This window comes from Afifella aestuarii, from assembly GCF_004023665.1.
Taxonomy (GTDB): domain Bacteria; phylum Pseudomonadota; class Alphaproteobacteria; order Rhizobiales; family Afifellaceae; genus Afifella; species Afifella aestuarii.
In genome coordinates this window covers 461,374-519,044 of sequence record NZ_SAUF01000005.1, presented here as the reverse complement: position 1 = coordinate 519,044, position 57,671 = coordinate 461,374, and the positions used below count along the sequence as shown (strand labels likewise).

Sequence of the window (57,671 nt, the reverse complement as noted above, 5' to 3'; positions counted from 1 at the left end):
TGCCGACGCCGGTCGGGCCGGAGAAGAGGTAGTTGCCGATCGGCTTCTCCGGTTCGCGCAGGCCCGCACGTGCGAGCTTGATCGCCGAGGAAAGCGCTTCGATCGCCTGCTCCTGCCCGAACACGACGCGCTTCAGGTTGGTCTCCAGATGCTGGAGCACCTCCGCATCGTCCTTCGAGACCGACTTCGGCGGAATCCGCGCCATGGTCGCGATCGTGGATTCGATCTCCTTCACGCCAATCAGCTTCTTGCGCCGGCTCTCCGGCATCAGCTTCTGCGAGGCACCGCTCTCGTCGATGACATCGATCGCTTTGTCAGGGAGCTTGCGGTCGTTGATATAGCGGGCCGAGAGCTCCACCGCCGTGCGGATGGCATCGTTGGTGTAGCGAACCTCGTGATGCTCCTCGAAATAAGGCTTCAGGCCTTTGAGGATGTCGACGGTGTCTGGGATCGAAGGCTCGTTCACGTCGATCTTCTGGAAGCGCCGGACAAGCGCCCGGTCCTTCTCGAAGAACTGGCGATATTCCTTGTAGGTGGTGGAGCCGATGCAGCGGATCGAACCGGAAGCCAGAGCCGGCTTCAAGAGGTTCGACGCATCCATCGCGCCGCCCGACGTGGCACCCGCACCGATCACAGTGTGGATCTCGTCGATGAACATCACCGCGCCCGGAAACGCCTCGATCTCCTTGATGACCTGCTTCAGACGCTCCTCGAAGTCGCCGCGATACCGCGTGCCAGCAAGGAGAGCGCCCATGTCGAGCGCAAAGATCGTGGCGTCCTTGAGAACGTCCGGCACATTGCCTTCCACGATGCGCTTGGCCAGCCCCTCGGCTATGGCCGTCTTGCCGACGCCGGGATCGCCGACATAGAGCGGGTTGTTCTTCGAGCGACGGCAAAGGACCTGGATGGTACGCCGCACCTCGCCTTCGCGGCCGATCAGGGGGTCGATTTTCCCGCGGATCGCTTTTTCGTTGAGGTTGACGCACCAGGCGTCGAGCGCATTGCCGGCGGAAGCCTCGCCTTCCTCGTCCGGCGCGGCCTTTCCCGGGGTCTCCGGAGCGCCCTTCGACGGCCGCGGCTCCGAAAGGCCGGGACGTTTCGCAATGCCGTGCGAGATATAATTCACCGCGTCGTAGCGCGTCATATCCTGCTCTTGCAGGAAATAGGCCGCATGGCTCTCACGCTCCGCGAAGATCGCAACGAGCACATTGGCTCCCGTCACTTCTTCACGGCCGGAGGATTGAACGTGGATGACGGCACGCTGGATGACGCGTTGGAAGCCGGCTGTCGGCTTTGAATCGTCCTCCGTCTGGCTCACGAGGTTGGCAAGCTCTGTATCGACGTATTCCGTCAGATCAGCTTTCAACCGGTCCAGATCGACACCGCAAGCGCGCATGACGGCGGCGGCGTCTTTGTCATCGACGAGCGCCAAGAGCAGATGCTCAAGCGTTGCGTATTCCTGACTACGTTCGTTTGCGGAAGCGAGCGCTCTGTGCAGCGCCAGCTCCAGTGAGCGGGAAAATGATGGCACGTTATAGCCCTTCCGATCGACTCCGTTCGCTACTTCTTTTCCATTACGCATTGCAGAGGATGCTGGTGCTGGCGTGCAAAGTCCATCACCTGAGTCACTTTTGTCTCTGCCACCTCGTAAGTGAACACGCCGCACTCGCCGACGCCGTTGTTGTGCACGTGAAGCATGATCTGCGTCGCTGCTTCCTGGTTCTTCTGGAAGAAACGCATCAAGACGTGCACGACGAACTCCATCGGCGTGTAATCGTCGTTCAGGAGAAGGACGCGATAGAGGTTCGGACGCTGGGTTTTCGGCTTCGTCTTCGTGACGACAACCGTCCCGGTGCCATTTTTGTTGCCGGAATCGTCGCGGTCGTCTTTGGCCATGAAACGCCTCGGTCTCCCCTGATCATACCCTCCTGCCAGCCTTATTTAGGTAGGCACGGCTAGAATGTTAGAGCCGTAATGGGGCGGTGGGTAGGGGTGGAGATGCAGGAAATAAAAAACGCCCGGTCGCGTGGGACATGTCACAGGCGACATGCCCCGGCACAAACCGAGCAACAAAAAAGCCCGACCAAGGCCGGGCTTTGAGAGACTGGAAAGTCTGGAGCCTCGTTCAGGCGCGCTTTGCGGCGAAGTCCTCGAACGGCTTGATCATGTCGCGGGCGAGGTCAACGTAGAGCTCGCCGATGCGGGTCGCCTGAGCAACAGCACCCTCGTAGCTCGACCGGGCATATTGCGTCTGGGCTTCGATCGCTTTGTCGAGCGAATTGACGCCCATCAGGCTTTCCACGTGAGCCGCCGTATCCTCGAACGACTTCTTGGAATAGTCCGCCGTCTCCGCGGCAATGGCCTGCATCCGCTTCGACACCAAACCGAAGCTCTGCATCGCTTTATCCATGCCGAGCGTGCTCATTTTCTGCAAATCTTCAAATGCGTTGGTCATCACAAACCCCCAAGTAAGTGGCGCTACACGGGCCCATCGTCCGGCTCCGCTGGTGCGTGACTTCCATATATGTGCATCGCACAAAATTCGCAAGCGATATGTTGCAACGCAACATGAAAAAGGCTCCCGCCCGGTTGCCATTCGCACGCAATTCAGTGCAATCAAAATGGCGTCTGTTTACCGTCCGGTAACGACGCTCCTCCTAGCTTGGGGCAAGCATAAGCACGGAGGATCAAGGGGTAACGGCGTCATAGGCTCCCGTGCGGCTGACGTCAGTGGGGTCAAAATTGAGACAGGGTCGTCTAAATCCGGTCGAAGGAATCTTGCGCTCGGGCACATGGGTGACCATTGCCGTGGCGGTTTTCCTTGTTGCGTTCGCAGGCAGCGCCTCGGCCAATGAGAAATACGCTGGTCTCGTGATGGACGCGAAGACTGGGCGTATCCTTTATGAGGATCGCGCCGATGAGCTGCGTTATCCTGCATCCCTGACGAAGATGATGACCCTCTACCTCCTCTTCGAGGAGCTCGACAGCGGTCGTCTCAGCCTCAACAGCCAGCTCAAGGTTTCCAAGGAAGCGGCAAGCCGTCCGCCTTCCAAGCTCGGCTTGCGCCCGGGCCAGACGATCCGGGTCGAAGATGCCATCAAGGCTCTCTGCGTGAAGTCGGCAAACGACGTCGCAGTGGTCGTGGCTGAGAACATCTCGGGCTCCGAAGCGGCTTTCGCCCGAAAGATGACCTCGAAAGCCCATAGCCTCGGAATGATCTCCACCACCTTTCGCACGGCGAACGGCCTGCCCAACTCCGAACAGATGACCACCGCGCACGACATGGCCCGCCTCGGCCTCGCGCTCCACGATCGCTTCCCCCGCTATTTCAAATATTTCGGCACCCGCACCTTCACCTGGAAGGGACGCACATACCGCAACACCAATCACCTTCTCGGCAAGGTGAACGGCATGAACGGTATCAAGACCGGCTACACTCGTGACTCGGGCTTCAACCTCGTCACGTCGGTTGAGCGCGACGGTCGCCATATCATCGCCGTGGTGATGGGCGGACGCAGCGGCGCCTCCCGAAACGCTCATATGGTCGATCTCATCCATCGTTACCTCGACGATGCCAAGCCTGGCCTCCGGACCGCGCCGATGGTCGTTGCGCATGTTCCCGAGCCGTCGCGGCTTCCGCATGCACGGCCCGCACTCGCACCTACGATGGCGTTTGCTTCGGCCGCTCCCGGCATCAGCAGCGGTGACTCAGCGCAGGCCGCGATCCTCGCAGTCTCGGCCCCGGCCAACAGGCCCGCAGCGCCGCGGCAGCTCGCAAGCGGCTACGATCCGATCGCCGCACGCATCGAGGAGGCGACGGAGGTCGCTCGCCTCGCCTATGCATCCGACACTGCCGGAGAAGATCCGATTGCCGCCCTCACGCGGATGGCAGACCGCCGCGCCGCAGCTCTCGGGCAACCCGCCTTGCACACCGCTGAAGGTGCAGCAGACGAAGAGCCGCTCGTTTCGGTCCGGACCCGCAAGGGCTATTCGGAACCGCGCCTTGCGCCTGGCGGATGGCACATCCAGATCGGTGCGACGCCGAGCGAGGAAGGCGCACGCACCCTCCTCGACAAAGCCAAGCGCAATGGTGGAACAGTGCTCGCCTCGGCGACCCCGTTCACGCAGCCGGTCGAGAAGAGCGGTGAGACGCTCTACCGCGCCCGCTTCGCCGGCTTTTCCGGAAAGAACGAAGCGCGCGCTGCCTGCGCAAGCTTGAAGCGCAAGTCCTTCTCCTGCCTCGCCCTGCCGAACTGACCCCGTCCTCTGGAGTGTTCGTTGCGTAAACGGAGTTCAGCGGTGTTCTCTCAAAAGCCACTCTTTGGCTTGGTTGATTCTGGCAGCCAGAGCGGCGGAGCCGCCGCGGTCGGGATGGACCTGCTTCATCAGCCGTCGATGGGCCTGGCGGATTTCCGCCTCGCCGGCGCCCGCCTGAAGCCCAAGAATATCATAGGCTTCCTGCGTGCTCATTCCGCTCGCGCTGCGCGCCGGGCCTGCCCCCATGTCGGCATCAGCCTGCATGTCGTCTCGCCATCTGGGATGCGCCCGGTCGAGATAACTTTCCAGAAGCCTGAGTGATTCCGGGTCGCCCGTCATATCGCGGGCGACCAAGGTGAGTTCCTCAAACGTGAGCTCCGACAAGAGCCGCCCCTCGTAGCGCCCGCTCAGAACCGTGCCATCGAGCTCGCCGGTCGCATGATCGAGGGTCATCTCAAACCCGGCCGAGCGCACCGTCGACTGGTTCCTTGCAGCCCCTCCTCGCCGTGCCCAGCTCTTGCGCAGAAGCGAGAACGCAAAGATCGCGACCGGCAGGGCAAAGGCGAACTGCCCCACGATCAAAAGGCCGAGGGCAACGAGCCCTAGAGCGATCCCCGCCCCCAGACGCACCGTCCCCGCAAGCCTTGCCGGAGACGCCGTCAAGAAGACGCGAAAGAGCAGATAGATCGCGGCCACAGCCGCGATCAGGATGAAAAGGCCTCTGATCATCGTGGGCTCACTTCAGCGATGGCAACAGCCGACGCGCCGCAGACGAGCCCGATGCTTCCAGGGCTTTGAGGCCGCCTGCAGCATAAGTCGCGACCGCCCCAAGCAGGTCTTTCAGCTCTGACGCTGAGGCTGAATTGAACGGCAGATAGGCGCCCCGCGTCAGGCGCGCGATCTCACGGAACGCCGCTTCGGCACGCGGGTCCCGCCCTTCGTGAAACATGAACGCGCGCACGCCGAGGAGACCGAGTTCGCCCGCGATATTCGACAATTCGTCGACCTCCTCTTCCATCGCATCGCCCACATAAACGAGAGCGGCAATCGGCTTCTTCTCGGTCTCGCGGCGGGTGTGCGCGAGCACTTTCTTGATCTGAGTTTTGCCCCCGCGGCATCCGATCCGGACCATCAAGTCCCGCAAGGCTTCTGGGTCGGCAACCCAGCGGGAGGCGCGGCATTCGCCGAAGCCGCGGAAAAAGACAAGCTGCACGGTCAGTCCGCCGACATCGGCCGCGGCCTTGAACATTTCGCCCTGTAAGCCGCAGGCGAGATCCCAGGTAGGTTGACGGCTCATCGTGGCATCGAGCGCGAAGACCAGGCGCCCGCGCGCATCGCCGCTCACCGGTGCAAGGCTGTTCGCCTGTTTCAAAAATGCGTCGATTTCGCCGCGGCTCGAGCGGCTTTTCTCAGACGGAAGATCCCGCCCGGAGGTCGTGATGTCTTTGCCCTTGGTCATCGCCTTGCGCATCTCCTTTTCGCAGGATGTGGTCTGCGCGGCACCTTGCGCAAGTCAGCATGGCCGATTACCGCTTCGGCAGCTTTCACATATCCGAGGATCGACGTGCATCCCGATATCGCGACGAGTATCGCCAATCTCAGGGACCGGATCGACAGCTGGCGTGCGGCTGACGAAACGATCGCGCTGGTACCCACAATGGGCGCCTTGCATTCCGGTCATCTCCAACTCGTGGAGCTTGCGGCAGAACGCTGCGACCGGGTGGTGGTGAGCATCTTCGTCAATCCGACACAGTTCGGGCCAGAAGAGGATTTTTCTCGCTATCCAAGGCGCCCCGAGGCCGACCTGGAGGCACTCGCAAGGGTCGGCGTGCCGTTGGTTTTCGCGCCGAGTGCCGAGGAAATGTACCCGGCAGGATATGCCACGACGGTCAAAGTGGGGGGACCGAGCGAAGGGCTGGAGAGCGATTTCCGGCCACACTTCTTCGAAGGTGTCGCCACCGTCGTCTCAAAGCTTCTGATCTCGTGCTTTCCCGACGAGGCGGTGTTCGGTGAAAAGGATTATCAGCAGCTCCTCGTCGTCCGGCGGCTGGTGAGCGATCTTAGGCTGCCCACGCGCATCGTTGCGGCGCCGACCGCACGTGAGGCCGACGGGCTCGCCCTGTCCTCGCGCAACGCCTATCTGAGTGCTGAAGAACGCCGGAGGGCACCGCTGATCTATTCCTCGCTGCAAGGGGCAGCAGACGCTCTGCGTGCAGGCGCCCCTGCCGGCAGCACCGTCAATGACGTCCAAGAGCGGCTGAGTGAGGCGGGTTTTCGCGTCGACTACATCTCGCTCCGACATAGCGAGACGTTGCAGCCCCTCGCGGAGCTTTCGGATGGTCCGGCCCGCCTCCTTGCAGCCGCCTGGCTGGGGGGCACGCGTCTCATCGACAATATCGCGGTCTAAAGCGCTTACAGCAGGCCGAGCGCCGCCAGCTCGCCACGTAGGTCTGCGGGAAGCTCCCCGAAGCCGTCGACATCGCCGCCGAGATCGGCAGGAGCATCTTCAGGCTTCAGATAGCGCCATCCCTGGAAGGCACGCCGGGGCTGCCAGGCGGTCGGCACCAGTTCCGGATCGAGCACGAGACGGCAGCGCTGAACGCCTTCGCTGTCCTGAAAGACTCGGATATCCGAGAGGCGCTGTCGCACCTGCACATTGCCTTTAATGACCCAGTAGAGGGAGCCGCCGGCCAGAAGCTCGTCGCGGCGACGCGGCACCATGCGGGTGACATGGGCATGCTCAGCCGGCTCGCCAGCTTGCTCGCGCTCAGCAAGCCGCCGTTCGATCCAGTTCTTTAGGTCGTCGATTGATTCCGCGCCCACACAGAGCTTCAGAAGATGCAGCGCCATGCCTTCGATTTAGTCCCGACGGCAACGTCCGTGAAGGGGAAAGCCGGCACCCTCCCCAGCTTCAACAGTCGCTTCAGGCTAAAATCGTACGATCGGGGCGATACACCAAGCCACGGCCCGCATGGGCACGCAGAGCCGAGGCGTCAGCACTCGATGACGTTGACCGCGAGACCGCCCTTCGAGGTTTCCTTGTACTTCTCGTGCATGTCGCGGCCGGTCTGACGCATCGTCTCGATACACTTGTCGAGGGGGACGAAATGGTCCCCGGTGCCGCGCATGGCGAGAGACGCGGCGGTGACAGCTTTCACCGCCCCGAGCGCATTGCGCTCGATGCAGGGGACCTGAACGAGTCCCGCAATCGGATCGCAGGTCATGCCGAGATGGTGTTCAAGCGCGATTTCGGCAGCGTTCTCGATCTGAGCATTGGTGGCGCCGAGGGCCGCCGCGAGCCCAGCCGCCGCCATCGCAGAGGCCGAACCCACCTCCCCCTGACAGCCGACCTCAGCGCCCGAGATCGACGCGTTGTGCTTGATGATGCCGCCGATCGCGGCCGCCGTCAGAATGAAGGTGCGCACACCCTCCCGCGATGCTCCGATACAATGGTCGAGGTAATAATGGACGACCGCCGGGACGACCCCCGCCGCCCCGTTCGTCGGGGCGGTGACGATCTTGCCGCCGGCGGCGTTCTCCTCGTTGACCGCCATGGCATAGACGCTCAGCCAATCCATCACGCGGTGCGGCTGGAGCGCGTTGGCACCGCTCTCATGCTGCAGACGATCATGGAGTTCGCGCGCTCTGCGCTTGACGCCAAGGCCACCGGGCAAATCGCCTTCGCCCGAAAGCCCGCGCTCCACCGAGGCGCGCATCTCGTCCCAGATGCGCTCCAAGCCCGAGACGAGAGCCTGGCTCTCCTGCCCGCGCGCGAGTTCGTTTGCCTCTTTCATCTCTGCGATGCTGAGCCCCGAGCTCTCTCCCATCGCCAGCATCTCCCTGGCACTTGCGAAGGGATAAGGTACGGGAGAGGTGTCGGTAACCGGGGAATCGTCAGCGGAGGTGCGCGCCAGTTCCTCATCGGTGACGACGAAACCGCCACCGACCGAATAATAGATCTGTTGCACGAGCCGGCGCCCATCGGCGGCAAAAGCCGAAAACCGCATGCCGTTCGCGTGGCCAGGGAGCGGCGTGTCGAAGTCGAAGACAAGATCATTTCCGGGATTGAACTGGTAGGCCGGGTGCCCCGCCGGGGTCACCATCCCGGTTTCGTGAACCCCTGCAATGATCTCATTGATGCGGAATGGATCGATGTCTCGAGGGCTCTCGCCCATCAGGCCAAGAAGGATCGCGCGGTCGCTGCCGTGGCCTTTGCCTGTGAACGCGAGCGAGCCGTGCAGGCTGACGGCGAGCCGCGCTGGCTCGACGCCGGCAGGGCGCGGCCAATCGCCATCACGGATGAGGTTGAGAAAGCGTCCCGCCGCCACCATCGGCCCCATCGTGTGCGACGACGACGGACCGATGCCAATTTTGAAGATATCGAAAACCGACAGAAACATCCGGGACCCTCTCACGCGACAACACGCTATCTCAGCCTGCTGCATGCAACGTTCTGGGCGCGACAAAAGCTGCCGCACCGTTCTTCCGCGCATTTTCATCGTTTCCGGCAACGCGCGGTTTACCATCGTGCAAGGCTTCTTCTCTATCTTGTGGAGAACCCAGGGGGATGGGCATGCGCGATTCCACAAGACGATTCTGGCGCGACGACGCCGGCAACAGCACGAGCGAATATGCGCTGATTGCAGCGCTGATCGCCGTCGTCTCAGTCGCCGGTGTCAAGCTCACCAGCTATAGCCTCGACAAACTCGCGACGGAACTCGCGATGCAGAGGATGGATGCCGGAGCGCTTGTGGCGGCAAGGGACGAGCGCGACGACAGCATTATCACCGGCTCGATCCGCCCCTCCAGATAGCTTCCGCCGAGCTTTCAAAGAGGTGCCGCGCCCGCCTGCCACTCGCGCACCGCATCGAGCGGCCACAACAGCATCAAGACATTCAATGCGAGATTGTCGCGGATCAGCCATCCGACCAGGAGCTCCATGGCAACGGCAATCAACACGGTCGCCCATACGGGCAATATGCGTGCGAACCAGAAGCCCGCCATCATCGCGACGATGTCCGACAGAGAATTGAGGACGCTGTCGCCATTGTAGCCGGCGGCGATCGTCACCTCGCGGTAGCGATCGATGATCCAGGGCGAGTTTTCGACAATCTCCCAGGCCGCTTCGACCAGAGTCGCCAGGACCAATCGCACTCCGACCGGTCTGACCGCAGACCAGTTCCGGGCCAGGAGCCACAGCGCGCCGTAAAACAAGAAGCCGTGGATGATATGCGAGGGCGTGTACCAGTCCGACAGGTGCTGGGAGTTCCCCGGCCCGTTCGGATCGCCGTACCAGAGCTCGACGCGACCGCATTCGCAGATCGGGATCCGCCCCATAGCGAGGAGGATGGCGGCCGTCACGGCAAGGATGCCCGCAACCGCCAGTCCCGCCCTCACTTGCGGGCGGTCACTTATGAAACGCATCAACTCCGTGCCGCTCAGATCAGCAACGTCATCGGGTTCTCGATATAGCGCTTGAAGGCGGCAAGCATCTCGGCTCCCAGCGCACCGTCCACTGCGCGATGGTCCGTCGACAATGTCACCGTCATGATTGAGGCGACCGTGACCCTGTCCTCGCGCACGACGGCGCGTTTTTCGCCGACGCCGACGGCCAGGATGGTCGCGTGAGGCGGGTTGATAACGGCCGCAAAATCACGGATGCCGTACATGCCGAGATTGGAGACGGCAGTCGTTCCACCCTGATATTCCTCAGGCTTCAGCTTCCGCTGCCGCGCGCGGCCCGCCATATCCTTCATTTCGTTCGAGATGACAGAGAGAGTTTTCTTCTCCGCATCGCGGATGACCGGCGTGATCAGGCCACCCGGGATCGAGACGGCGACGCCGACATCGGATCCCTTGTGCTTCAGCATCGCTTCTTGCGTCCAGGTGACGTTCGCCTCCGGCACGGCCTGCAACGCCATGGCCATCGCTTTGATGACGAAGTCGTTCACAGACAGCTTATAGGCCGGCTTGTCGTCGATAACGGGCGCGGCCGCATTGATCTCGGAACGCAGCTTCAGGAGCGCATCGATCTCGCAATCGCTTGTCAGATAGAAATGCGGGATCGTGGTCTTCGCTTCGACCAGGCGGCGGGCAATGGTGCGCCGCATGGAATCGTGCGGCACGACTTCATAGCTGCCCTCGGCAAACATTTTGCGGATCTGCTCGTCGCCCATACCGGCCGGTGCCGGCGTCTTCGGCGTGGATGCGGGTGCCGTTTCTGCGGCAGCCGGGGCAGCGGCCTGGCCTTCCCCCTTTTCGACAGCTTCCTCGATGTCGTGTTTGACAATACGCCCGTGAGGGCCGGAACCCGAAAGCGCCGACAGATCCAGGCCCTTCTCCTTCGCGAGGCGCTTTGCCAGCGGCGAGGCAAAAATTCGGCCGGACGACTTGCCGTTCGACTTCTCCGTCTCGCGAGATGGCTTCGGTTTGTCCGCAGCGTCGGCGTCATGCAGCCCCTCGCGCGGGACGGCTTCACCGCCCTCAGTCTCTTTCGGTTCCGGAGGCGAAGCATCAGCCCCCTTGCCGTTTGCGGAGGCCGAGGCTTCCTCTGCAGGCGCTTCCACGGCATCGGCGTCCTCGCCCTCTTCGGCGAGAATGGCGATCACATCGTTGACCGCGACGTCCTCGGTTCCCTCGCTGACCAGGATCTTGGCGACCGTGCCCTCATCGATGGCTTCCACTTCCATGGTCGCCTTGTCAGTCTCGATCTCGGCAATGACATCGCCCGGAGCGACCGCATCGCCCTCCTTGACGTGCCATTTGGCGAGATTGCCCTTCTCCATGGTGGGCGACAGGGCGGGCATCAGGATATTGATCGACATAAACCGGTTCTCCGGAAATTCTTTATTGCGCGTTGGGCGAGATTTCGCCCTCGACATCGAGCGGCCAGAGCGCGCTCAGCGGAAACGTCATGACGTCAAACGGGGGCGCAGCGACATCGTCCCCGTCGCGGAAGGTGCCGACGAGCAGCCAGCTGTCGCCGGCGAGCGCGAAGACCTCCAGAACCTTGGAGCGCGGGTCGAGCAGCCAGAGATGCGAGACACCGGCACCTGCATAAATCCTGCGCTTCGACACCCGGTCATAGGTTTCGGTCGAGGCCGAGATCACCTCGCAAACCCAGTCCGGCGCCGTCTCCAGATATGCCGTCTCAGGCAGCACCGACAGGCGCTCGCGGCGCCACCCGGCGATATCCGGCACGACAACGTCCCGCCCCAAATGCAGCTCAGGTTCAACGAGGAAGATCCAGCCGCCGGGACCGCCCCGGCCTTTTTGGAACGGGCCGGTGACCTCGTACGACAGAAGATTCGCCGCAGCAGCGTGCCGAGGTGTCGGCCTTGGATGCGTGACGAGCGTCCCGTCGATGATCTCGGCGACGAGATGCGACGGGACCGCCTGAAGATCGGCGTAGGTCGCCTGTCTTTCCGCGGGCTCAGCCATCGCTCGTTTTCAGCTCCACACAAAATGGCGGAAATCGGAGCAAGCGGAACCCGCAAGACAAGCCCCGCCCAACACTCCGAATGCCAGCCTAGTCGGCATAGCTCACCGCTTTCACGGCTTCGACCACCTCCTTGGCGCTCGGCAGAGCGAGCTTCTCAAGGTTGGCGGCATACGGCATCGGCACATCCTTGCCGGTCACCGACAAGACTGGCGCGTCGAGATGATCGAAGGCCTTCACCATCAGCTGCGAGGCGATCCAGGAGCCGATCGAGTTCTGCGGCCAGCCTTCTTCCACCGTCACGCAGCGATTGGTCTTCTTCACGGAACGGATGACCGTCTCGATATCGAGCGGCCGCAACGTTCTGAGGTCGATCACTTCGCAATCGATGCCCTGTTCGGCCAATTGCTCCGCCGCCTTCAAGGCGTGGGTCATGCCGATGCCGAAGGAGACGATCGTCGCATCCGAGCCTTTGCGCGCGATTTTCGCCTTGCCGATCGGCAGGACGAAATCATCGAGCTTCGGAACAGGAAACGACTGGCCGTAAAGGATCTCGTTTTCCAGGAAGATCACGGGATTTGGATCACGGATCGCCGCCTTCAGAAGACCCTTCGCGTCGGCCGCCGTATGCGGCTGGATGACTTTGAGGCCCGGGATCTGCGAATACCAGGCCGCGTAATCCTGGCTGTGCTGCGCAGCAACGCGGGCGGCGGCACCATTCGGCCCACGGAAGACCATCGGGCAGCCCATCTGACCGCCTGCCATATAAAGCGTCTTCGCGGCCGAATTGATGATCTGATCCATCGCCTGCATGGCGAAGTTGAAGGTCATGAATTCAACGATCGGCTTCAGGCCGGCGAACGCCGCCCCCACGCCAAGGCCGGCGAAACCATGCTCGGTGATCGGCGTATCGATGACGCGGCGTTCGCCGAACTCGTCGAGAAGCCCCTGGGTAACCTTGTAGGCACCCTGATATTCGGCCACTTCCTCGCCCATGACGAAGACATCGCCATCGCGGCGCATCTCCTCGGCCATGGCGTCACGCAGCGCCTCACGCACCGTCTGTTCTTCGAACTCGGTGCCTTCGGGCACGTCCGGATCTTCTGGCGGCTCGGCTTTGTCCATCGCCACGAGCACGGAGACGGGTCCGTCCTTGCGGCCGAGCTTTTCGTCCTCCTTTTGAGGTTCCTTCCCCTTAGCCTCGGGCTCCGGCGTCGCGGGAGCAGAGCCGCCATTGGCCTTGCTTCCCTTGTCTCCAGAGGCGGCTTTTTCGAGATCGCTTTCGTTTTCGTCTTCGCCGAGCAACAGCGCGATCGGCGTATTGACCTTGACGGCGTCGGTGCCCTCTTCGACGAGAATTTTGGCAATCTTGCCCTCGTCGACGGCTTCCACCTCCATCGTCGCCTTATCGGTTTCGATCTCGGCGATCACATCTCCGGCGGCGACCTCGTCGCCCTCCTTCACCGTCCATTTGGAGAGTTTTCCCTCCTCCATGGTCGGCGACAGGGCCGGCATCAAAATCTCGGTCGGCATTCAGCAGGGCCTCACGCTTCTACGTACACGTCCGTCCACAATTCGGACGGATCGGGCTCGGGATCGTTCTGGGCGAATTCCGCCGCCTGGTTCACGACGCCGCGAATTTCCTTGTCCACGGCCTTCACGTCATCTTCGCTCATGCCGTGGCTTTCCATCAGCCGCTTCTTCACCTGCTCGATCGCATCGTGTTCGGTGCGCATCTTCTGCACCTCCTCCTTCGAGCGATATTTGGCCGGATCCGACATCGAATGGCCGCGATAGCGGTAGGTGAGCATCTCGAGGATCATCGGGCCTTTGCCGGAGCGGGCATGCTCGGCGGCAAAATCACCGGCGGCCTTCACGGCCCGCACATCCATCCCGTCCACCTGGTGGCCCGGGATATCGAAGGATTCGCCCCGCTTGCACAATTCAGTCGTGGCCGAAGCGCGGGCCACCGATGTGCCCATGCCGTACTGATTATTCTCGATCACGTAGATGACGGGAAGGCTCCAGAGCTTCGCCATATTGAAGCTCTCGTAGACCTGTCCCTGATTGGCTGCGCCATCGCCGAAATAGGTGATCGAGACGCAATCGTTCTCGCGATAGCGATTCGCGAAGGCGAGGCCCGTGCCGATCGGCACCGAGGCGCCGACGATGCCATGTCCGCCGAAGAAGTTCTTCTCCCGCGAGAACATATGCATGGAGCCGCCCTTGCCGTGCGAATAGCCGCTGCGACGACCCGTCAGCTCCGCCATGACGCCTTTTGGGTCCATACCTGTCGCAAGCATGTGCCCATGGTCGCGATAGGTGGTGGTGACCTGATCCCCCTCCTTCAACGCCATTTGCATGCCGACGACGACGGCCTCCTGGCCGATATAGAGATGGCAGAATCCGCCGATCAGGCCCATGCCGTAAAGCTGGCCTGCCTTCTCCTCGAATCGCCGCACGAGAAGCATCTCGCGATAGGCCTTCAGATCCTCGTCCTTGGAAAAGACGATCGGATCGAACGCCGACTTCTCAGCGGTCTCGGTGTTCGGCCGCTCGGCCGTCGCACCTACCGGGGGATTTCCGTTCTCATTCGCCTTCCCGCGGGTCTTCGCGGAAGAGTTTTGCGAGCGCGAGCGTGACCTACGCTGGCCGGTCCCCGTCTGTGACGGGGTCTTGGCTGCCGCCATTCCAGTCCTCCTGAAATTTCTGCCGCACACTATTACGGGAAAATGGGCGGGGAAACCCGTTTCGCAAGACAGGCAGGGTTGCATGCCGTCCCACGGACCGGAGGAAGGGGAAAAAGCGCCTCGACAAAAGCCGATGCTCAGCTGCCGTCGGCAGCGTCGTAAATCACGATATCTGTGGGATGAACGAGATTGAGCGCCTGACGTGCGCGCTCATCGAGCATATCGCGGTCGAGGCTGTCCGGACGCAGAAGAGCGACCCGGCGCTCAAGCTTGGCGCGCTTCGCAAGCAGCTCGTCGAGCTCTTTGTTGAGCTCGACCTTGCGCGCTTCCAGCGTCTCCAGTGCCTCCAATCCATAATGCCCTTCAACGGCATGATAGGAAAAATAGGCGAGCACAAGGAGGCAGCCCAACGGAAGGGCAAGCGGCTTAAGCTTCGACTGTTTACGCTGCCGGGTTGCCATCGGCCGCTCTACCCCAACGCTCACTCAGACTGGAGGTGATCGGCGGGGACGTACGCAGAACCCTTCCGTCCCCACGAGTTGGACACTAGAGACCCAGGGTAAAGAAACGGTGTGACAGCCGGTATTGAGGTGTCCCAATTCGGGGCGCCTTTCTTGCTGTCACGTTAAGACATCGAAGCCGATGGCGCGGATGCCCGGTGCCCTTTCGTCTCCCTTCTTCCCGACAGCGGCGACCTCCCCCGTCATCATGCGTTCAGAAAGGAGGAACAAGGAGACTGGATTCGTGGCCGCATCTGACGGCATATGACGCATGCGTTCCCAAAAAGCCTGATTGAGAGGGACCTCCCATGGCCTCGAGCATGTCACAGAACGTACTCATCGACCGCCAGTTCGGCATTCGTGCCGCGTCATATGTGGCAAGCGCCGTGCATGCGAGCGGCTCCGATCTTGCCTATCTTGCCGAACGCATCGCCGAGCTTAACCCGGAAACGGCCATCGATCTTGGTGCTGGCGGCGGGCATGTCACTTACACGATGGCGGGATTTGCCCGCCGCGTCGTCGCATGCGATCTCTCACAGGAAATGCTCTCGGCTGTGGCGGAGACGGCGCGAAATCGCGGACTTCCCAATATCGAGACGCAAGTTTGCGACATCCACACCCTGCCCTTCGGCGATGGCGAGGCGGACTTCGTCGCAAGCCGCTTCAGCGCCCATCACTGGACCGATCTTCCAGGCGCTCTACGGGAGGCGCGTCGTATTCTGAAGGAAGGCTCGACGGCCATTTTCATGGACGTCGTCTCTCCGGGCACACCGCTCCTCGACACGCATTTGCAGGCGGTGGAGCTTTTGCGGGACCCGTCGCATGTGCGCGACTATTCAATCTCAGAATGGCTGCGGGAACTGCAGAGCGCGGGCTTCTCACTCCGCCGCAGCATGGGCGCGCGGCTGCGGCTCGACTTCGCGTCCTGGGTGGAGCGCATCGGCACCGAGCCGGAATTTTCGTCCGCGATTCGTCTTCTGCAAAAGACGGCGAGCGGTAATGTCTCCCGCCACTTCGCCATCGAGGACGACGGCTCGTTTACAATCGATACGGCCGTTTTCGAGGTGCTCGCGGCCTGAGTTTCGAAGGCCCGCCACGTCACACGCAGCGGGCCTTCGGCAAATTACTTCTTCAGAACTGCGCGACCCGCATAATGCGCAGAAGCACCGAGATCCTGCTCGATCCTCAGAAGCTGGTTGTACTTCGACGTCCGATCGGCGCGGGCTAGCGAACCGGTCTTGATGCGTCCGCAGTTCGTGCCGACGGCCAGGTCAGCGATTGTCGCGTCTTCCGTCTCGCCAGAACGATGCGACATGACGGCGGTGTAGCCGGCAAAATGCGCCATCTCGACCGTTTCCATCGTCTCCGTCAGCGAGCCGATCTGGTTGACTTTGACGAGGATCGAATTGGCGATGCCATCGTCAATGCCGCGCTTCAGGCGCTTGACGTTGGTCACGAAGAGGTCGTCACCGACCAGCTGGCATTTGTCGCCCAGCTTGTCCGTCATGATCTTCCAGCCGTCCCAGTCGTCCTCGGCCATTCCGTCTTCGATCGAGACGATCGGATAGCGAGCGACGAGATCGGCATAATAGTCGACCATCTCGGCCGGCGAGAGCGTGCGCCCCTCGCCTTCCAGCACGTATTTTCCGTCCTTGAAGAACTCGGATGATGCCGGATCGAGCGCGAGGTAGACATCTTCGCCCGGCTTGTAGCCGGCTGCCTCGATCGCCTTCACGACAAAACCGAGCGCTTCGTCGGTCGAGGCGAGCCCCGGCGCGAAACCGCCTTCATCACCGACATTGGTGTTGTGTCCGGCATCGTGAAGGGACGCCTTCAGGCGATGAAAGATCTCGGAGCCCATGCGCAGCGCGTCGGCAAAGGTGTCTGCGCCGACCGGCATGATCATGAATTCCTGGAAATCGATCGGGTTGTCGGCGTGCGCACCACCATTGACGATGTTCATCATCGGCACCGGCAGGGTGCGCGCCGCGACGCCGCCCACATAGCGGTAAAGCGGCAGAGCCCGGGCAGCCGCAGCCGCCTTGGCAACAGCAAGAGACACGCCCAAAATGGCGTTGGCGCCGAGCCGGCCCTTGTTCTCCGTGCCGTCGAGCTCGATCATGGCGCGGTCGATGGCGATCTGCTCCTCGGCCTCGCGGCCGCCGATCGCCTGAAAAATCTCGCTGTTGACCGCCTCGACGGCCTTCAAAACGCCTTTGCCGCCGTAACGTGACTTGTCGCCGTCGCGCAGCTCGTGGGCTTCGTGGATGCCGGTCGAGGCTCCGGACGGTACAGCAGCGCGTCCCGTCGATCCGTCCTCGAGAAGCACGTCGACCTCTACGGTCGGGTTGCCGCGGCTGTCGAGAATTTCGCGGCCGATAATGTCTATGATCGCAGTCATATGGGATCCCCCTTCAGGGCGTTTTCCTATTCGATGTGAACGCGCAACAAAAGCCCCCTGGCGGCAGAGCTGCCGCGCAGCTCACGCCCTTAGGTGCGCGTGTCGCGGACCTTTTAGCTCGACCGTCCGAGATCGTCAGCGCAGAAGAACGACGTCTCACCGCGATAGGTGACGACGACACGTTTGGAAGCCGCGCAGCCTTCAGACGGCCAATCGACCCAAAAATGCGGACTTTGCCCGGTGGCCATCCGGATCTCGTGTCGGGGAGCATCGATTGCCGGTGTTGTTTGCACATCGGCCTGCCGCCCCATCAGAAAGGCCGCGGACACAAGGGAAATCGCGAGAGCGACCGGAACGAGAAGCACGCGCATCAATACCATCCCATTTTCGTGTCGATCTTGGCTGGAGTTGATCTCACCCAACCATTCGCGGCCCCACGCTAAGGGAGATGGCGAATCCGCACGAATGAAAAAAAGATAATAAAAGCCTGTCGGCAAACGGCCGCATTCGGCCGGAATGCGCGCCCGCTGGCGTGATCTCGTCAAAGGTTTGGAGGCAATACGGCGCGGCCGGAGCAAGGCTCAGGCATCTCGGCAAGGAAAAGGCACGGCCATGCTTTCGCCGCGGGCGTGACGTGACCTTACCGGCCGCTCGGCGAGGCTTTCACCACAGCATCGAGCGCCATCAGCCGTTCAAGCATCGCTTCCATCTCAGAGAGCGGAACCATGTTCGGCCCGTCAGAGGGCGCGTTGTCGGGATCCTGGTGCGTCTCGACAAAGAGCCCGGCGACGCCCACCGCGATCGCCGCGCGGGCAAGTACCGGCACGAAGCGGCGATCACCCCCTGAGGAGCCGCCGTGCCCGCCCGGCTGCTGCACCGAATGCGTTGCATCGAAAATGATCGGCGCTCCGGTCTCCGCCATTTGCGGCAGTGACCGCATGTCGGACACGAGCGTGTTGTAGCCGAAAGAAACCCCGCGCTCGGTCAGAAGGACGTTTGGATTGCCGCTCGCCATCAGCTTGGCGACAACGTTCTTCATATCCCAGGGCGCCAGGAACTGGCCCTTTTTCACGTTCACGACCCGGCCGGTCTCTGCGGCGGCGATGAGAAGATCCGTCTGCCGGCACAAGAAGGCTGGGATCTGCAAAATGTCGACGACCTCGGCGACCTCGGCGCACTGCCCACGCTCATGAACATCGGTCAGAACCGGCAGGTCGAGCTCCTTGCGGATGTCGGCGAAAACCGGCAACGCCGCCTCCAGGCCGACGCCCCGGCGCCCGGAGAGGCTCGTGCGGTTCGCCTTGTCGAAGCTCGTCTTGTAGACGAGGCCGATCCCGAGCCGTTGCGTCATCTCTTTGAGCGCGCCCGCCATATCGAAGGCGTGATCGCGGCTCTCCATCTGACAGGGTCCCGCGATAAGCGAAAACGGCAGGTGATTGCCGAAGTTAACGCTGCCGGCTTCAACAACCGCATTGGGGACTAAACGCTGCACGGTGTCATTCATCGGTTTTCCACGAAAGCAAGGACGGTTCCGAGACCTGGCGCCGGCGGCACGACCAGCCGCTCTGCATGGCGCATCCCGTCTGGCGCAAACTCGCGCGTCTTATCGAGATTGTCGACCAGGACCTCGAAGGCAGCGAAGACGAAGCCGTCGCCTGGATCGGGAGCGGTGGCGCCGTAACGGTTTTCAAACCCCGCCGGCGTCATGAGAAGCAGCCTCTGCGAGCCAAGCTCCGCCTCGACGAGAAACGACGTTGCGCGCAGCTCACGCTGTCCGGTCACCGCCGAAAGAAAGACATGAAAGTCGGCCGGGTTTTTGGCGACCGCAGCGACGGCGACGACGCCTTCTGATCCGTTTGGGTGGTCACAATAATGCGTGCCGGTATTCACACTCATGCCGACAGGCTGACAGACGAAGATCGCGGCCTCCGGCGCTTTCGGATCGGCCGCGAAAGCAAGACGCACACCATATTCGGTTTCTTCGCCGGCATCGTTGCGCGCCTTGCCGACGAACGAAAAGAGATCGCCGACGCCAAAGCCTTTCTGCCGGTAGAGGTCCAGAGCTTCTTCCGCATCGTCGCCCTTCAAGGCCAGCATCGCGAAGCCTTCTGGGGCACGTGCGCTCGCCTTCGCGATCCTGTCGAGGAAGACGAGCCCTTCGGCGATCCCCTTGTCGACCACGGCCTGATCGAGCGTGGCAATCGGCTCAAGATAGGTGCGGTTCTTGAAGAATACGCGGGCGTTGCCTGTGCCGAAAGGGTGCCGCGCATCCGGCGAGACCTGGAAGCCGAGCTCGGTCAGACGCTCTCGCGCCGAAGCAAGTGCGGCAACCGGCAAGACGAGGTGATCGATCGGACGCATGGTGGTCTTTCGGCAATCATTTCAGGGCCGCAGGCATACGTGCCGGCAAAAGCTCGGACAAGCGCGGCACCGGAATGGCCCGCGCCTGCGAGATCAAACCAGCCGGCTCTGCTCCACGGCCGCGGCGATGAAGGACGCAAAGAGCGGATGCGGCTCGAACGGACGCGATTTCAGCTCCGGATGGTACTGCACGCCGATAAACCAGGGATGCTCGGCGAGCTCCACCGTTTCCGGCAACAGCCCGTCGGGTGACATGCCGGCGAAGGTGAGCCCCGCCTCTTCCAGCCGCTTTCGGTATTCGATGTTCACCTCGTAGCGGTGGCGATGGCGCTCGGAGATGTTTTTGCGACCATAGATCGACGCGATGCGGCTCCCCTCCGACAGAGAGGCCGGATAGGCGCCAAGTCGCATCGTACCGCCGAGATCGCCCTGCTCTGCCCGCTTCTCCAGCTGATTGCCCTTCAGCCATTCCGTCATCAGCCCGACGACCGGCTCGTCGGTAGCTCCGAACTCCGACGAATTGGCGTTCTCGAGGCCAGCCATATTCCTGGCAGCTTCGATCACCGCCATCTGCATGCCGAAGCAGATGCCGAAATAAGGCACCTTGCGCGTGCGTGCGAAGGTCGCCGCAGCAATCTTGCCCTCCGCGCCGCGCTCACCGAACCCGCCGGGCACGAGAATGCCGTTGACGCGCTCGAGCCAGGGGGCGGGATCTTCCTTCTCGAAGATCTCGCTCTCGATCCATTCGAGATTGACCTTCACCTTGTTGGCGATGCCGCCGTGGAACAACGCCTCGCTCAGCGATTTGTAGGCGTCCTTCAAGCCGGTGTATTTGCCGACGATGGCGATGGTCACCTCACCTTCCGGATTGTGGATGGTGTCGGAGATGTCCTGCCAGCGCGTGATCTCCATGCCGCGGGCATAGTCGATGCCGAAGGCGGCCAGCACCTCGGCGTCCAGCCCTTCGCGATGGTAGACGAGCGGCACATCGTAAATCGAGCCGACGTCTTCCGCCGTGATCACCGCGCTTTCACGCACATTGCAGAAAAGCGCGAGCTTGCGTCGCTCCGCCGCCGGGATCGGGCGGTCGCAGCGCACCAGAAGGATATCGGGCTGAATGCCGATCGAACGCAGCTCCTTGACGGAATGCTGCGTCGGCTTCGTCTTCAATTCGCCGGCCGCCGGAATGAACGGCATCAGCGTCAAATGGATGAAGATCGCCTGACCACGCGGCAGCTCGTTGCCGAGCTGACGGATCGCCTCGAAGAACGGCAGGCCTTCGATATCGCCGACGGTTCCGCCGATCTCGCACAGAACGAAATCGTAATCTTCGTTGCCGTCGAGGACGAATTCCTTGATGGCATCCGTCACGTGCGGGATCACCTGAACGGTGGCGCCGAGATAGTCGCCGCGACGCTCCTTGGCGATGATTTCCTGATAAATCCGCCCGGTCGTGATGTTGTCCTGCTGATTGGCCGAGCGACCGGTGAAACGCTCGTAATGGCCAAGATCGAGATCGGTCTCAGCGCCGTCGTCGGTCACGAAGACCTCGCCGTGCTGATAGGGGCTCATCGTACCCGGATCCACATTCAGATACGGGTCGAGTTTGCGGAGGCGGACCTTATAGCCACGGGCCTGCAGCAGCGCGCCGAGCGCTGCGGATGCAAGACCTTTGCCGAGGGAAGAGACCACGCCGCCGGTGATGAAGATGTACCGCGCCATGGGCCTCAACGCTTACCTAAGCTGGAACGATTCGTGGAGTCGAAAATGAAACAGCCGTGCAGAAGGGCACGGCTGTGACGCAAAGGCACCACCGCCGCGGTGAACGCGGCAGGTGCCCAGGAAACAAACGACATTACTGGGCCGAGCCTCCGAGCGGCTGATCCGGATTCTCCGAACCAGCCGAATTGCCGGAGCCCGACTGGGCGTCTTCGCTCGCCGGAGTTTCCGCATTGGACGGCGCAGCCTCGTCCGAAGGCGATGCCTCGCTTGCCGGGCTACCCGTGTTGTCACCTGCCGACGATGCGTCGGACGAAGCATCCGAAGGCGCAGGAGATGTCTGTTCGGGAGCAGTCTGCTCGGGCGCCGTATCGGCAGGAGCCTCAGAGGGCGTTTCAGCCGGAGGCGTCTGCGGGCCGGACGTCGAAGGCGACGTTGGCTCCATCGGCTGCGGAGAGTTCGACAAGCTCTTCAGAGCGTCGAGGACGCCCGGTCCGTCCTGCGCTCCGCTCGGCGCGCTCGGCGGCGTCACGGGCTGATCGCCGGACGTGTCTGCAGGCGCCGCGGGCGCATTCGGCTCGGTGGTCGTCGCAGGCGCGACAGGTCGGTTCTGCAAGCGTTCGAAGATGTCGCTCGGCCCGCTATCGAGCCTCGCCAGGACCGTCAGCCCAATCGAAGTCGCGAAGAACGCCGCAGCCAGAATTGCCGTCGAGCGCGTCAGAAGATTGCCGGCGCTGCGGCCGCTCATCATGCCGCCGCCCCCGCCGATGCCGAGCGCACCGCCTTCCGAGCGCTGCAGGAGTACAAGGGCGATCATGGCCAAAACCACCATCAGGTGGATGACGATCACAACAGTAGTCATCAGATCAATTGCCGTTTTTGGAATTTGGTCGGCCTTCTACACGAGGCCGGTGTCGACTTAAAGGCGGTTAGGCCGCTTCTGCTGCCGCAGCCGCTTCAGCGATCGCCAGGAAGCTCTCAGCCTTGAGGCTCGCGCCGCCGACAAGACCGCCATCGACGTCGGCGATGGACATGATCGCCTTGGCGTTGTCCGGCTTCATCGAGCCGCCGTAAAGGATCGGGACGCGGTGACCCGCTTCGCCGTAGCGCTTCACAAGATGCGCGCGAATCTGGCCGTGCATGGCACCGATATCGGCCTCGGTCGGTACACGGCCGGTGCCGATCGCCCAGACCGGCTCATAGGCGACGATCAGGTCTTCGTTCTCCTGGGTGGGAAGAGCATCTGGCAGGGAGGCGGCGAGCTGTTCTTCCACCACGGCTTCGGCACGGCCCGCATCCCGCTCCGCTTCGACTTCGCCGACGCAGACGATCGGCGTCAGGGCAGCGCGCCATGCAGCATCGACCTTCGCGCGCACCTGTTCACTGGTCTCGCCATGATCCGTGCGGCGTTCCGAATGTCCGAGAATCACTGCGCGCGCACCCGCGTCATGCAGCATTTCGGCGGCGATATCCCCGGTATGCGCGCCTGAGGCTTTCGCATGGCAGTCCTGGCCCCCGAATTCCAGAGCCGTGCCAGCGCAATGCATGGCCATGCGTGCAATCAAAGTCGCGGGCGGGCAGACCATGGAAACGACTTTGCCGGTCCAGCCGCCGATGCCGTCTCCGATCGAACGGGCCTCATGAAGGCTCTCCGAAAGGCCGTTCATTTTCCAATTGCCGATCACCCATTTCATGATGCGTCGTCCCTGTGGGTTGAAGTGGCGGCGGCGCTGTGCTTGGCAGGGCACCGACCGATGCCTATGATGCGCGGGCCGGGCGCTCTTGCCCGGCGTTTTTGTTGGGCCGAGGGTGTTCCATGCTCGATCGAATGCGTCAAGCGACAAGCGGCTGGATGGCCAAGCTGCTCCTGGGGCTGCTGGTAGTCAGCTTTGGTATCTGGGGCGTGGCGAACCAGTTCAGCGGCTATGGCCGGGGCACGCTTGCCTCGGTCGGTGACGAAGAGGTGACGGCGGTCCAGTTCGACCGCGCGCTGCGCCAGCGCATGCAGCAATTCTCGCAGCAGATGAACCAAGTGATGACGATGGAGCAGGCCCGCAACATCGGCCTGCCTCAACAGGTTCTCTCGCAACTCGTCTCAGAAGCCGCCCTCGACGACCAGGCCTCACAATACAATCTCGGTGTCTCCGACGATAAGCTCGCTCAGGAGATAGCCTCCGATCCGACCTTCCAAGGGGTTGGTGGCCGCTTCGACCGGCAGCGCTTCCGGACCCTCCTCGCCAATGCGGGACTACGCGAAGAAGACTATATCGCCGATATGCGCGAGCGCATGGTGCGCCGGCAGATCGCCTCCGCCATAGCCGGTGACGTCAGCGCGCCGAAGCCGATGCTCGATGCCTTCTACCGCTATCAGAACGAGGCGCGGACGATCTCGTACGTGACCGTCGATACGAGCGCGATCGAAGCGGTGGGCGAGCCGGACGATGCAACCCTTCAGGCCTTCTTTGAGGACAATCAGTCGCAATTTCGGGCGCCGGAATACCGCTCCCTCGGCATCATCGCGCTCGAGCCTTCCGCCATCGCCGATCCTGCCTCCATTTCCGAGGAAGATGTCAGGAAAGAATACGACAGCCAGTCTCAACGCTTTTCGACGCCCGAGCGGCGGCGCGTTCTCCAGCTGCGGCTCAACGATCCTGAAGATGCCAAGAAGGCTGCCGACGAAATCTCCTCCGGCAAGACGCTTGAAGAGGTTGCAAGCGAGAGAAATCTGACAGCCGTTGACCTCGGCCTGAAATCAAAGGCCGAAATCGTCGACCAGAGCGTCGCCGACGCCGCCTTTACCGCCGAGGAAGGGGCAACGGTTCCGGTCCTGGACGCCCGCCTCGGACCGGCAATCATCAAGGTCGTGAATGTCGAAGCAGGCTCCACCCAACCGTTCTCTGCGGTCGAGCCGGAACTGCGAAAAGAGATGGCCGATCGCCAGAGCTCCAACGAGGTTCTTTCACTCTACGATCAGATCGAGGACGAACGCGCCGGTGGCGCAACGCTCCAGGAAGTCGCCCAGAAGCTCGACCTTCCCTACCAGAAGATCGACGCGGTCGCTGCGGACGGGACCGGGCCGGACGGAAACGAAGTCTCCGTGCCGGGCGGCCGGGATCTGATCGCCGACGCCTTTCAAAGCGATGTCGGGCTCGAGAACGATCCGATCCACGTCGGCACGAACACGTTCTATTTCTACGACGTGACCGAAACCACACCGGCTCGCGACCGCACCCTAGATGAGGTCAAGCCGGAGGTCGTCGCCGCATGGCAGGCCGATCAACGCGCCACCCGTATCCGCGACCGCGCCAATGCCCTGTTCGACCGTCTCAAGAGCGGGACACCGCTATCCGAGATCGCCTCCGAAATCGGCAATGACGTCGAAACGGCGGAAGGTGTGACGCGCACGGCCTCGCAGCAGCCCGACAGCCCCCTCAGCCCGAATGCCGTCGCGCAAGCCTTTGCCGGACCGCAGAATCACGTGGCCAACGCGGAAGGAAAAGATCCGCAGAACCGGATCCTCCTGCACGTCGACAGCGTCACCGTGCCCGCGTATTTCGAGGAAGCGGCAGGAGCCACGCAATTGCGGGACAGCCTCGGGGAAGCCATCGCCGGCGACCTCTTGCAGGCCTACAATGCCCATCTGATCAACGAGCGATCGATCTCCGTCAATCAGGCGATCTACGGGCAGATCGTTGGAGAAAGCCAGCAATAACATGCAAGTCGAGCCACCCTTCGGCGCCTTCGAGCAGCTTTACAGCGAGGGCAAAGCGCAACTGCTTTACACCCGCCTCGTTGCCGATCTCGAAACACCCGTCTCCGCCTTTCTGAAGCTCGCCGCCGGGCGCGCCAATTCCTTCCTCCTGGAATCGGTCGAAGGCGGTGCCGTGCGGGGGCGCTATTCGATGATCGGGCTTCAGCCTGATCTCATATTCAGGACGGAGGGAAGCCAGGCCGCAATCGCACACGCGCCCGATCTTGACGATTTTACCCCGCTCGACGAACCGCCGCTGCAGGCTCTGCGCACCCTCCTTGCCGAAAGCCGGGTCGATGTGCCGGAGGGTCTGCCTTCGATGGGCGCCGGCGTCTTCGGCTATCTGGGGTACGACATGGTGCGTCAGATGGAGCGTTTGCCAAACGTCCCGCCGGACAGCCTCAACCTGCCCGATGCCGTCTTGATGCGTCCGCAGGCCGTTGTCGTCTTCGATGCGGTCAAGGATGAGCTCACCGTCGTCACGCCCGTCAGGCCGACACCCGGCGTCCCGGCGCGGGCGGCGTATGAAACGGCCGTCAATCTCCTCACGGAAATCGTCGACGCGCTCGATCGACCGCTGGAGCGCGGCGTCGAAACGGCCGACGTGCCGCTCGCTTCGGACACCACCTCCAACACCACTCCGGAAGCCTACAAAGAGAAGGTTCGCCGCGCGAAGGAATATATCGCCGCCGGAGACATCTTTCAGGTGGTGCTGTCGCAGCGTTTCGAAACGCCCTTTCCGCTTCCCGCCTTCTCACTCTACCGCGCTCTGCGGCGGGTCAATCCGGCACCGTTTCTGTATTTTCTCGATTTCGGCGGCTTCTCCATCGTCGGCTCGAGCCCGGAGATCCTGGTGCGGGCGCGCGCCGGCAAGGTCACCATCCGGCCGATCGCAGGCACGCGGCCGCGCGGCGCCACTGCGGCGGAGGATAAGCGCCTCGGCGAAGAGCTTCTGGCAGACCCGAAAGAACTCGCGGAGCATCTCATGCTCCTCGATCTCGGGCGCAACGATGTGGGGCGGGTCGCCGAGATCGGTTCGGTGCACGTGACCGACAGATTTTTCCTCGAGCATTACAGCCAGGTGATGCACATCGTCTCCAACGTGGAAGGCGATCTGCGCAAGGATTGCGACGCGATCGATGCCCTCGCGGGCGGGTTTCCGGCCGGCACCGTTTCGGGAGCACCAAAGATTCGGGCGATGCAGATCATCGACGAGCTGGAGGAATCGAAGCGCGGTCCTTACGCCGGCTGCGTCGGCTATTTCACGGCCGACGGTGACATGGATACCTGCATCGTCTTGAGAACCGCGGTCGTCAAAGACGACACCATCTATGTTCAGGCAGGGGCCGGGATCGTCGCCGATTCCGATCCGGATTCAGAACAGGCGGAATGCGTCAACAAGGCAAAGGCGCTGTTTCGGGCGGCAGAAGAGGCGCGCCGCTTCGCCAACCAGGCCGGCCGCGGACAATAGCGCCTCTCCGGCATCTGAGCGGCCACTTGCATCCGTGCGGCGCGGCGTTTCTTGACCGCCGCGCCCTCCCCGCCTAATCCGTGCAGATGACAGACAAACGCGAGCCGCCCATGCTCATCGTCATCGACAATTACGATTCTTTCACCTGGAATCTCGTGCATTACCTTGGCGAACTCGGCGCCGAGACAAAGGTTCTGCGCAATGACGAATGGTCCACGGAAGATGTGCTCGCGGCAAAGCCCGAAGGCATCATTCTGTCTCCCGGCCCGTGCACCCCGAACGAAGCCGGCATTTCGCTGGACTTGATCAAGAAGGCGAACGGCCACATGCCGATCTTCGGCGTGTGCCTCGGCCATCAGGCGATTGGTCAGGCCTATGGCGGCGAAGTGGTGCGCGCACCGTCTCTCATGCATGGCAAGCTGTCCCTCATCGAACATGAGGGCGCGGGCGTCTTTCACGGCATCAACGGACCGTTCCAGGCGACCCGCTATCACTCTCTCACTATCTTGCCGGAGAGCATGCCGGAGAGCCTCGAGGTGACGGCGCATACAGCCGATGGCGTGATCATGGGCGTGCAGCACCGGTCTCATCCGGTCTACGGGGTGCAGTTTCACCCCGAGAGCATCGCCTCCGAACACGGTCATCGCATCCTGGACAATTTCCTGAAGCTCGCCGCAAGCTTCCGTCAGACGACGGGCGCGGCAGACGCCAGCCCCAAGGTGCTCTCATGAGCGATCTCAAGCCACTGATTGCCAAGCTGGCCAATCGTGAAAGCCTGAGCGAAGCCGAAGCGCAGCAGGCCTTCGACGTGATGATGTCGGGCGAAGCGACGCCGACACAGATCGGTGCCGTCTTGATGGGCCTCAGAGTGCGCGGTGAAACGATCGAGGAGATCGCCGGCGCCGTCACATCGATGCGCTCTCGCATGACGCCGGTCGAGGCTCCCGAAGGCGCCATCGATATCGTCGGCACGGGCGGCGATGCCTCCGGCACGTACAACATCTCGACAGGTGCAGCGCTCGTCGTTGCAGGTGTCGGCGTTCCTGTCGCCAAGCACGGCAACCGCGCCCTTTCCTCACGCTCGGGCGCCGCCGACTGCCTAACGGCACTCGGCGTCAATGTCGATCTCAAGCCCGAAGGGATCGCACGCTGTATCCGCGAGGCCGGCATCGGCTTCATGTTCGCGCCAAACCATCATGCCGCCATGCGCCACGTCGGTCCTTCTCGTGTCGAAATCGGCACGCGAACGATCTTCAACATCCTCGGACCCCTTGCAAATCCGGCCAAGGTGAAGCGCTACATGCTCGGGGTTTACTCCAAGGAATGGGTCGAACCCATTGCCAACGCGCTAAAAAATCTCGGCGCGGAAACGGCATGGGTGGTGCACGGCACCTATGGCGATGCCGGCGGCATCGACGAGGTGTCGACCACCGGACGCACCTATGTCGCGGAGCTCAAGGAAGGGCATGTTCGCACCTTCGAGGTCCATCCGCAGGATTTCGATGTCAAAGAAGCGCTGCCGGAGGATCTGAAAGGCGGCACGGCAGAGGAAAACGCGGCCGCCCTGCGCGATCTTCTCGACGGTGAGCTCGGTCCTTACCGCGATGTGGTCGTCGCCAATGCGGCGGCCGCTTTGATCGTCGCTGGCAAGTCCGAGCTCGTCGAGGAAGCCGCCGACATGGCCGAGGAATCGATCGATTCCGGCAAGGCAAAAGCTGCGCTCGAAGCGCTCCTGCGTGTCTCCAACGAAGCGGCGCCAGCCTCGTGAACGACATCCTCAAGAAAATCGAAGCCTACAAGCGGCAAGAGATCGAAGCCGCGGAGGCTGCCATCCCGCTTCAGGAGCTCAAAGCCCGCTTCGCCGATCAGGAAGCGCCACGCGGTTTTCTGGCCGCTCTGCGTCGCAAGGCAGAGGCGGACCAGCCCGGCCTTATCGCCGAGATAAAAAAAGCGAGTCCCTCGAAGGGATTGATCAGGCCGGATTTCAATCCGCCTGAACTTGCACAAGCCTATCAGGACGGCGGCGCCGCCTGTCTTTCCGTTCTGACCGATGCCCCGTCCTTCCAGGGGGCGCCAGAATTCCTGACCTCGGCACGCGCGGCCGTCTCCCTGCCGGCGTTGCGCAAGGACTTCATGTTCACGCCCTATCAGGTGGCTGAGGCACGCGCCTGGGGGGCCGACTGCATCTTGATCATCATGGCTGCGGTCTCCGACGATGAAGCAAAAGCCCTCGAAGACAGTGTCTTCGAATACGGCATGGATGTGCTTATCGAAGTCCATAACGAGCCGGAGCTCGAGCGCGCGCTCACCCTGGCTTCGCCAATGATCGGGATCAACAACCGGGATCTGCGCAGTTTTCACACCGACCTGGCGACCTCCGAACGGCTTGCGAAACTGATTCCGGAAGATCGGCTAATCGTCGGAGAAAGCGGTATTTTTTCGCCTGCGGATATCGCTCGCCTGAAAGCCTGCCGCATCCACGCCTTCCTCGTCGGCGAAAGCTTGATGCGCTCCGACGACGTGGCCGAGGCAACCCGCCGGCTCCTCGCCTCGCCGGCTTCGCAGGCCGCCGAATGAAAGATCACCTCACCCATCTTTCCGACGATGGGCGCGCGGAAATGGTCGATGTCGGAGACAAGGCGGTGACGACGCGCATCGCCGTCGCGAGCGGAAGCGTTCGCATGGCGCCGGAGACATTGCGCCTCATTCGCGAGGGCGACATGAAGAAGGGCGACGTCATCGCGACGGCGCGTATTGCCGGCGTGATGGCGGCCAAGCGCACTTCCGATCTCATCCCGCTCTGTCACCCTCTGGCTTTGTCGAAGATCGCCGTCGATATTCTGCCCGAGGAGGAGCTTCCCGGGCTTCTGGTGCGTGCGATGGCACGCGTGGATGCCAGGACGGGGGTTGAAATGGAAGCGCTCACAGCGGTTTCCGTCGCCTGTCTCACCATCTACGACATGGCGAAGGCCGTCGATCGAGCCATGACGATTGGCGACATTCGCCTGGAGGAGAAGAGCGGCGGCGCTTCCGGCGATTGGCGTTCCGACCGATGAGCCTGATTTCCGTCGCGGATGCCGTTGCCCGCATGCTCAAAGGCGTCACGCGTCTCGGGGAAGAGAGTGTCCCCCTGACGGAAGCACGCGGCCGGGTGCTTGCGCGCGATCTTGCAGCGAGACGTAACCAACCGCCGTTCCGTGCGTCTGCGATGGATGGCTATGCCGTACGCGCTGAGGATACGCCCTCAGGCGCATGGCTGCGCCAGATCGGCGAAGCACGCGCGGGCTCCCATTTTGCCGGAACTCTCGGCATGGGGGAGACGGTTCGCATCTTCACCGGAGCGCCTGTCCCCGACGGGGCCGATGCCATCCTCATTCAGGAAAACGCCGGCGCCGACGGCGACCGCATCGAGGTTCTGGAGCCGGTGGCGGCAGGCCGGCACATACGCGCCGCGGCCTTCGACTTCCGGGAGGGCGAGACGCTTCTTCATGCCGGACGCCGGATCGGAACCCGCGAAACGGCGCTTGCCGCAGCGATGAACCATGCAATCGTTCCGGTACGCCAGAGGCCAATCGTGGCCATCCTTTCGACCGGCGATGAACTCGTCGAACCCGGAGAAGAGCCGGGCCCAGATCAGATCGTCTCTTCGAACGGCGTGGCGATTGCCTCGATGGTTTCCGCCTGTGGCGGTCTCGCACGGGATCTTGGTGTCGCCGTCGACGACAAACAGGCGATTGCCGATGCTGCAGCAGGCGCGGCGGACGCCGATATCCTTGTGGTGATCGGCGGCGCCTCGGTCGGTGACCACGATCTCGTCCAACCGGCGCTCTCCGAACAAGGTCTCAAGGTCGATTTCTGGCGCGTCGCCATGCGGCCGGGCAAACCGGTCATGTTTGGTACGCTCGGGCGCACCCGGGTGCTCGGCCTGCCCGGAAACCCCGTCTCCGCCCTCATTTGCGCACTCGTCTTTCTGAAGCCTCTTATCGGGGCGATGCAGGGCGCCGAAGGCGGCGAGCCAACGCGCCTGTTGCCGCTCGCAGCAGCGTTGCCTGAGGTCGGCAACCGCCAGCAATATCTACGGGCGCGCTTCGTTGAGTGGCAGGGGCGGACAGCCGTCACGGTCGCTGACGAGCAGGATTCGTCTCTTCTTGCGACGCTTGCCCGTTCGGACGCCCTCATCATTCGCCCTCCCTTTGCTCCGGCGGCCCGGGCGGGCGATGTGGTTGCCGTCATCGATCTCGCGCAAGCCCTCTCGTAACCTCCCGCAGGGCCCCCAAGACTTGTGGAACACGCCATGAACAGGTAGTGTGCGTTCGTGATTTGTACACGAGACGCGACTCGCATCGCGAGGGGACGGCAATGCTGACAAAGAAGCAGCTCGAGCTTCTGCTCTTCATCAACGAAAGACTGAAGGAATCGGGCGTCCCGCCCTCGTTCGACGAGATGAAGGACGCGCTCGATCTGAAGTCGAAATCCGGAATTCATCGCCTCATCACCGCCCTGGAAGAGCGTGGCTTCATCAAGCGGCTGCCGAATCGGGCACGCGCGCTTGAAGTTCTGCGCCTCCCCGATGCGGTCAATCCGAGTTTCGGGCGACCGCAGCAGCGTGGCTTCACGCCGAGCGTGATCGAAGGCCGGCTCGGCAAGGCGCCCCAACCCGCTGAAGAAGAAGCCATCGAAGAGAGTGAGCGAGGCGCGAGCGTCCCGGTCATGGGGCGGATTGCGGCCGGCGTTCCGATCTCCGCCATTCAGAATCAGAGCCATTCCATCGTCGTGCCGCCGGACCTCCTTTCGAAGGGCGAGCATTTCGCGCTCGAGGTGCGCGGCGATTCCATGATCGAGGCCGGCATTCTCGACGGGGACACCGTAGTCATCCGTCGTCAGGACAGTGCCGACAGCGGAGATGTGGTGGTGGCGCTGATCGACGACGAAGAGGCGACCTTGAAGCGGCTGCGCCGCAAAGGCGCATCGATCGCGCTTGAGGCTGCCAACCCCGCCTACGAGACCCGCATCTTCGGTCCGGACAGGGTCCGCATCCAGGGTCGCCTCGTAGGGCTTTTGCGCCGCTACTGAGCGCTTCTCAGCCTTTCTGGCCTCGACGTCATCTGAGGGCCGGCGACCCCTGCCACGGTCGCCGGATGGATGGGCGCGATGTGCGAAGGTCAAGGTGCGGAGCCACACCGTCCGGGGGGTTGATTTCCATAAAGAGAGCGTGCGCTCCATGGGTGGCGAGCGCGGTGCGGTCGATGACGATGCGTGCCGCGCAATCTCTTGGCGCGCGCAGCTGCGTGACGATAATCTCGACGCGACGACAATCTTCCGAAAAGGCCACCGGATCGGTGACGCGCGAGAGGGTCAGTCCTTCGGGCATCTTCAGAACGCAGGCTTCGGCGTCGCAACGAAAGCCTGAAGTTCCCGCGGCTTCCGCCTCCGGCTCGCCCTCCCGCCAGACATCGTCAAGGAAGGAGCCTTGCCGTGCACCGACGATTTGGAGGTGTCCGGCGACGTCACGGGCAGCAACCGCCCTCCCCGCCTCATCCACCAGAAGGTCGGGCCTGGCGCCGAGAAGCCATGCAAGCAGCGCCCCCAGCAAGAGTGGTGCGACGCCGTAGAGGCGCAGCTGCGAGCGCCAGAGGCTGAGCCACAGAAGCCCGCCGCACATCAGAATGAGCGCGATCGCGGGAAACGGCGGGACGATAACGGTGGCGCCCGACAATGACGCTACGAAATGCGCCGAAGCGAGGACGAGATCGATGCCCCAGGCCATGACGGTCAACGGCACGGTTTCCAGACCGAACGGCATCGCAATCAGGCTGATGAGCCCCGCCGGCATCACGATGAGCGAGACGAGCGGCATCGCAATGAGATTGCCGAGGAGCGAGTAGGACGCGAGCCGTCCGAAATGGAAAGCCGCGAACGGCGATGTGGCGAGACCGGCGACGAGCGTGGTCAAGCCGACGGCACCGATCGCCACGGCAGGCCTGCGGAGAAGCCGCCAGAGCCCGCGGGCAGGTTCAGCAAGATCCTGGCGCGGACGGTCGCGCCAGGCTTCCCAGGCTGCCACCAAGGCGGCGACGGCCAGAAAGGACATCTGGAACCCCGGTTCGAGCACACTCTCGGGCTGGAGCGCGACGACCACGAAAGCTGCAATCGCGAGGTTGCGTAGCGAGAGAGCGGGACGATCCAGAAAAACGGCCGTAAGCATGACCGCAAGCATCACGAAGGCGCGGATCGTCGCCACGTTTCCGCCGGAGATCGACAAATAGAAGGCGCCGACTGCGAGCGCGACGGCCGCTGCAATTTTTCGGATCGGGAGAACGAGCGCCACATGTTCCGACAACGCCAGCACCGCACGCACGAGCCAGAAGGCCGTGCCGGCGATCAGCATCATATGCAGGCCCGAAATTGCTAGAATATGCGCAAGCCCCGCGATCCGCAGAGCGTCGACGTCCGCATCCGCGATCTGGCCACGATCGCCGACGAGAAGTGCTGCCGCGATTGCGGCGGGCGGGCCTGCCACCGCGTCGGTGATCCGCTCTGCGATCGCTCGGCGGATGGCCGCAATCGCCAGGAACACATGGACGCCGCTCGGTGGTTCGACGACCGTCAGAATGCCGAAGACAAAACCCGACGCGCCGATCCCATCGAAAAACGCCGCCCGAGCAGGATCGTAGCCCCCAGGGATCGCCGGGCCCGGCAGCGGTGCCAGCCGCGCCGCCCCCTTCACCCTTGCGCCAATCGGCGGCAGATCGGTGCGCAAGGTGAGCCGGACCCTGTGCGGCGTCTCTTCGGCCGAAAGACGCTCAATGCGCACATGGTCGAGGACGACCCGCGGCGTTCGTTCAGCGCGGGTTTCGACAGCCACCACCCGGCCGGTCACTTCAGTGCTCAGCGGATGTTGGAGCACCGGCGCGCGAAGGCTTTCAACGCGAAGCTTGCCTGCGGACATCCCGGCCAGAAAACAGGCGAGGAACACCAACGGATAGGCGCCACCACCGCGCCACCACGCGAGGCATGCGGCACCCGCCGTAGTCAAGGTTGCGGGCAGAAGCGCGGAAAGCAAAGGCTCGCGCGGCAAAATGAAATAGGTGGCCGCGCCACAAGAAAAGCCGACTGCCAGAAAGAGAAAGCCGCGCCGCTCCTCGAAATCGCGAGCAGCTTGCGCTCTGAGATGCGCGGTGTGAGACGCCACGCCGTAGCGGAAGCGCCTGAGCCGGCCAGGCGGCACGAAGCGTTCGATACGGCGATCGTCCTGCGAAGGCCGCACCCCATCCGCCGCGCTTGACTGTCCGCCGCTCGGTTCCATGCTTGCAAGCACCCGGCGCTGTGGCTAGACCGAGGCCATCTTACACGCGGGCCGGGCATCCACCAATCGCCCCGCCCTTTTGCCAGCCAAAACCACCATGTCATCTCATCCGATTACCCGCTTTGCTCCCTCGCCAACCGGCTTTTTGCACATTGGCGGCGCACGCACGGCGCTCTTCAACTGGCTCTATGCGCGGGGCCGCGGCGGTAAAATGCTGCTCAGGATCGAGGACACCGATCGCCAGCGCTCGACCGATGCTGCCATTGCGGCCATCCTGGACGGGCTCTCTTGGCTCGGCCTCGATTGGGACGGTGAACCGATCTCACAATTCGCCCGCATGGACCGCCATGCCGAGGTGGCCTGGCAGCTCGTTGAGAGCGGCCACGCCTATCGCTGCTATGCCTCCCAGGAAGAGCTGGCGGAGATGCGCGAGACGGCACGCGCCGAGGGTCGCCCGCCCCGTTATGACGGGCGCTGGCGCGACCGCGATCCGTCCGAAGCGCCGGAAGGCATCAAGCCGGTCATCCGCATCAAGGCTCCGCAGGACGGAGAAACGGTCATCGAAGATCACGTTCAGGGCCGCGTCACGTTCCCGAACCGCGACCTCGACGATTTCATCATCCTGCGCTCGGACGGAACGCCCACCTACATGCTGGCCGTCGTCGTCGACGATCACGATATGGGTGTCACGCACGTCATTCGCGGCGACGACCATCTCACCAATGCCGCCAGACAGGGCATCATCTACGAAGCGCTCGGATGGCAGGTGCCGCAATGGGCGCATATCCCGCTCATTCACGGTCCGGACGGCGCCAAACTCTCCAAACGTCATGGGGCGCTCGGCGTCGAAGCGTATCGGGCGATGGGCTACCTGCCCGAGGCGCTCCGCAACTATCTCGCACGCCTCGGCTGGGGCCATGGCGACGAGGAGATCTTCTCCTCCGAGCAGGCGACGGAATGGTTCGATCTCGACGCGATCGGCAAGGGCGCGGCGCGCTTCGACTTCGTCAAACTGCAAAATCTGAACGGCCATTATATCCGCCAGGCGGACGACGAGCGGCTCGTTGCCGACATGCTCAAGATCCTCCCCGAGATGGAGACGCCGCCGGCATTTCCCGCAGAGTTGAGTGCGGCGCAGCGTTCGCAGCTCATGCAACTCATGCCGGGTCTCAAAGAGCGTGCGAAGACGCTGGTCGAACTGGCCAACAACGCGGCCTTCCTGTTTGCGGCGCGGCCATTGACGCTCGACACCAAGGCAGCAGGCCTTCTCGACGACGATGCTCGCCGTCGCCTCGGTCTTCTGCGCGATGCCCTCAGCCATTGCGCATGGGAAACCGACCCCCTCGAAGAAGCGGTGCGTAATCTCGCAGAATCTGAGGGCGTCAAGCTCGGCAAGCTCGCACAGCCGCTGCGCGCTGCACTGACAGGTTCGACGTCCTCGCCAGGGATCTTCGACGTGATGCTCGCCCTTGGACGCGACGAGACGCTCGCCCGCATCGGCGATCAGGCGAGCGCTGCGTAAGCTTCATGGTGGGGCGCTGCCACCTCAGGCAACGCCCTGCCCTTCACGTAAGCTCAGCGCCTGCTCTCATCTTGCGGTGCAGCGCAAAAGCCGATAGCACTCGGACAGCTAAACATCCACGACGCGGACTCTTCCGGGGGGAGGCGCAGCCCAAGTTGCGCATGCTGGAGTCTTGTGTCGATCCACAAAGGGGTGAAGTGTATGAGCGACTCCAAGGCGACCTTGAGCATCGGTAACGAGAACTGGGACTTCCCGGTTCGCGAGGGAGTAATCGGGCCATCGGTCGTCGACATCTCATCGTTGTATCGAGAAACAGGGCGGTTCACCTACGATCCTGGTTTTACCTCAACGGCCGCCTGCGAATCTGAAATCACCTACATCGACGGTGACGAAGGTACCCTTCTTTACCGCGGCTACCCGATCGAGCAGCTTGCCGAGCACGGCGATTTTCTCGAAACCTGCTACCTGCTTCTCTACGGTGAATTGCCGACGAAGGAGCAGAAAGCAGACTTCGACTACCGCGTCACGCACCACACGATGGTGCACGAGCAGATGTCCCGCTCTTTCCAGGGCTTCCGGCGCGACGCGCATCCGATGGCGATCATGGTGGCCATGGTCGGTGCCATGTCGGCCTTCTATCACGACTCCACCGATATCGCCGATCCGTATCAGCGCATGGTCGCATCGCTGCGAATGATCGCCAAGGTGCCGACCATCGCGGCGATGGCCTACAAATATCATATCGGCCAGCCGTTCGTTTATCCGAAGAATGACCTCGATTACGCGTCGAACTTCCTCCGGATGTGCTTCGCGGTTCCCTGCCAGGAATACGAGGTCGACCCGATCCTGTCGCGCGCCATGGACCGGATCTTCATCCTCCACGCCGATCACGAGCAGAACGCGTCCACCTCGACGGTACGCCTTGCCGGCTCCTCGGGCGCCAATCCGTTCGCCTGCATCGCTGCGGGCATTGCCTGCCTTTGGGGCCCGGCGCATGGCGGCGCCAATGAGGCCGCCCTCAACATGCTGCAGGAGATCGGCACGCCGGAGCGGATTCCGGAGTTCGTGGGTCGTGCGAAGGACAAGAACGACCCGTTCCGGCTCATGGGTTTCGGGCACCGGGTTTACAAAAACTACGACCCGCGCGCGCGCATCATGCAGCGCACCTGCCACGAGGTTCTCGAAGAAATCGGCGTCAAGGACGATCCGCTTCTGAATGTGGCCATGGAGCTCGAACGCGTCGCGCTGACCGACGAGTATTTCCTGGAAAAGAAGCTTTACCCGAACATCGACTTCTATTCGGGCATTACGCTGAAGGCCCTCGGCTTCCCGACGACGATGTTCACGGTTCTCTTTGCCGTCGCTCGCACCGTCGGCTGGATTGCCCAGTGGAAGGAAATGATCGAGGATCCGAGCCAGCGCATCGGCCGTCCGCGTCAGCTCTACACGGGCTCGCCCAAGCGCGATTACGTCAATCTGTCCGATCGGAAAGCCTGAGGCCTCCTCGCCTCACTGCGAAATGCTGGAAAGGCGGCCACTGGCCGCCTTTCCTTTTTGCGCATAGTCGAGAACGATATCCGCCGCGCGCTCGCTCGGCGTCTGGCCATCCGGCGTTTCCATCAGCGCATCGAGGCGCGCGAAACCGGACATCTGCGCCTTACGTGCCGGCCCCTCTTCCAACAGCGCAAGAATCTCTCGGGCGAGCACCTCGGGAGAGCCGGCGTCGTCCAGGAACTCAGGCACCGTATTGTCGCCGAGCACGAGATTGGCGAGCACGATCGAATGCACGTTCAAAAGCCATTTGAGGCTGCGCGCCAGCCATTCCACACGGTAGGCGACAACCATCGGCACTTTGGCGAGCGCAAGCTCGAGCGTCACGGTTCCAGAGGCCGCGAGCGCGGCGCTCGCCTGTCGGAAGGCCGCGAGCTTTGCCTCTTCGCCGACGACCAGATCCACCTTCACAGGCCAATCCGCCACGCGCCTTTCGATCTCCGGCCGCAAATGGGTGACCGCCGGTAACACGAAACGCACGTCGGGCTTTGACTGCGCGATCAGGCGCGCCGTTTCACCGAACGGCTCCATCAGCCGCTTCACTTCGCTGAGACGGCTGCCCGGCAGAATGAGAACGTGCGGTTCGGCATCGAGGCCGGCCCTTTCTCCAGACGCCGGGCGCAGTTTCTCACGGTTTTCGATCAACGGATGGCCGACATAGGTGCAAGGCGGCCCGCCCAGACGTTTGTGGACCTCCGGCTCGAACGGCAGCAGGGCCATCACGTGATCGATGTAACGCGCCATCTTGCGCGCCCGCCCCTGACGCCAGGCCCAGACGGAGGGTGATACGTAATTGACGATCGGAAGATCGGGGAGCTGGCGCGCGACGCGCTTTGCGACGCTTTGCGTAAAACCTGGGCTGTCGATGATGACGAGAACGTCCGGTCGCTCCGCCACGATATGATCGACGGTTTCCCGAACGCGGCCGATGATCCGCGGGAGACGTGCAACGACCGCGGCAAAGCCCATCACGGCCACATCGCCGAGCGGGAACAGGCTCTCGACGCCAGCGTCTGTCATACGCTCACCCGCGACCCCGAAAAACACCGTCTCGGGATGCCGGGAGCGGATCTCTTTCAGCAGAGCGGCGCCGAGATGATCACCCGAAGCTTCACCGACGACGAGGGCGATGCGAAGCGGACGCGCGGTCATGGGCGTCGGCGAATGCCGTAGAGAAAGAGCCTGGCCGCACGAAAGGCCGCGAACGTCTCATCGCGGCCAACGAGCATGGTGCGGCCCGCCTCACACGCGATTCCGTCAAGGCCCGCCTCACGAGCCATTTCCACCGTCTCCGGGCCTATGGTCGGAATATCGAGCCTCGGGTCCTGGCTCGGCTTCATGCATTTCACCAGAATCCCACCATGCCTCGGGATGCGCTTCGTCAGCCGCATTTCCCGCACGCGTGACAAGAGGCCGTTGGTGCCTTCCGCACCTTCGAGCGCCACCACGCGGCGCCCGCATGCGACCGCCGCCTGCCCGATATCGAGATCGCCGATCATGCGCGCGGCCTCTGCAGCCTTGGCAAGCTCATCGGTATCGAGCGCCACCCTTCCCTCGACGAGAAGACCGGGCGGGCAGGCAAGTTCAGGTGCAACTGAAAGGGGATCGAGAAGCTCTACGCCGTACTCCTCGAAGATGCCGGCTGCAGATTTGAGCGCGCTGTCATCGCCGGAGCGAATGGCACTTATGATGCGCGGCATCAGCCGCAAAGCGCCGAAATCTGGACGGATGTCCTTGATCTCCGGCCGCTTCACAGCACCGACCATCACCACCTCTTTGCAATCGTGCTCCTTGAGCAAACGCTCCAGGCGGCCAATCTCACCCCACCGGATGCGGAAAACCGGGAAGCCGGTCGTCTTGCGCTCTTCAGCATCTCCGGCAAGGGCAAAGATCAACGGGTGACGCCCTGCGCGCGCGGCCGCCTGCGCCACCAAGTTGGGAAGTCCCCCGCCGCCGGCCAGGATACCAAGCGGACCGCCCTTGGACATCTCCACCACGTTCAGACCTCGCGGCCTCCGCGCGGCGTGCAGATGGCGCGGCTTCCGCCCTCCTCGATGAACGATACGATCTTCTGGACATTGGCATCGTCGGCGAATTCCTGCGCCACATCACGCAGGCGCTCGTGCAGCGTACCTTCCTGCGCGAACAGGAGCCGGTAGGCCCGCCGCAAGGAATGAATGGCCTCACGCTCGTAACCGCGCCGCTTCAGGCCGACGATATTCAGCCCTCCGAGATTGGCGCGATTGCCGATGGCGGAACCGAAGGGGATCACGTCGTTCTCGACTGCCGACATTCCGCCGACAAAGGCATGTTCGCCGACACGCACGAACTGGTGCAGAGCCGCGCCGCCGCCGATGATGGCGAAATCAGCAATCGAGATATGCCCGCCGAGGAGCACATTGTTCACCAGGATTACGTCATTGCCGATGATGCAATCATGGGCGACATGCGCTCCGACGAGAAGCAGACAGCGATCGCCGATGCGCGTGACGAGCCCGCCACCCTCCGTCCCGGGATTGATCGTCACATGCTCGCGAATAACGCAATGCGCACCGATCTCTAGGCGGCTTTCTTCACCCTGGAATTTCTTGTCCTGCGGCGGCATGCCGACCGACGCAAAGGGAAAGATCGTGGTGCATTCGCCGATCGTCGTCGCACCGTCGACGACGACATGCGAGCGCAGCGCGACACCGGAACGGAGTTCAACCCCGGCCCCGACCACGCAGAACGGACCGACTTCGACGTCTTCGGCGAGCTTCGCGCCGTCGGCGACGATCGCGCTTGGATGGATGGAAGCCACGCGCTACTCGTCGAGGACCATGGCGCTCACCTGCGCCTCGGCCACCTTCTTGCCCGCCACTTCCGCAACGGCCGCGTATTTCCAGATCGTACCGCGGCGCTTCAGCTTGTTGACGTGATACTCGACCGTGTCGCCCGGCGTGACAGGGTGGCGGAACTTCGCTTTGTCGATGGTCATGAAGAAGACGCGCTTCGGCGCCTTCGTCTCTGAGGAGAGAACGCAAAGGGCTGCCGCGGTCTGCGCCATGCCTTCGATCAGGAGCACGCCCGGCATGATCGGATATCCGGGGAAATGCCCCTGGAAATGCGGCTCGTTCATCGTCACGTTCTTGATGCCGACACCCGATTCATCGCCACGAATGTCGCGAATTCGATCGACCATGAGAAACGGGTAGCGATGCGGCAAGGCCTGCAGAATCCCGTGGATGTCTGTCGCCTCCAACTGCGTCGGCATCTCGTTCATTATCTTCTCCGATTACGGCACCCTCTGTCCGGCGCCGTCAGTCTTTGTCCAGCCCCAATTCACGCCGAGCGATGCGGCGCAGAATCGTCACCTCGCGGAACCAGTCCTTGACCGGTTGCGCAGGAACACCCCCGAAACGCGCGCCCGGAGGAACGTCGCCATGGACGACGCTCACGGAGGCGATCTGCGCCCCATCGCCGATCGTGACATGGCCGTTTATGCCGGTTTTTCCGCCGATCGCAACAAAGTCTCCGATCCGGGCAGAGCCGGAAATCCCGACCTGGGCGACAATGACGCAGTGCCGCCCGATTTCGACATTGTGGCCGATCTGAACCTGATTATCGATCTTGGTGCCTTCGCCGATCACCGTGTCGCGGTTCGCACCACGGTCTATGGTGGTCGCGGCGCCGATCTCGACGTCATCCTGGATGATTACACGCCCGATCTGCGCGACCTTCATATGGCCACCGGCGCCCATGGCGAAACCGAAGCCATCCTGGCCGACCTGGACGCCCGGATAGAGACGCACGCGATTTCCGAGAAGCGCATGCTGCACGGTCGCGTTCGGTCCGATGATGCAGTCGCGCCCGATGGCCACATCATGAGCAAGGACGGAACCCGCCCCGATGACGGTACCACTGCCGACCTCGACATTGGGGCCGACAACCGCACCAACTTCCACCCGCACGCCTTCTTCAAGACGCGCAGTGGGATGAACGGTGCCGGCAATAAGCGGCTCATCGGATGTGCTGGCGAAATTTTTGGGCGCGACCGCCTTGGGATAAGCGGCGGCCAGAATGCGCGCATAAGCGCGGTAAGGCTCACCGGTTTCGAGGACCGCGACACCTTCGGGCACCTTGCTGGAATAGCGCGGCGCGCAGAGGCAGGCGGTCGCATGCGTCCCGTCCAGATGGCGCACATATTTCGGATTGTCGAGGAAGGTCAGATCCCCTGTCCCGGCCATCTCGATTGGTGCAAAACCGGTGATCTCTGACTCCGAATCGCCACGCAAAAGCGTGGCGCCGGAGAGCTCTGCCACATCACCGAGGCGGAACGGCCCGAAGGGCGGAAAGAAGCGCGTGCGATCTGTCATGGTCAAAAAAGGTTAGGCCGGCACGAGGCCGGCCTTGGGATCAGAATTTGGTGCCGCCGCCGATGCGGAAGAACTGCGTCTCGTCGTAGTCTTCCTTGCTCAGCACATAAGCGAAGTCGGCGCGGATCGGACCAAGCGGAGAGGCCCACAGAAGCGAGGCGCCGACCGATGAGCGGATGCCATTTTCATCGACGACATCGATACCCGGAACGTCGGCTTCGCTGATGTCGGTGTCCCAAGCGGTACCCGCGTCGGCAAAGAGAGCCGCCCGCAGCCCGAGTTCGCGCGGCAGAGCCGGGAACGGGAAGACGACTTCAGCAGTCGCCGCTGCAAAGTACTTCGCACCGAGAGCATCGTGATCATCAGAGGCGATATCGCGAGGACCGATGCCGGAGGATTCGAAGCCGCGAATGGTCTCGCCGCCCTTATAAAAGGCGTCGAGCAACCGCACATCCTCGCCAAGGCCCGTGATGTTGCCACCCTGAATGCGGAGCATACCGATGACTTCCTGGTCGACCAGAAGCTCGCGATAGAGCGAGGCAGAAGCGGTCGTACGAACGAAGCTCACATCACCGCCGACACCCGCGATTTCCTGGGTCAGCTTGCCATACACGCCGTCACGCGGATCGAGGCGGTTGTCGAGCGTGTCATATATCATGCTCCACACCGCGGAAGACACCAGCGTGTCGCCCTCGGCCAAACACACGGCCTTCGAGGAGCTCGAGCACTCCGAAATAGGATCCGTGTCGATATCGAAGTTCGGAACATCGATCTCCTGCTGCTCGATCTTATAGCCGAGCTGAACAGTGAAGTCCTCGGTGATCGGGAAGCCGAAAGTGATACCGCCACCCGTCGTCGTGTAATCGTACGAGCGGTAATCGTTGTCCTCGTAGTCCTTGCGATAGACGTTGAAGCCAGCGGAGACACGACGCCCGAGGAAGTACGGATCGGTAAACGCGAACTCGTAGGTATTGGAGGATTCACCGGCGCCGACCGCAGCGCGGACGAAATAGCCGCGACCCAAGAAGTTACGCTCGGTCAGCGAGACGTCGCCCAGGATGCCGTCACTTGTGGAATAGCCGGCACCAAAGGAGAGCTCACCGGTGGCCTTTTCCTGGACCTCGACCGTCACGATGACCCGGTCAGGTGCGCTGCCCGGCTGCGCACCGACAGTCACCTTGTCGAAGTAATTAAGGTTCCGCAGACGGCGCTCGGCCCGATCGATAAGGACGCGGTTGTAAGCATCGCCCTCGGAGATATCGAACTCGCGGCGGATGACGTAATCCCGCGTGCGGTCGTTACCAGAGACCTCAATGCGCTCGATATAAGCGCGGGGCCCTTCGTCGACGATATAGGTGATGCCGATCGTATGGTTGACCGGATCGCGATCGACACGCGGCCGCACCTGGGCAAACGCATAGCCCGAGCTGGCGAGTTCGATGGTGATCGCCTCCATCGACTTCTCGACCTTCTCGCTCGAATAGACGTCGCCCTCGTCGGTGGAAACCAGACGCATAAGGGACTGCGGATCGATACCCGGGATGATGCTGTCGACCTGGATCTGGCCAAACCGGTATTCCGGGCCTTCATCCATCGTGAAGGTCACGAAGAAAGCATTCCGCTCGCGGTCGAGATCGGCGACGGACGAGACGAGCTGATAATCGGCGAAGCCACGGTTGAGGTAGAAGCGGCGCAGCCGCTCCTCATCCGAAGACAGACGATCAGGATCATACGTGTCGCCAGAGCGCAGGAAGCTGAGAAGACCGCTCTCGCGCGTCTGAACGACGTTGCGCAAACGCCCGTCGCTGTAATGCTGATTGCCGATGAAGGTGATGCGGGACACGCCCGTCTTCGGGCCTTCCGAAACCTCATAGACGAGGTTGACGCGATTCTCCGGCAGGTCGATGACCTTCGGCGTCACGGAGCCCTGGAAACGACCAGACCGGCGATAGAGCTCGAGGATGCGCTGAACATCGTTCTGCACCTTGGCGCGCGTGAACACACCGCGCGGCTGGGAGCTCACGACGCCCTTCAGCTGGTCGTCCTTGAACTTCTTGTTACCCTCGAAATTGATGCGGTTGATGATCGGATTCTCTTCAACGCTCACCACCAGGGTGCTGCCGCGCTGATTTATCTGAACATCGGAGAACAGCCCCGTCTCGAACAGCGCCTTCAGCGATTCGTCGACGTCTTCCGCCGAGAAGCTGCGACCTGGCTTAACGAGAAGGTAGGCGCGAATGGTGTCAGCATCGACACGCTGATTTCCATTCACTGCAACAGAGCTGACGACAGCAGCTTCAGCCTGTGAGACGAAGCCGGGACCGGAGACAAGCCCTGTCGCCATGATCGTCAGTGCGGCAAAAACTGCGCCGCGGATGAAGCCCGCTAAGGATCTATGTTTCATGTGCCGTTTTGCCCGGTCTCTTGTCTGCGGAGCCGCCCAGATACGCGTGAAGGGCCGCGGATTGTGCCGTTCGTATCGCAGGGATACCGGCGCGAAGCAACTGGCAACCCAAGCGATACGGCCGTTTTTGATGGTCAAGTGGCCATTCGGCAACGGCACTCAAATCCCCGTCATCCTTACGATATCGTTAAAGGTGACGAAGACGAAAAGCATGATGACGAGCGCGAAGCCGATGCGAAAACCCATCTCCTGGGCTCGTGGCCCGAGCGGCCGGCCGCGTATCGCCTCGATCAGGTAGAACACGAGATGCCCACCATCGAGCATCGGAACAGGGAAAAGGTTCAAGAGACCGATCGAAACGGAGAGAATCGCGGCGAGATGAACGAGCCCCGGGATGCCGCCCGATTCGGCCACCACGCCAGAGACCTGCGCCACGCGCAGCGGACCGCTCAGCTGGTCGGCGTTCTCCCGGCCTCTAAAGATGCGGCCGACATAGGTCAGCGTGCGCTCGACCACGACATAGGTTTCCCGCATCCCCTCCCCTATGGCGCCGATCGGGCCGAAGCGCTCCAGCTTCACATCGGCCGCCCGCGAGACGCCCAAGACGCCGATGCGTTGCGTGCCACCGAGCCCGTCAGGAATTTCCTGACGCTGCGGGGTCGCGGTCAGTTCGATCTCACGCCCGTCGCGCTCGACCGTGAAATGAAGCGTCTCGCCGGAGGCGAGCGCGACAACGCGCTGAACGTCCGTGAATGTCTCAACATGACTTCCGTCAATCGCGACAATCGTGTCGCCGGGCTCGAAGCCTGCCTCTTCCGCGGCGCTGCCCGGGTTGACGATCTCCACCAGAGGCGTCGTCACCGGCTTGCCGATCGTGCCGAAAACGGCCGCAAAGAGAACGACGGCGAGAATGAAATTCGCAAATGGTCCGGCAAACACGACGGCCGCCCGTTGCCAGACCGGCTTGAAATGGAAGAGGCCCGCGCGTTCTTCCGGCGTCGTCGCCGCCAAAACCTCAGGATCCGGGAAGCTCGCGTCATTCTCGTCGCCGACGAACTTCACATAGCCGCCCAAGGGAATCGCGCTCACCCGCCAGCGCGTGCCGTGTCGATCATCGAAACCGAAAAGCTCGCGCCCGAAGCCGATGGAGAACGTGGAGATTTCTACCCCGCACCAGCGCGCGACGAGAAAATGCCCGAGCTCATGGATGAACACGACAACCATCAGCACGACGAGCGCCGGCACGACGTAGAAGAAAGCGACCTCACCAGCCGAACTCAGGGTTTCTAGCATGTGTGTGCTTCCTCCTTATCCGTGTCGTTGATCGGCATTCGCCTCGTCTGACTCGCCGTTCGTTGCGGGCTCAGGCCGCCAGCAGACGCCCGGCCGCGAGATCGCGCGCCTGGCCATCAAGAACAAGCGCCGCCTCGACCGTCTCCGGCTCGTGCATCAGCCCGGCCTTGTCGGCCTCTTCCAGCACGCGCTCAACAAGCTGCGGGATCGTCATGAACCCAATGCGCCGATCGAGAAAGGCCGCAACGGCAATTTCGTTGGCCGCATTCAACACAGTGGGCGCGCCGCGGCCTGCGACCATGGCCTCGCGGGCGATCCTCAGTGCGGGAAAGCGCTCCGAATCGGGCTTTTCAAAGGAGAGCGTCCCGACCTCGGCGAGATCGAGATGGCTTGTCGCCCGCTCTGCCCTCTCCGGCCAATTGAGACAGTAGTCGATTGGGCGGCGCATGTCCGGCGCGCCAAGCTCACCATGCCACGAACCGTCTCGGAAGACGACGAAGGCATGAACCTTCGATTGCGGATGAATGAGAACGCCGAGCTGCTCCGGCGGGAAGCCGAAGAGATGCCGCGCCTCGATCAATTCCAGCCCCTTGTTCATCAAGGTTGCCGAATCGACAGTAATTTTCGGCCCCATCGACCACGTCGGATGATGCAGAGCTTCATCGACGGTCACCTTGGCGAGCTCGTCGGCGGTCTTGGCGCGGAACGGCCCGCCCGAAGCGGTCAGGACGAGCCGATCGACCGACGCCGGATCGACGTCGACCAGCAACTGAAAAATGGCGTTGTGTTCCGAATCGACCGGCAGGATGCGCACACCCTTTTCGCGCGCCAGCGCCATGAACGACGAGCCAGCGCAGATGAGGCATTCCTTGTTGGCTAGGGCAATGTCGTTGCCAGCGCGAATCGCCGCCGCCGTGGGCGCAACACCAGCCGCACCGACAATCGCGGACAGAACCCGATCGGCAGGCTCGGCCGCCGCCTCGCAGACGGCGTCGTCACCGGCCGACACCCTGATTCCGGTCCCGTCCAGCGCTTCTTTCAAGCGGCCATAACGGCTCTTGTCGCGGATGACGGCGCTTTCGGCTTTGACGCGACGGGCGACATCCGCAAGCTCATCGACCTTCGTCCCCGCGGTCACCGCACGCACCTTGAACGCCGGGCCGCCCTCGCGCGCGAGATCGCGCTCCATGAGGTCCACAGTGCTCTTTCCGATGGAACCTGTGGCGCCGAGAATGGTGACGATACGTGCCATTTTACTGTGTCCAATCTGGAATGGGGGCGGCGAAACCACTGAGCGCCAGCAGGACGGCGACGACGGCCGCCGCATAAAGCCCATCGATCCGGTCCATCAGACCACCGTGCCCCGGGATAAGACGGCCGGAATCCTTGGCGCCGAACCGACGTTTCATCGCCGATTCCCCGAGGTCTCCAAGCTGCGCCGCGACCGACAGGATCAATGCGGCGCCGATCGCGGACGCCCATCGAGATTCGGTGAAAACCGCGAACAAAATACCCACGACGAGCGCGCCGGCCGCGCCGGTCGCAGCGCCCGACCAGGTTTTCGACGGAGAGACGCGCGGCCAGAGTTTCTTCCCCCCGATAGCGCGCCCACCAAAATAAGCCGCGATATCCGTGACCCAGACGACGAACAGTAAGAAGAAGAGCACGAGGCGGCCCGTCTCGGCATCAGCGCGCAGAGCCAAGAGGGCCACGCTCGGAACGCCGGCATAGAGAACGCCAAGCGCGAGCCAAAGCGGCCGCCGATCGCGCGCACCGGCGCTTTGGCCGCTCGCCACGCCTTGATCGAACAGAACCGTCCCCGAGGCGACGAGCGGGACCGCCACGAGCGGCAGCAACAGAAGCAGGATCCCACCCCCCGGCAAGCCACCGAAGGTCACGAGAAGCGCGAAGGCCAGAAGCAGCCCCTCACCGATCCGCCAAGCCTGAGGCTGCTCACATTCGCTCATGCGCGTCCATTCGTAGAAAACGAGGAGCGCCAGAACGAGAACGAGAAGAAGAAAGGCAGTGCCGCCGAACCATGTCGGCAGGATCGCGAGCGGCAGCAGGATCGCCGCGGAGACCACGCGCGTCGGAAGATCGCTCTTGTCGAATGAAAAAATGCCCCTGCCCTCAGACACCTGTCAGCCCTCCAAAACGGCGATCGCGACTGTGAAACTCGGCGATTGCAGCGTCGAATTCGTTCTCGTCGAAATCCGGCCAGTAGACCGGGAGAAAGACGAATTCCGTGTAAGCGAGCTGCCAGAGAAGAAAGTTGCTGATGCGCGCTTCACCGGATGTGCGGATCAGAAGATCCGGATCAGAGATGCCGGCCGTATCGAGATGCTCGGCAAAGACGCGTTCAGAGAAGTCGGCCGGGTCGATCTCGCCACGAACCATTTTCTCGCCGATCCGCCGCATGGCGCGCACCAGCTCGTCGCGGCCGCCATAATTGAAGGCGACCTGCAGCACGAGACCGTCATTGCCTCGCGTCTCCATCTCAGCCTTCTCGACGAGAGCGGCAATATCCTTCGGCAGGCCTTCGCGGCGCCCGATGACGCGGATGCGAACGCCGTTCTTCTTCAACTCGGCGAGATCGTTGCGGATGAAGAAGCGCAGAAGATTGAAAAGGTCGTTGATCTCGCTGCGCGGCCGCGACCAGTTTTCGGAGGAAAAAGTGAAGAGAGTCAGGACCCGCACGCCGCGATCACCCGCGTGGCGCACTGTCCGGCGAACGGACTCGACCCCTCGGCGATGCCCCTCGATCCGAGGCAGACCACGAGCACTCGCCCAACGGCCGTTGCCATCCATTATAATGGCTACGTGCGCGGGAATTTCCCCGCCAGACCGCGCGCGCTGCGCCGGATCGATCTGCGCTAGTGTCCCCATGCCTCTCTGCCGCCTGCGTGCTCGCGCTCCAGTTGCGCCAATCATAAGCGGAAAACGTAAAGCCAGTGCCCCTACCGGCTGAACGAGTGCTATCGCGAGAGGCTAACGCAACCAGAGGTCCGGTGGCCAGCGCGAAGGCGCAACCGTCTTTAGACCTGCATAATCTCCTTTTCCTTATGGCCGAGCATGTCGTCAATTGCGGCAATATGCTCGTCCGTAAGGGACTGAATACGGTCAGACTGGCCCCTGCTCTCGTCCTGGCTGATCTCGCCGTCCTTTTCGGACTTCTTCAGCACCTCCATGCCGTCACGGCGGACATGGCGGACGGATACGCGCGCGTTCTCGGCATATTTGTGAGCAACCTTCACCATCTCCTGCCGACGCTCCGCGTTGAGCTCGGGGATGGGGATTCGCAGAAGAGTGCCTTCCATGATCGGGTTGAGGCCAAGGTTGGAATCCCGGATCGCTCTGTCGACTGCGCCGACGAGCGACTGGTCCCACACCTGCACCGAAAGCATGCGCGATTCAGGAACGCTCACCGTGCCGACCTGCGAAATCGGCATCTGCGAGCCGTAAGCACTCACAGTGATCGGATCGAGAAGGTTCGGAGATGCCCGGCCGGTGCGCAGACCCGCAAGCTCGGTGCGCAACACGGAGACGGCTCCGTCCATCCGTCGTTTGATGTCCTTGAAATCGACGCCTTCACTCATGGTTTTCCCCGGATTTCGTTTTTGCGGTCGCCGGAAATGAGGGTTCCGACGGCCTCCCCAGCGACGATGCGGGCGAGCGCCCCCGGCTGGTGAATGTTGAATACGATTATCGGCAAGCTATTGTCGCGAGCAAGCGAGAAAGCTGCCGTATCCATGATCTGGAGATCCTTGGCGATGACCTCTTGATAGCTGACCGTCTCGTAGAGGGTCGCGGTCGGATCCAGACGCGGATCAGCCGAATAGACACCGTCGACCTGGGTTCCCTTGAGAAGCGCATCGCACTCCAGTTCAAGTGCTCTCAGCGCCGCACCGGAATCCGTCGTAAAGAACGGATTGCCTGTGCCGCCCGCAAGCACGACCACGCGCCGCTCGTCCATGTGCCACGCGGCACGCCGATGCACGTAGGTCTCGCAGACGGAAGGCATTTCGATCGCCGACATGGCGCGGGCTGACACACCCAAGCGCTCAATCGCCGCTTCGACGGCGAGCGCATTCATCACCGTCGCGAGCATGCCCATATGGTCGCCCGTGACGCGGTCTCCGCCGCCTGCGGCGATGGCCACTCCGCGGAAGATGTTGCCGCCGCCGATGACGATCGCAAGCTCAGTGCCAGCGTTGTGGACGGCAACGATTTCCGTTGCGAAGGCGCGGACGACATTGTCGTCGATGCCGAAGGGCTGATTGCCCATCAGGGCTTCGCCGGAAAGCTTCAGAAGAATTCTTTTGGGGCGCGGACGTTCGCTCATAAATGCCTGCATTCCTTACTCGGTTTGCGGCCCGACACGTTCGCGCCCCTGTCTCTTTGCTCCGCGCGAAGAGTGCGCGGGTCTATTCAGCGGCTGCCGGCAGCAGCGGCAACTTCGGCGGCGAAGTCTTCTTCTTCGCGCTCCACGCCCTCACCCAGGCGGAAGCAAACGAAGTTGGTCAGAGCAATCGCAGCGCCGGCGTCTTTCTCGGCATCGGCAATTGCCTGCTCGACCGACTTGTCCGGGTCGATAACGAAAGCCTGCTTCAAAAGCACCGATTCCTCGTAGAACTTGCGCATCCGGCCATCGACCATCTTCTCGATGATGTTGGCCGGCTTGCCGGATTCGCGTGCCTGCTCAGCGAAAACCGCGCGCTCACGCGCAACCACGTCCGCATCAAGCCCATCGACATCGACGGAAAGCGGGCTAGCAGCCGCGATATGCATCGCAATCTGGCGGCCGAGAGCGGCAAGTTTTTCCTTGTCGCCGTTCGACTGCAGCGCGACCAGGACACCGATCTTGCCAAGGCCCGGCGCGGAGGCTGCGTGCACGTAGGTGGCAACGACACCCGGATTAGCCTCAAGGACCGCCGAGCGACGCAGCACCATGTTTTCGCCGATCGTGGCGACGGCGTCCGTCAGAGCGCCTTCGACGCTCTTTCCGGCACCTGCCATATCGGCTGCCTTGACTGCGGCGACAGAGCCGTCGGTGGAGAGGGCCGCTTCCGCGACCTTCAACACGAGCGCCTGAAATTGATCGTTGCGGGCAACGAAATCGGTCTCGGAGTTCACCTCGACGATGGCGGCCTTACCGTCCGCCTCGGCGATACCGATGAGACCTTCAGCGGCGACGCGGCCTGCCTTCTTCGCAGCCTTCGCCAGACCTTTTGCGCGCAGCCAGTCGACGGCGGCATCCATGTCGCCATCCGCCTCCTGCAACGCGGTCTTGCAGTCCATCATGCCGGCGCCGGTCTTGTCGCGCAGCTCCTTGACCATCTGGGCCGTTACAGCCATCGATCATGTCCTCTCTTGCGTGTGCGCAGCCTTAGGCCGCGGCTTCCTGTTCTTTCACCAGCGCTGTCGCCTGCGCGATCCAGTCCTCGCGCTCAACGCGGCCGGCGGATCCGAGCGCAGCGTCGAGACGCTCCGTGTCCGCCTGATCGAGACCGGCGATCTGCGCGTAGCGGGTGATTCCGAGCTGATTCAGCTTCTGCTCCAAAACCGGGCCGACGCCATTGATCTTCTTCAGATCGTCCGCGTCGCCCTCAGGGCGCGCAAACAGCGGCTCGACTTCACCGGCCTTGCCCGGCGACGGCGGCGCCTTGTCTGTCTGCACGTTCGATTCGGGATCCGGATTGGCGGCCTCGGCTTCCGCCGCGACGAGCACATCACGGTTGGCGGCGCTTTCCTCGGTCACCGGTCCGGCCTCCGGCACTTCACCGCCGAAGCTGGCATCTTCCAGCGCAGCCTCGTTCACCTCTTCAGAGGCGCCGATGTCGACGCCCATGTCGCCCTGGCCGCGCGAAATGCCGTCGAGGACTGCCCGTGTGACGAGATCGCAGTAAAGGGCGAGCGCGCGACCCGCGTCGTCGTTGCCCGGGATCGGGTAGGAAATGCCTTGGGGGTCGCTGTTGCTGTCGACGACTGCGGCGACCGGAATGTTGAGCCGGCGTGCCTCAGCGACGGCGATCGATTCCTTGTTCGTATCGATGACGAAGAGGAGATCCGGAATACCGCCCATGTCCTTGATGCCGCCAAGCGCGCGCTCAAGCTTGTCGCGTTCGCGCGTCAGAGACAGACGCTCTTTCTTGGTAAGGCCCTGGACGCCTTCCTCGAGCATCCCTTCCAGCGTCTTCAGCCGCTGAATGGAATTGGAGATCGTCTTCCAGTTGGTAAGCATGCCGCCGAGCCAACGGGAGTTGACGTAATACTGGGCGCACCGGCGTGCCGAATCGGCCACGACCTCAGACGCCTGCCGCTTCGTGCCGACGAACAACACGCGACCGCCCTGCGCGACCACATCGCTCACGGCCTGCAGAGCGCGATAGAACATCGGCACCGTCTGGGCGAGATCGATGATGTGGATATTGTTCCGCTCACCAAAGATGTACGGAGCCATCTTCGGGTTCCAGCGGTGAGATTGATGACCGAAATGAACGCCAGCCTCGAGCAGCTGGCGCATAGAAATATCAGGAAGCGCCATTTTTCGTCTCCGGTTGTACCTCCGCAGGGACGGACGGCAGACCGCCACCGGATGCCTCTAAAGCAAATACCCTGCGTGTGTGATGGCCGGCCCTATAAGGGGCGGGCGGCTTTTTTGCAACGCCCAAATGGGCATGCGAGACGCGCTTCGCAAGTTGAAGAGGGTCCAGCAGCGTCGCGCGATTGCGAACAAAACGTCTAAAACCGCACCTCGTGCGGTCAGGAGAGGACGCGCCGCCCTCTCCTGCACGCTCTCACGTCATTGAAGGTCAACGTGAACGACACCGGGTACTGCCTTGATTGCGCTCGCGACTTGCGGTGTGACCTGATAGCGCCCGGGCAATCGGATCTCGATTTCCCGATTTTCGTCCCGCCGAAGCAGCACCAGTGACACCTGTGACTGGCCAGGCCCATTCAACCGGCTTGCCAGACGTTCGACGGGATCGCTGTCGTTCAAATAAACCGTCAGCGCCATGCTGAGCTGTGCGGCCATCTCCTCAAGCGGCTCCACGCCGACAATGCGGACCCTGAGATCGTCCGTCTCGTCTTCCATTTCTGCGGTCAGGCGGAAGAGATAAGAGCGGCCTGGCTCGAGCTTGTCGCGCCATTCGAAAAGCTGCTCTTGATATAGCACCGCCTCGAACTGTCCCGAGGGATCAGACAGGGTCAGAATGCCGATGCGCCCGCCGGAGCGCGTCCGCTTTTCCTGTTTGCGCACGACAGTCGAGGCGACGAGGCCGGCCTCCGCGCCGAGCCGCCTCACCTTGTCGGCAAAATCCTTCCATGAACTGCCCCCCTTCTTTCTGACGATGTCGGAGTAGGCATCGAGCGGATGCCCGGACAGATAGGCTCCGACAGCGGCAAGCTCGCGCATGAGCTTTTCCGACTGCATCCAAGGGTCGGCCGGCAGAAGGTTGAGTTCGGGCGCATCGGTCGGCGCAGCAAAGAGATCGACCACGCCCGCCTCCTGGCGCGCATGATGCTCGGTCCCCGACCGCAGAAGCCGCCCGACATTGGCAAAGACGGTCGCGCGATCGAGGCCGAGCGAATCGAATGCTCCCGCCTGGACCAGGCATTCCATCGCGCGTCGACCGATCACTCTCGGATCCGTGCGCGCGACGAAGTCGGCGAGATCGGCGAAAGGCCCGTCGCGTCGGGCTTCGACGATATGCTCGACCGCATGCTGGCCGACGCCTTTCAAGGCCGACAGAGCATAGATGATGGCGCCCTCCTCCACGTCGAAGAACGTACGTGGGCGGTTGATGTCGGGCGGAAGCACCTGGATGTCGAGGCGCTTCGCTTCCAGCCGGAATTCGTTGAGCTTGTCGGTGTTGCCCATGTCGAGCGTCATCGACGCCGCCAGGAATTCTGCGGGATGATTGGCCTTCAGATAGGCCGTCTGATAGGCAACGAGGGCATAGGCTGCGGCGTGGGATTTGTTGAAGCCGTAGCTTGCGAATTTCGCCACGAGGTCGAAGACCATCGCAGCATCGGCGGCCTTCACGCCATGCGCCTTGGCGCCTTCCACGAAGCGCTCGCGCTGGGCGTCCATCTCCGCCTTGATCTTCTTGCCCATCGCGCGACGAAGAAGATCGGCTTCACCGAGTGAATAGCCCGACAGGAGCTGGGCGATCTGCATCACCTGCTCCTGGTAGATGATGACGCCGTAGGTCTCCTTCAGCGTCGGCTCGAGTTCGGGCAGGAGGTAATCCGGCTCTTCCTCGCCGTGTTTGCGCCGGTTGTAGGTCGGGATGTTGTCCATCGGTCCCGGCCGGTAGAGCGCGACGAGAGCGATGATGTCCTCGAAACGGTCGGCGCGCATACCGACAAGCGCGCGGCGCATGCCCTGACTTTCCAGCTGGAACACGCCAACCGTTTCGCCGCGGGCGAGCATGGCGAAAGTCGTCGGATCGTCGAGGGGCAAAGCCGCGAGGTCGCAATCGATCTTGCGTTTGCGCAGGAGACGCACCGCCTTGTCGAGCACAGTCAGCGTCTTGAGGCCGAGGAAGTCGAATTTGACGAGACCGGCCTGTTCCACCCATTTCATGTTGAACTGGGTGACGGGCAGGTTGGAGCGCGGGTCGCGGTAAAGCGGGACCAGCTCCTCGAGCCGGCGGTCACCAATCACGATACCTGCGGCATGCGTCGAGGCGTGGCGATAAAGCCCTTCAAGCCGCGTGGCGATGTCGATCAGACGACCGACCACCGGCTCGCGCTCAATCTCTTCCTGAAAGCGCGGTTCGTCGGCGACGGCCTGGGCCAGAGTGACCGGGTTTGACGGATCGGCCGGCACCAGTTTGCAGAGCCGGTCGACCTGGCCGTACGGCATTTCAAGCACACGGCCGACATCGCGCAGGGCAGCGCGCGCCTGCAGCGTTCCGAAGGTGATGATCTGGGCCACCTGCGCCTTGCCGTAGCGCTCCTGGACATAGGTGATAACCTCGTCGCGCCGCTCCTGACAGAAATCGACGTCGAAGTCCGGCATCGACACACGCTCCGGATTGAGGAAGCGCTCGAAGAGGAGATTGAACCGCAAGGGATCGAGGTCGGTAATCGTCAGCGACCAGGCGACCACGGAACCAGCGCCCGAACCACGGCCCGGCCCGACCGGAATGCCGTGTTCCTTCGCCCATTTGATGAAGTCGGAAACGATCAGGAAGTAGCCCGGGAACTTCATCTTCTCGATGATGCCGAGCTCGAAACTCAAACGTTTCTCGTAGTCTTCGAGGCTGAGGCCCGGCGCGCAGCCATGCTTCGCGAGACGCGCCTTCAGGCCCGCTTCGGCCTGCTCGCGCAGCTCGGCCGCCTCGTGCGCCTCCGCCGTCTCGGCATCGGCAGCCGCCCCGCCGACGAAACGCGGCAAGATCGGACGGCGCGTCTTCGGCCGCATCTGGCAGCGCACGGCGATTTCGACGGTGTTTTCTATCGCCTCGGGCAGATCGGTGAATTTCTCGGCCATCGCCTCGGCCGACAAGAAGCCGTGCTGGCGGGTGAGTTGCCGGCGATCGTCTTCGGAGACGACGCGGCCTTCCGCGACCGCCAGCAGTGCATCATGCGATTCGTAATCGTCCTCGCTGGCGAAGAACGGTTCATTCGTCGCAACGATCGGCACGTCGCGCGCATAGGCAAGGTCCAGAACACCCGCTTCGGCAGCTGTCTCGATCTGCAATCCATGGCGCTCGATCGCTACGTAAAGTCGGTCCTGGAAAATCGTCTGAAGCGCCGTCAGCCGCCCGGCGGCATCCTCCGGGCGATTGGCGAAGATCGAGGGATAAAGCACGCCATCATGGCCACCCGTCATCGCCAGAAGCCCGTCGCCATACGCCTGCAAGAGCGGCGCCGTCAGCGGCAGCCCGGCGGACTCTTCCCCGAGATAATAGGCGGTGACGAGATGAACGAGGTTCTGCCAGCCAGTTTCGTTGGCGCAGAGCAGGAAGAGATGTTCACGCCCGGCGGCCCGGAAGTGCGGTTCGGCGCGGCGCTCCACGTTCTCCGACAACGCCACGGGCAATTTGCAGCCGATGAGCGGCTGGATCCCCGCGCCGGAGGCTTTTTGAGAGAATTCGAGCGCGCCGAAAAGATTGGCCGAATCGGTCACGCCCACAGCGGGCATGCCCGCACTCTTGGCGAGCTTGATGAGCTTTGCGACCGGGAGCGCGCCCTCCAGCAGCGAAAAGGCTGAATGACAATTGAGATGGATGAAATGCGGTGCCAAGGGTGAACTCCTCCACGCCTCTTGTATCGCCGCTGGCGACCGAGCGACAGGCACGAGCGACCCTCGTCCCCACCCATCTCTCTCAGTCGCCGTTGCGCCCCACCCCGCTGCGACGCCACGTCAGCCAACCCGCGATGGTCCCGTCATGGATCCGTCGCCAAGTTGCGTTTCCTAGGAACAGTACGAATCGCCCGAAGACCTATCGTGCCCTCACTCTCCCCTCTCTGCCGCCTCCCTCTCCTCCTCGTAATTCTCGGAGCCATCGCGGCGTCGAGCCCGGGAGAGGCAGAAGAGGCCGGCAGCCTGCCCCCACCCGTCTTCCGCGGGGCCCTGACATTGCCGAAAAACCTTGAGGTCGAAGGAACGCCTTTTGGGGGAATCTCCGGCCTCGACTACGATGCGGCGAACGACACGTTTTACGCACTCTCAGACGACCGAGCGCAGCGTGGACCGGCACGATATTACACGCTCCGCCTGACCCTTGACGCCGACGGTATCCACGGAATGGACGTCACGTCGATGCATGTCCTCAGGCCGCCGGGTGGCGGCCAGTTCTCTGCAGGCGAAATCGATCCAGAGGCTTTGAGGCTCGCCGCCGCCGGCACACATTTCTACTGGTCGAGCGAAGGCGACGAGAACGGCACTCCGGCGATCTTCATTTCCGACCTCGACGGCCGCGCGAGTGGCCAGCTCTCTTTGCCTGACGCCTATCTGCCCAATCCCACGGGCACCCACCACGATGTCACCCGCCCCGACGGCACCCAGGGTGTGCGCGACAATCTCGGCTTTGAGGCGATCGCCCTCTCCCCGGACAACACACGCCTCTACGCCATCACCGAAAACGCGCTCATTCAGGACGGCAGCCAGGCGACGCTCTACGCCGGGAGCCCGTCGCGCATCATCGTCTTCGACCTCGCCTCCGGCAACGTCGTCGCAGAGTATGTCTACGAGACCGATCCCATTTTTCGCGCCCCCGCATTCCCGCTCGGCGGCGCCGACAATGGCGTTTCAGAAGCTCTCGCGCTCGCCGACGGTCGGCTCCTCGTCGTCGAACGCGCTTATGCGGCGGGCGTCGGCAACCACATCGCCCTCTATGTCGTCGACCTCGACGAGGCGGACGACATTTCCGGCCTCGAAAGCATTTCGGATCGCGATGTCCGCGCGGTGCGAAAGACGCCCTGGCTCGTCCTCGATGAAGGAACCTTCAGCCTCGACATAGACAACATCGAGGCTGCGAGCTTTGGCCCGATGATCGACGGCCAGCCTTCGCTCGTCCTTGCCTCAGACGACAATTTCAACCCGCTTGGCCAGGTCACACAGTTCCTGCTCTTCACCTTCACGGCGCCGAACGCCATTCCGGACACAGAGCCGTCAGGTGGTCTCCCTGTACCCCAGCGAAAATCCGGCACCGCGGATTGATTGCCCCTGGTCGACGCGGCCACCACGTCCCACTCGGCCGTCCCGCACCCAACCCGAGACCAGCACCATGAAACCGGCCGAGGAGCCACCGGTTGCTCACCAACAACGGCACCTCCCTGCGGAATCGCAGCCTACGAACCGGTGCCGCCGCTCGCGCGGAAAAGGCCTCAAAGGGGCGCAAACAACCCAAGGCTCAGAACGTATAAAGAGGCCGTCAGCACCACGGTCGCAGCGAAAGACAGAAGCTCAGAAGCGAAGATATTCATCGTATACTCCCTCTTTGTTCCCAACTTGTTCTGCTTTTTGATTTCTGTCAACCCCGGTGCCTGTTGGGCTTTTCACGGCGTGCGGCTCTGCTCTTTGGGAAGGCTCGCAGCCGCAGGACTTCCGTAGATGAAAAGGCCGGGCACTGGCACAGAACGCCCATCAGCGGAGGCGTCGCGGCCACTCAGACCCACGTTTGGACTGAACGCACAGATGTACGGCGCCTATTGTGATAGGAGCCGGCCGAGGAGAGCGTGTGCGGGCTGCCGACGCGCCAAGGGCGTAAAAGCCGAGTGGCATGCGCGCTCAACCGGCGATGTTCGGAGAGAGTCGTTTGGATTTGAAATCGTCGGCAGGGCGTTCTGCCGAAACGGCACGACGTTGTTCAGCCATACGCCTTGCGATGGCCGCCCGCCTCAGGCGCCCTCGTAAGGCACGATCTTGCCGTCTCTCAGCGTGACGGTGCGATCCATGCGCTTTGCCAGAGCGAGATTGTGGGTCGCAACCAGCCCGGCGAGGCGCGTCTCACGCACGAGCCGGGTCAAGGCATCAAAGACATGGTCCGACGTCTTCGGATCGAGATTGCCGGTCGGTTCGTCGGCGAGAAGGAGGCGCGGCGCATTGGCGAAGGCCCGGGCGATCGCCACGCGTTGCTGCTCGCCGCCGGAAAGCTCGGCCGGTCGATGATCCGCGCGATGATCGACGCGCAAA

52 protein-coding genes (2 of these 52 only partly in view) are annotated in these 57,671 nt (G+C 62.6%); 15 read left to right on the top strand and 37 right to left on the bottom strand.

All coding sequences use genetic code 11. The annotated features are described in order from the left end of the window. The 3 genes from clpA to EO094_RS16540 all read right to left on the bottom strand — a co-directional run. Window positions 1-1,531, bottom strand: partial view of an ATP-dependent Clp protease ATP-binding subunit ClpA gene (gene clpA / locus EO094_RS16550; protein ID WP_128293990.1) — the 5' portion only. It extends 887 nt beyond the left edge of the window; only the first 1,531 of its 2,418 coding nucleotides appear in the window; the start codon lies at window positions 1,529-1,531; its stop codon lies off the left edge, out of view. Window positions 1,532-1,560: 29 nt separating this feature from the next. After that, window positions 1,561-1,896 (bottom strand): ATP-dependent Clp protease adapter ClpS, encoded by a 336-nt coding sequence (gene clpS, locus EO094_RS16545; RefSeq protein ID WP_092812489.1) that lies wholly within the window; start codon window positions 1,894-1,896, stop codon window positions 1,561-1,563. 229 nt (window positions 1,897-2,125) lie between these two features. Continuing rightward, complete coding sequence (locus tag EO094_RS16540) at window positions 2,126-2,455, bottom strand: phasin family protein (RefSeq protein ID WP_092812491.1); 330 nt, start codon at window positions 2,453-2,455, stop codon at window positions 2,126-2,128. Between the two features lie 323 nt (window positions 2,456-2,778). Between EO094_RS16540 and EO094_RS16535 the strand changes: the two genes are divergently transcribed. Next, the gene (locus EO094_RS16535) at window positions 2,779-4,257 is read left to right on the top strand and encodes a D-alanyl-D-alanine carboxypeptidase (protein WP_128293989.1); all 1,479 of its coding nucleotides are present in this window, start codon (window positions 2,779-2,781) and stop codon (window positions 4,255-4,257) included. 36 nt (window positions 4,258-4,293) lie between these two features. Here EO094_RS16535 and EO094_RS16530 read toward each other — a convergent pair whose 3' ends face one another. Together EO094_RS16530 and EO094_RS16525 are read right to left on the bottom strand one after the other, a co-directional pair. Further along, window positions 4,294-4,986: a DnaJ domain-containing protein gene (locus EO094_RS16530; protein WP_128293988.1), complete on the bottom strand. Its 693-nt coding sequence runs from the start codon at window positions 4,984-4,986 to the stop codon at window positions 4,294-4,296. A 7-nt stretch (window positions 4,987-4,993) separates the two neighbouring features. After that, window positions 4,994-5,716: a VWA domain-containing protein gene (locus EO094_RS16525; protein ID WP_128293987.1), complete on the bottom strand. Its 723-nt coding sequence runs from the start codon at window positions 5,714-5,716 to the stop codon at window positions 4,994-4,996. 99 nt (window positions 5,717-5,815) lie between these two features. Here EO094_RS16525 and panC point away from each other — a divergent pair, with 99 nt between their 5' ends. After that, window positions 5,816-6,664, top strand: coding sequence for a pantoate--beta-alanine ligase (gene panC / locus EO094_RS16520; protein ID WP_128294317.1), 849 nt, complete (start codon window positions 5,816-5,818; stop codon window positions 6,662-6,664). Window positions 6,665-6,669: 5 nt separating this feature from the next. Here the strand turns inward: panC and EO094_RS16515 are convergent, their stop codons facing one another. Together EO094_RS16515 and EO094_RS16510 are read right to left on the bottom strand one after the other, a co-directional pair. After that, window positions 6,670-7,107 carry a DUF1489 family protein gene (locus EO094_RS16515; RefSeq protein ID WP_128293986.1) on the bottom strand — a complete coding sequence of 146 codons (438 nt, stop codon included), beginning with the start codon at window positions 7,105-7,107 and terminating at the stop codon, window positions 6,670-6,672. A gap of 143 nt (window positions 7,108-7,250) precedes the next feature. Then, on the bottom strand, window positions 7,251-8,657 hold the full coding sequence (locus EO094_RS16510; protein WP_128293985.1) for an L-serine ammonia-lyase: 1,407 nt from the start codon (window positions 8,655-8,657) through the stop codon (window positions 7,251-7,253). A gap of 173 nt (window positions 8,658-8,830) precedes the next feature. On the opposite strand from EO094_RS16510, the gene EO094_RS18590 reads away from it, so the two are divergent. Beyond that, window positions 8,831-9,070, top strand: coding sequence for a Flp family type IVb pilin (locus EO094_RS18590; protein ID WP_205649953.1), 240 nt, complete (start codon window positions 8,831-8,833; stop codon window positions 9,068-9,070). Between the two features lie 14 nt (window positions 9,071-9,084). Here the strand turns inward: EO094_RS18590 and EO094_RS16500 are convergent, their stop codons facing one another. From EO094_RS16500 to EO094_RS16475, 6 genes are all read right to left on the bottom strand, one after another. Continuing rightward, window positions 9,085-9,681: a DUF2585 domain-containing protein gene (locus EO094_RS16500; RefSeq protein ID WP_128293984.1), complete on the bottom strand. Its 597-nt coding sequence runs from the start codon at window positions 9,679-9,681 to the stop codon at window positions 9,085-9,087. 14 nt (window positions 9,682-9,695) lie between these two features. Then, complete coding sequence (locus tag EO094_RS16495; RefSeq protein WP_128293983.1) at window positions 9,696-11,081, bottom strand: pyruvate dehydrogenase complex dihydrolipoamide acetyltransferase; 1,386 nt, start codon at window positions 11,079-11,081, stop codon at window positions 9,696-9,698. Between the two features lie 22 nt (window positions 11,082-11,103). Continuing rightward, complete coding sequence (locus tag EO094_RS16490) at window positions 11,104-11,697, bottom strand: Uma2 family endonuclease (protein WP_128293982.1); 594 nt, start codon at window positions 11,695-11,697, stop codon at window positions 11,104-11,106. An 88-nt stretch (window positions 11,698-11,785) separates the two neighbouring features. Further along, window positions 11,786-13,189, bottom strand: coding sequence for a pyruvate dehydrogenase complex E1 component subunit beta (locus EO094_RS16485; RefSeq protein WP_425455921.1), 1,404 nt, complete (start codon window positions 13,187-13,189; stop codon window positions 11,786-11,788). 50 nt (window positions 13,190-13,239) lie between these two features. Then, window positions 13,240-14,385 (bottom strand): pyruvate dehydrogenase (acetyl-transferring) E1 component subunit alpha, encoded by a 1,146-nt coding sequence (gene pdhA / locus EO094_RS16480; RefSeq protein WP_092812509.1) that lies wholly within the window; start codon window positions 14,383-14,385, stop codon window positions 13,240-13,242. Window positions 14,386-14,522: 137 nt separating this feature from the next. Continuing rightward, complete coding sequence (locus EO094_RS16475; protein ID WP_092812511.1) at window positions 14,523-14,846, bottom strand: FtsB family cell division protein; 324 nt, start codon at window positions 14,844-14,846, stop codon at window positions 14,523-14,525. 347 nt (window positions 14,847-15,193) lie between these two features. Between EO094_RS16475 and EO094_RS16470 the strand changes: the two genes are divergently transcribed. Further along, window positions 15,194-15,964, top strand: coding sequence for a class I SAM-dependent methyltransferase (locus EO094_RS16470; RefSeq protein WP_128293980.1), 771 nt, complete (start codon window positions 15,194-15,196; stop codon window positions 15,962-15,964). A 44-nt stretch (window positions 15,965-16,008) separates the two neighbouring features. On the opposite strand, the gene eno is transcribed toward EO094_RS16470, so the two are convergent. The 7 genes from eno to tpiA all read right to left on the bottom strand — a co-directional run bounded on the left by eno (window position 16,009) and on the right by tpiA (window position 23,060). Further along, complete coding sequence (eno, locus tag EO094_RS16465) at window positions 16,009-17,286, bottom strand: phosphopyruvate hydratase (RefSeq protein ID WP_128293979.1); 1,278 nt, start codon at window positions 17,284-17,286, stop codon at window positions 16,009-16,011. Window positions 17,287-17,399: 113 nt separating this feature from the next. Next, window positions 17,400-17,708 (bottom strand): hypothetical protein, encoded by a 309-nt coding sequence (locus tag EO094_RS16460; RefSeq protein WP_128293978.1) that lies wholly within the window; start codon window positions 17,706-17,708, stop codon window positions 17,400-17,402. A 218-nt stretch (window positions 17,709-17,926) separates the two neighbouring features. Then, entirely contained in the window at window positions 17,927-18,790 is an 864-nt protein-coding gene (gene kdsA, locus EO094_RS16455; RefSeq protein WP_128293977.1) for a 3-deoxy-8-phosphooctulonate synthase, read from the bottom strand. Further along, complete coding sequence (locus EO094_RS16450; RefSeq protein ID WP_128293976.1) at window positions 18,787-19,647, bottom strand: VOC family protein; 861 nt, start codon at window positions 19,645-19,647, stop codon at window positions 18,787-18,789. Before EO094_RS16450 ends, kdsA begins: the two co-directional genes overlap by 4 nt. A gap of 93 nt (window positions 19,648-19,740) precedes the next feature. Next, the gene (locus tag EO094_RS16445; protein ID WP_128293975.1) at window positions 19,741-21,369 is read right to left on the bottom strand and encodes a CTP synthase; all 1,629 of its coding nucleotides are present in this window, start codon (window positions 21,367-21,369) and stop codon (window positions 19,741-19,743) included. A 133-nt stretch (window positions 21,370-21,502) separates the two neighbouring features. Then, window positions 21,503-22,228 carry a preprotein translocase subunit SecG gene (secG, locus tag EO094_RS16440; protein ID WP_128293974.1) on the bottom strand — a complete coding sequence of 242 codons (726 nt, stop codon included), beginning with the start codon at window positions 22,226-22,228 and terminating at the stop codon, window positions 21,503-21,505. A 67-nt stretch (window positions 22,229-22,295) separates the two neighbouring features. Continuing rightward, window positions 22,296-23,060 carry a triose-phosphate isomerase gene (gene tpiA, locus EO094_RS16435; protein ID WP_128293973.1) on the bottom strand — a complete coding sequence of 255 codons (765 nt, stop codon included), beginning with the start codon at window positions 23,058-23,060 and terminating at the stop codon, window positions 22,296-22,298. A gap of 122 nt (window positions 23,061-23,182) precedes the next feature. On the opposite strand from tpiA, the gene EO094_RS16430 reads away from it, so the two are divergent. The 8 genes from EO094_RS16430 (at window position 23,183) to lexA (ending at window position 31,661) form a co-directional block, all read left to right on the top strand. Continuing rightward, entirely contained in the window at window positions 23,183-25,078 is a 1,896-nt protein-coding gene (locus tag EO094_RS16430) for a SurA N-terminal domain-containing protein (protein ID WP_128293972.1), read from the top strand. A 1-nt stretch (window position 25,079) separates the two neighbouring features. Then, complete coding sequence (trpE, locus tag EO094_RS16425) at window positions 25,080-26,588, top strand: anthranilate synthase component I (protein ID WP_128293971.1); 1,509 nt, start codon at window positions 25,080-25,082, stop codon at window positions 26,586-26,588. Between the two features lie 110 nt (window positions 26,589-26,698). Then, window positions 26,699-27,319: an anthranilate synthase component II gene (locus EO094_RS16420; RefSeq protein WP_128294316.1), complete on the top strand. Its 621-nt coding sequence runs from the start codon at window positions 26,699-26,701 to the stop codon at window positions 27,317-27,319. Beyond that, entirely contained in the window at window positions 27,316-28,356 is a 1,041-nt protein-coding gene (gene trpD / locus EO094_RS16415; RefSeq protein ID WP_128293970.1) for an anthranilate phosphoribosyltransferase, read from the top strand. Before EO094_RS16420 ends, trpD begins: the two co-directional genes overlap by 4 nt. Next, window positions 28,353-29,165 (top strand): indole-3-glycerol phosphate synthase TrpC, encoded by an 813-nt coding sequence (gene trpC / locus EO094_RS16410; protein ID WP_128293969.1) that lies wholly within the window; start codon window positions 28,353-28,355, stop codon window positions 29,163-29,165. Before trpD ends, trpC begins: the two co-directional genes overlap by 4 nt. Further along, window positions 29,162-29,644, top strand: coding sequence for a cyclic pyranopterin monophosphate synthase MoaC (gene moaC / locus EO094_RS16405; protein WP_128293968.1), 483 nt, complete (start codon window positions 29,162-29,164; stop codon window positions 29,642-29,644). The genes trpC and moaC overlap by 4 nt, the downstream gene beginning before the upstream one ends. After that, window positions 29,641-30,846 carry a molybdopterin molybdotransferase MoeA gene (locus EO094_RS16400; protein WP_128293967.1) on the top strand — a complete coding sequence of 402 codons (1,206 nt, stop codon included), beginning with the start codon at window positions 29,641-29,643 and terminating at the stop codon, window positions 30,844-30,846. The genes moaC and EO094_RS16400 overlap by 4 nt, the downstream gene beginning before the upstream one ends. Before the next feature lie 101 nt (window positions 30,847-30,947). After that, on the top strand, window positions 30,948-31,661 hold the full coding sequence (gene lexA / locus EO094_RS16395; protein ID WP_128293966.1) for a transcriptional repressor LexA: 714 nt from the start codon (window positions 30,948-30,950) through the stop codon (window positions 31,659-31,661). Between the two features lie 28 nt (window positions 31,662-31,689). On the opposite strand, the gene EO094_RS16390 is transcribed toward lexA, so the two are convergent. Further along, entirely contained in the window at window positions 31,690-33,855 is a 2,166-nt protein-coding gene (locus EO094_RS16390; protein WP_164879700.1) for a ComEC/Rec2 family competence protein, read from the bottom strand. A 136-nt stretch (window positions 33,856-33,991) separates the two neighbouring features. Here EO094_RS16390 and gltX point away from each other — a divergent pair, with 136 nt between their 5' ends. Beyond that, a complete protein-coding gene (gene gltX / locus EO094_RS16385) occupies window positions 33,992-35,416 on the top strand; it encodes a glutamate--tRNA ligase (protein WP_128293964.1) in 1,425 nt (474 codons plus the stop codon). Window positions 35,417-35,617: 201 nt separating this feature from the next. Continuing rightward, window positions 35,618-36,913: a citrate synthase gene (gene gltA, locus EO094_RS16380; RefSeq protein ID WP_128293963.1), complete on the top strand. Its 1,296-nt coding sequence runs from the start codon at window positions 35,618-35,620 to the stop codon at window positions 36,911-36,913. Window positions 36,914-36,925: 12 nt separating this feature from the next. On the opposite strand, the gene lpxB is transcribed toward gltA, so the two are convergent. From lpxB to dnaE, 15 genes are all read right to left on the bottom strand, one after another. Continuing rightward, window positions 36,926-38,119, bottom strand: coding sequence for a lipid-A-disaccharide synthase (gene lpxB, locus EO094_RS16375; RefSeq protein ID WP_128293962.1), 1,194 nt, complete (start codon window positions 38,117-38,119; stop codon window positions 36,926-36,928). Continuing rightward, a complete protein-coding gene (locus EO094_RS16370) occupies window positions 38,116-38,955 on the bottom strand; it encodes an LpxI family protein (protein ID WP_246008606.1) in 840 nt (279 codons plus the stop codon). Before EO094_RS16370 ends, lpxB begins: the two co-directional genes overlap by 4 nt. An 11-nt stretch (window positions 38,956-38,966) precedes the next feature. Beyond that, window positions 38,967-39,767, bottom strand: a complete 801-nt coding sequence (gene lpxA / locus EO094_RS16365) for an acyl-ACP--UDP-N-acetylglucosamine O-acyltransferase (protein WP_128293960.1) — start codon at window positions 39,765-39,767, stop codon at window positions 38,967-38,969. A gap of 3 nt (window positions 39,768-39,770) precedes the next feature. Next, a complete protein-coding gene (fabZ, locus tag EO094_RS16360; protein WP_128293959.1) occupies window positions 39,771-40,229 on the bottom strand; it encodes a 3-hydroxyacyl-ACP dehydratase FabZ in 459 nt (152 codons plus the stop codon). A gap of 37 nt (window positions 40,230-40,266) precedes the next feature. After that, window positions 40,267-41,322, bottom strand: coding sequence for a UDP-3-O-(3-hydroxymyristoyl)glucosamine N-acyltransferase (gene lpxD / locus EO094_RS16355; RefSeq protein ID WP_128293958.1), 1,056 nt, complete (start codon window positions 41,320-41,322; stop codon window positions 40,267-40,269). Window positions 41,323-41,362: 40 nt separating this feature from the next. After that, window positions 41,363-43,726, bottom strand: a complete 2,364-nt coding sequence (gene bamA / locus EO094_RS16350) for an outer membrane protein assembly factor BamA (RefSeq protein ID WP_128293957.1) — start codon at window positions 43,724-43,726, stop codon at window positions 41,363-41,365. Between the two features lie 159 nt (window positions 43,727-43,885). Continuing rightward, window positions 43,886-45,019 carry an RIP metalloprotease RseP gene (gene rseP, locus EO094_RS16345; RefSeq protein ID WP_128293956.1) on the bottom strand — a complete coding sequence of 378 codons (1,134 nt, stop codon included), beginning with the start codon at window positions 45,017-45,019 and terminating at the stop codon, window positions 43,886-43,888. 70 nt (window positions 45,020-45,089) lie between these two features. Next, window positions 45,090-46,271: a 1-deoxy-D-xylulose-5-phosphate reductoisomerase gene (gene dxr, locus EO094_RS16340; protein WP_246008570.1), complete on the bottom strand. Its 1,182-nt coding sequence runs from the start codon at window positions 46,269-46,271 to the stop codon at window positions 45,090-45,092. 1 nt (window position 46,272) lies between these two features. Next, window positions 46,273-47,157, bottom strand: a complete 885-nt coding sequence (locus EO094_RS16335; RefSeq protein WP_128293954.1) for a phosphatidate cytidylyltransferase — start codon at window positions 47,155-47,157, stop codon at window positions 46,273-46,275. Then, window positions 47,150-47,905, bottom strand: a complete 756-nt coding sequence (locus EO094_RS16330; protein ID WP_128293953.1) for an isoprenyl transferase — start codon at window positions 47,903-47,905, stop codon at window positions 47,150-47,152. Before EO094_RS16330 ends, EO094_RS16335 begins: the two co-directional genes overlap by 8 nt. 149 nt (window positions 47,906-48,054) lie before the next feature. Next, window positions 48,055-48,615, bottom strand: coding sequence for a ribosome recycling factor (frr, locus tag EO094_RS16325; protein WP_128293952.1), 561 nt, complete (start codon window positions 48,613-48,615; stop codon window positions 48,055-48,057). Then, window positions 48,612-49,361: a UMP kinase gene (pyrH, locus tag EO094_RS16320; RefSeq protein WP_128293951.1), complete on the bottom strand. Its 750-nt coding sequence runs from the start codon at window positions 49,359-49,361 to the stop codon at window positions 48,612-48,614. Before pyrH ends, frr begins: the two co-directional genes overlap by 4 nt. Window positions 49,362-49,447: 86 nt before the next feature. Then, entirely contained in the window at window positions 49,448-50,374 is a 927-nt protein-coding gene (gene tsf / locus EO094_RS16315) for a translation elongation factor Ts (protein ID WP_092812584.1), read from the bottom strand. A gap of 31 nt (window positions 50,375-50,405) precedes the next feature. Continuing rightward, window positions 50,406-51,563: a 30S ribosomal protein S2 gene (locus tag EO094_RS16310; RefSeq protein WP_128293950.1), complete on the bottom strand. Its 1,158-nt coding sequence runs from the start codon at window positions 51,561-51,563 to the stop codon at window positions 50,406-50,408. 258 nt (window positions 51,564-51,821) lie between these two features. Next, window positions 51,822-55,277, bottom strand: coding sequence for a DNA polymerase III subunit alpha (gene dnaE, locus EO094_RS16305; protein WP_205649952.1), 3,456 nt, complete (start codon window positions 55,275-55,277; stop codon window positions 51,822-51,824). A 204-nt stretch (window positions 55,278-55,481) separates the two neighbouring features. On the opposite strand from dnaE, the gene EO094_RS16300 reads away from it, so the two are divergent. Continuing rightward, a complete protein-coding gene (locus tag EO094_RS16300; RefSeq protein ID WP_164879699.1) occupies window positions 55,482-56,696 on the top strand; it encodes an esterase-like activity of phytase family protein in 1,215 nt (404 codons plus the stop codon). A gap of 680 nt (window positions 56,697-57,376) precedes the next feature. Here EO094_RS16300 and EO094_RS16295 read toward each other — a convergent pair. Continuing rightward, a protein-coding gene (locus EO094_RS16295) for an ABC transporter ATP-binding protein (RefSeq protein WP_128293948.1) crosses the window boundary here: on the bottom strand, window positions 57,377-57,671 show its end. 407 nt of this gene lie beyond the right edge of the window; the window shows 295 of its 702 coding nt (coding positions 408-702); the start codon falls outside the window, past its right edge; it ends in the stop codon at window positions 57,377-57,379.

What these genes read in the sequence shown, in the direction of transcription:
- clpS (WP_092812489.1), bottom strand. Translation starts at nt 1,896, where the DNA reads ATGGCCAAAGACGACCGCGACGATTCCGGCAACAAAAATGGCACCGGG.
- EO094_RS16540 (WP_092812491.1), bottom strand. Translation starts at nt 2,455, where the DNA reads ATGACCAACGCATTTGAAGATTTGCAGAAAATGAGCACGCTCGGCATG.
- EO094_RS16530 (WP_128293988.1), bottom strand. Translation starts at nt 4,986, where the DNA reads ATGATCAGAGGCCTTTTCATCCTGATCGCGGCTGTGGCCGCGATCTAT.
- EO094_RS16525 (WP_128293987.1), bottom strand. Translation starts at nt 5,716, where the DNA reads ATGACCAAGGGCAAAGACATCACGACCTCCGGGCGGGATCTTCCGTCT.
- EO094_RS16515 (WP_128293986.1), bottom strand. Translation starts at nt 7,107, where the DNA reads ATGGCGCTGCATCTTCTGAAGCTCTGTGTGGGCGCGGAATCAATCGAC.
- EO094_RS16510 (WP_128293985.1), bottom strand. Translation starts at nt 8,657, where the DNA reads ATGTTTCTGTCGGTTTTCGATATCTTCAAAATTGGCATCGGTCCGTCG.
- EO094_RS18590 (WP_205649953.1), top strand. Translation starts at nt 8,831, where the DNA reads ATGCGCGATTCCACAAGACGATTCTGGCGCGACGACGCCGGCAACAGC.
- EO094_RS16500 (WP_128293984.1), bottom strand. Translation starts at nt 9,681, where the DNA reads ATGCGTTTCATAAGTGACCGCCCGCAAGTGAGGGCGGGACTGGCGGTT.
- EO094_RS16495 (WP_128293983.1), bottom strand. Translation starts at nt 11,081, where the DNA reads ATGTCGATCAATATCCTGATGCCCGCCCTGTCGCCCACCATGGAGAAG.
- EO094_RS16490 (WP_128293982.1), bottom strand. Translation starts at nt 11,697, where the DNA reads ATGGCTGAGCCCGCGGAAAGACAGGCGACCTACGCCGATCTTCAGGCG.
- EO094_RS16485 (WP_425455921.1), bottom strand. Translation starts at nt 13,189, where the DNA reads ATGGAGGAGGGAAAACTCTCCAAATGGACGGTGAAGGAGGGCGACGAG.
- pdhA (WP_092812509.1), bottom strand. Translation starts at nt 14,385, where the DNA reads ATGGCGGCAGCCAAGACCCCGTCACAGACGGGGACCGGCCAGCGTAGG.
- EO094_RS16475 (WP_092812511.1), bottom strand. Translation starts at nt 14,846, where the DNA reads ATGGCAACCCGGCAGCGTAAACAGTCGAAGCTTAAGCCGCTTGCCCTT.
- EO094_RS16470 (WP_128293980.1), top strand. Translation starts at nt 15,194, where the DNA reads ATGGCCTCGAGCATGTCACAGAACGTACTCATCGACCGCCAGTTCGGC.
- eno (WP_128293979.1), bottom strand. Translation starts at nt 17,286, where the DNA reads ATGACTGCGATCATAGACATTATCGGCCGCGAAATTCTCGACAGCCGC.
- kdsA (WP_128293977.1), bottom strand. Translation starts at nt 18,790, where the DNA reads ATGAATGACACCGTGCAGCGTTTAGTCCCCAATGCGGTTGTTGAAGCC.
- EO094_RS16450 (WP_128293976.1), bottom strand. Translation starts at nt 19,647, where the DNA reads ATGCGTCCGATCGATCACCTCGTCTTGCCGGTTGCCGCACTTGCTTCG.
- EO094_RS16445 (WP_128293975.1), bottom strand. Translation starts at nt 21,369, where the DNA reads ATGGCGCGGTACATCTTCATCACCGGCGGCGTGGTCTCTTCCCTCGGC.
- secG (WP_128293974.1), bottom strand. Translation starts at nt 22,228, where the DNA reads ATGACTACTGTTGTGATCGTCATCCACCTGATGGTGGTTTTGGCCATG.
- tpiA (WP_128293973.1), bottom strand. Translation starts at nt 23,060, where the DNA reads ATGAAATGGGTGATCGGCAATTGGAAAATGAACGGCCTTTCGGAGAGC.
- EO094_RS16430 (WP_128293972.1), top strand. Translation starts at nt 23,183, where the DNA reads ATGCTCGATCGAATGCGTCAAGCGACAAGCGGCTGGATGGCCAAGCTG.
- trpE (WP_128293971.1), top strand. Translation starts at nt 25,080, where the DNA reads ATGCAAGTCGAGCCACCCTTCGGCGCCTTCGAGCAGCTTTACAGCGAG.
- EO094_RS16420 (WP_128294316.1), top strand. Translation starts at nt 26,699, where the DNA reads ATGCTCATCGTCATCGACAATTACGATTCTTTCACCTGGAATCTCGTG.
- trpD (WP_128293970.1), top strand. Translation starts at nt 27,316, where the DNA reads ATGAGCGATCTCAAGCCACTGATTGCCAAGCTGGCCAATCGTGAAAGC.
- moaC (WP_128293968.1), top strand. Translation starts at nt 29,162, where the DNA reads ATGAAAGATCACCTCACCCATCTTTCCGACGATGGGCGCGCGGAAATG.
- EO094_RS16400 (WP_128293967.1), top strand. Translation starts at nt 29,641, where the DNA reads ATGAGCCTGATTTCCGTCGCGGATGCCGTTGCCCGCATGCTCAAAGGC.
- lexA (WP_128293966.1), top strand. Translation starts at nt 30,948, where the DNA reads ATGCTGACAAAGAAGCAGCTCGAGCTTCTGCTCTTCATCAACGAAAGA.
- gltX (WP_128293964.1), top strand. Translation starts at nt 33,992, where the DNA reads ATGTCATCTCATCCGATTACCCGCTTTGCTCCCTCGCCAACCGGCTTT.
- gltA (WP_128293963.1), top strand. Translation starts at nt 35,618, where the DNA reads ATGAGCGACTCCAAGGCGACCTTGAGCATCGGTAACGAGAACTGGGAC.
- lpxB (WP_128293962.1), bottom strand. Translation starts at nt 38,119, where the DNA reads ATGACCGCGCGTCCGCTTCGCATCGCCCTCGTCGTCGGTGAAGCTTCG.
- EO094_RS16370 (WP_246008606.1), bottom strand. Translation starts at nt 38,955, where the DNA reads ATGTCCAAGGGCGGTCCGCTTGGTATCCTGGCCGGCGGCGGGGGACTT.
- fabZ (WP_128293959.1), bottom strand. Translation starts at nt 40,229, where the DNA reads ATGAACGAGATGCCGACGCAGTTGGAGGCGACAGACATCCACGGGATT.
- lpxD (WP_128293958.1), bottom strand. Translation starts at nt 41,322, where the DNA reads ATGACAGATCGCACGCGCTTCTTTCCGCCCTTCGGGCCGTTCCGCCTC.
- bamA (WP_128293957.1), bottom strand. Translation starts at nt 43,726, where the DNA reads ATGAAACATAGATCCTTAGCGGGCTTCATCCGCGGCGCAGTTTTTGCC.
- rseP (WP_128293956.1), bottom strand. Translation starts at nt 45,019, where the DNA reads ATGCTAGAAACCCTGAGTTCGGCTGGTGAGGTCGCTTTCTTCTACGTC.
- dxr (WP_246008570.1), bottom strand. Translation starts at nt 46,271, where the DNA reads ATGGCACGTATCGTCACCATTCTCGGCGCCACAGGTTCCATCGGAAAG.
- EO094_RS16330 (WP_128293953.1), bottom strand. Translation starts at nt 47,905, where the DNA reads ATGGGGACACTAGCGCAGATCGATCCGGCGCAGCGCGCGCGGTCTGGC.
- frr (WP_128293952.1), bottom strand. Translation starts at nt 48,615, where the DNA reads ATGAGTGAAGGCGTCGATTTCAAGGACATCAAACGACGGATGGACGGA.
- pyrH (WP_128293951.1), bottom strand. Translation starts at nt 49,361, where the DNA reads ATGAGCGAACGTCCGCGCCCCAAAAGAATTCTTCTGAAGCTTTCCGGC.
- tsf (WP_092812584.1), bottom strand. Translation starts at nt 50,374, where the DNA reads ATGGCTGTAACGGCCCAGATGGTCAAGGAGCTGCGCGACAAGACCGGC.
- EO094_RS16310 (WP_128293950.1), bottom strand. Translation starts at nt 51,563, where the DNA reads ATGGCGCTTCCTGATATTTCTATGCGCCAGCTGCTCGAGGCTGGCGTT.